Genomic DNA, 57,671 nt, shown 5'->3' with positions numbered 1-57,671 from the left:
TTTTTTTTATATGATTAGTGACAACCATTTCTTATTAAGTATCCCAATGTCTGAATCAGAAGAAACGAGCTCGAACCTTTCGGAAACCTTGTTTGTAAAGCACAAGCAGGCCAAAGAGACCTCAATGTTGACGCAATACATGCCAAGCTCTGAAGCGTTATTGGATGAGAAGCGTGAGCAGCAAAACTTATCTTGGTATCGAAACCTAAGACGTCTTCAGTGGGTATGGCAAGGCGTTAACCCAATTGAGCAAGAGGCGGTATTGTCGCGAATCGCATCGTCAGACAACTCACGCACAACCGATGAGTGGTTGGATACCGTGATGGGCTACCGCAGCGGCAACTGGGCATACGAGTGGACCAAGTTAGGTATGCAACACCAGAACCGTTCTAATGAAAAGAGCGGTGAAGAGATGGCTGAAGAGTTGTTCTCGGCGTCTTTGTGTTTCAGCATTGCGGGCTACCCACATCTTAAGAACGATAACTTGGCGGCTCAGGCTCAGGTATTGGCGAACGCGGCCTATTCGGAGGCGATTAAGCATACCAAGCTGATCGTTAAGCAGATTGAAGTGCCGTATCAAAACAAGAAGATCAAAGCGAATTTGCATCTAGCGAAAACAGATAAGCCTCAACCGGTTGTTATCGTGAGTGCGGGTTTGGATAGCTTACAAACAGACATGTGGCGTTTGTTTAGGGATTACTTAGCACCTAAGAACATCGCGATGCTGACGGTAGACATGCCATCGATTGGTCACAGTTCTCATTGGCCGTTAACGGAAGATTCTTCGTGCTTACACCAAGCGGTATTGAACGAACTGCCAAACATCCCTTGGGTAGATCATCACAAGGTGGGCTTATTTGGCTTCCGCTTTGGTGGTAATGCCATGGTGAGATTGTCGTTCGTTGAACAACAGAAGATCAAAGCGTGTATCTCTCTTGGTGCGCCTATCCACGATATCTTTGTTCATGCCGATAAACTTAAGCAGATGCCGAAGATGCACTTAGACGTGCTAGCTTCTCGCCTGGGTAAAGGTGCGGTGGATATTAATAGCCTTTCTGGGCAGTTGATGGCGTGGTCACTTAAGGTGCAAGGGCTACTGTCGAACAGCAAAACCCGTGTTCCTATCTTGGCACTAGCCTTAGAAGGGGACCCTGTATCACCACCAATGGATAATCAACTGGTTGCTATTTACAGTGATTACGGTAAAGCGAAGAAAATCAAAGCTAAATCAATTACACAAGGTTATGAGCAATCCCTCGAATTGGCGATAAAGTGGCTTGAGGATGAATTATTTAGATGACATTTCTCCTAAATTAGTTAAGCATGAAAAGTGTACAGATTAAGTACCTGATACTCAGAGAAAATTTATAAAATCCAACTGCGTACTTTCTACGTATTGCAGTCTGAGTAACGTCATTCTTAACATTGAAAACGGAGATTCAATATGTCAGAAGTGACACAAGAACCAACGCATTATCGCTTGTTAAACGTTTTAAAGGCCATTGGTCCTTATTTGAGGGAGCCGCAATCAGAAGAAGGCCACTATCTTTTTGATTGCTTGTCTGTGTGTGTGAACGATAAAAAATCACCAGAAGAACGTGAGTTCTGGGGCTGGTGGTTGGAATTGGATAAGTCGGAAGAGGGATATTCGGCGAAGTACAACATAGGTAAATACAACATTGAAGGCAACTGGGATTCTTTACCACTGCCTAAAAAGGCGGTCGCTGAGGTGTCTCGAACTCAAGAAGCCTTCCACCAAAAACTGGTTGATGAACTTCAAAGTAAGTTTGAAATCAGTATCCAATTAGACGAAGAGTCTGTCGAATTCGTCTGATTTTAAAGGTTACTCTTCTCTATAAAGCAAAAAGGTGCGATTTCGCACCTTTTCTACTTGTGAATTCCCCTGTTGATTGCTAAAACATCACCTCTTATTTGTTTTATCCATAAAAGACTTCATGACAACAAATCATCAAAGCGGGACAACAACACAGCGTAAAACTGTCGTTGTTAAACTGGGTACCAGTGTCTTAACTGGTGGAACATTGGCATTAGATCGTGCTCACATGGTTGAGCTGGTTCGTCAGTGTGCTGAATTAAAAAAACAAGGCCACTCTGTGGTTATGGTTTCGTCTGGCGCAATTGCAGCAGGACGTGAGCACCTTGGTTACCCCGCACTTCCCAACTCAATGGCGAGCAAACAGTTGCTTGCGGCAGTTGGGCAAAGCCAGTTGATTCAAGTTTGGGAGTCTTTGTTTGCTATCTATGGCCTTAAGATTGGCCAAATGCTACTGACTCGTGCTGATCTTGATGATCGCGAGCGTTTTCTGAATGCTCGTGACACGATCAACGCACTCGTTGAACACGACATTATTCCTGTCGTAAACGAAAATGACGCAGTAGCGACCAACGAAATTAAAGTGGGCGACAACGATAACTTGTCGGCACTGGTTGGTATTTTATGCGGTGCTGATAAGCTTTTGCTGCTAACTGACCAAAAAGGCTTGTTTACAGCCGACCCTCGTAAAGACCCGAATGCTGAGCTCATCAAAGAAGTGAAAACGATTGATGACACACTGCGCAAGATCGCAGGCGGCAGTGGTACGACGTTGGGCACTGGCGGCATGGCAACAAAACTGCAGGCGGCGGATATTGCTCGTCGCGCAGGTATTGAAGTTATTATTGCAGCAGGCAGTGCTGAAAACGTGGTGTTCGACTCTTTGAGCGACAATCCACAAGGCACACGTTTCCTACCGTTAGCAGAAGCGCTTGAAAACCGTAAGCGTTGGATTTTAGCGGGCCCTGCTTCAGCAGGCGATATTGTGGTCGACGATGGTGCAGTAAACGCCGTTAACACTAAAGGGAGCAGCTTGTTGGCGAAAGGGGTTATTCGAGTTCAAGGCGAGTTTTCTCGTGGTGAAGTCACCCAAGTCACAGACAGCAAAGGCAAGGTAGTGGCGCGTGGTATCGCTAGCTACTCAAGCCAAGACCTAGCAAAAATAGCAGGCAAGCACAGTAAAGATATTGGCGACATCCTTGGTTACGATTACGGGTCAGAAGTCATTCACCGTGACGACCTTGTTGTAATCCAAGAATAGCTCGTGATGATAAGGCGAATCGCCTTTTTGCATCCAAAGACAGACAGAATTTAGGGAGAGTTAAACGTGGATTTAACTAACATGGGTATCGCAGCAAAAGAGGCTGCTTTCCACCTAGCGACCGCATCTACGGCGCAAAAAAATAAAGCATTGGCGATTATCGCTGATGAGCTAGAAGCAAACGCAACAACGATTTTAGAAGCGAACGCGAAAGACATCGAACTAGGTCGCGAAGCGGGTTTAACAGACGCACTGCTTGATCGTCTACTTCTTAACGAAGAGCGCTTAACAGGCATTGCTAATGACGTTCGTAACGTGATTAGCCTGAATGACCCAGTTGGCAGTGAGATTGACAGTAAGGTACTGGAAAACGGTATGTCACTGTCACGCCGCCGCGTACCACTTGGTGTGGTTGGAGTTATCTATGAAGCACGTCCTAACGTAACCATCGATATTGCGGCACTGTGTTTGAAAACAGGTAACGCAAGCATCCTACGTGGTGGTAAAGAGACGTTCTTCTCGAACATGGAGCTAGTTAAAGTAATCCAGTCTGCACTAGAGAAAGCGGAACTTCCTGCGGCTTCTGTTCAGTACATCGAGAAACCGGATCGTGAGTTGGTATCTCAACTGCTTAAACTGGACGACTACGTGGATATGATCATTCCTCGTGGTGGCGCTGGTCTGCACAAGATGTGTAAAGAGAACAGTACTATTCCAGTTATCATCGGTGGTTTCGGTATCAGCCACATCTTTGTTGATGAGAGCGCTGATCTAGAGAAGTCTGTTGATGTGGTTGAAAACTCGAAAGTTCAACGTCCATCTGCATGTAACTCATTGGATACGCTGCTAGTGCATGAAGCCGTTGCTGAAGCTTTCCTTGCTAAGCTAACACAGCGTTTAGCAGGCAAAGTAACCTTGGTTGCTGACGCGAGTGCAAAATCACTGCTTACTGGTTTTGAAGACCAACGCGATGCGGTTGAAGGCGACTTTGACACTGAATGGCTAAGCTACACGTTAGGAGTTAAAGTGGTTGCGGACGTTGCAGAGGCGATTGACCACATGCGCGTACACAACGCGAGTCACTCAGACGCCATCATGACTAACAGTCTAGAAAGCTCCGAGCGCTTTATTAACTCGGTAGGTTCTGCAGCGGTTTACGTGAATGCATCCACTCGTTTTACTGATGGCGCACAGTTTGGTTTAGGTGCAGAAGTGGCGGTATCTACTCAGAAACTGCATGCTCGCGGCCCAATGGGTTTAGAAGAACTGACAAGCTATAAATGGGTGGGCAAAGCGAACTATTTAGTTCGAGGTTAACGTTCTCGTTAATTTTCCTCCTCAGCTCATTTAGAAATTGCTATCGCGTAGCAATAATCAATGAATCACCACACAAAAGGGCCTTAATTGGCCCTTTTTCTTTCCTAACGTTTGGCAATTCCGTTACACTGATATTCAATTATTTGGAGGTGATATGCATTGTCCTTTTTGTTCAGAGAACGACACTAAAGTAATCGATTCAAGACTGGTAGCCGATGGCCATCAGGTTCGTCGTCGCCGTCAATGCCTTGCATGTAGCGAGCGTTTTACTACGTTCGAATCGGCAGAACTTGTGATGCCTAAAGTAATTAAGTCGAATGGAAACCGCGAACCATTTAACGAAGACAAAATGGTCGGTGGTGTTCAGCGCGCCTTAGAAAAACGCCCAGTGAGTGCTGATGCAATTGAACTTGCGATCAGTACGATTAAGTCACAACTCCGTGCAACTGGTGAGCGTGAAGTACCAAGCGAGATGATCGGTAATCTTGTGATGGGCCAATTGAAAGAATTGGATAAAGTGGCGTACATCCGTTTTGCCTCTGTTTACCGCAGCTTTGAAGACATCCGAGAGTTTGGCGAAGAAATCGCTAAATTAGAGGACTAATCCCTCAATCATGTCTAATTTTACTCCCCTAGATTTTCGAATGATGTCGCGTGCTATTCAATTAGCGAAACGCGGCATTTACACCACTTCGCCAAACCCAAATGTCGGCTGTGTCATCGTACAAACCGATGGTCAGATCGTTGGTGAAGGTTTTCATGCCAAAGCGGGCGAACCTCATGCCGAAGTGCATGCCATGCGAATGGCCGGTGATAAGGCAAAAGGCGCGACGGCTTACGTTACGCTAGAACCTTGTTCTCATTACGGTCGAACGCCGCCTTGTGCGGAAGGTTTGATTAAGGCTCAAGTTTCGAAAGTGATTTGCGCCATGCAGGACCCAAACCCTAAAGTCGCAGGGCGTGGTATCAACATGCTACGCGACGCGGGTATTGAGGTTGAAATCGGTTTGCTTGAGCAAGATGCTCTCGATTTGAACCCTGCATTTATCAAGCGCATGCAAACGGGTATGCCTTTTGTTCAGCTTAAGATGGCAGCCAGCCTTGATGGACAAACGGCCTTAGCAAATGGTCAAAGCCAATGGATAACATCGGCAGAAGCACGTCGTGATGTTCAGAATTATCGAGCAAAATCCGGTGCGGTGCTATCAACTAGCCAAACGGTGATTGAAGACAACGCATCGCTGAATGTTCGTTGGGCTGAATTACCAAGCAGCGCTCAAGCTCATTACGCTGAAGAGGAGCTACGTCAGCCGATTCGCGTGATTCTTGACCGCCAAAATCAACTGCGCCCTGAGCTCAAGTTATACCAGACGCCAACATCGGTATTGAGAGTCGCTGAAGCCTCTGCCGATATTACAGTCGGAACAACGGATGCAGGTCAGCTGGACTTACACGATTTGATGCGTCAGTTACCTGCTAATCATATTGACCATATTTGGGTCGAAGCGGGTGCCACGTTGGCAAAAAGCTTGATTGAAGCGCAGCTGGTGGATGAGCTAATCCTCTATTTAGCACCTAAACTTATGGGCAGTGACGGACGAGGTTTGATGGGCGCATTAGGGCTCACCTCAATGTCTGATGTTATTGATCTAGAAATTAAAGATGTTCGACAGGTTGGTGTGGATATTCGCATCGAAGCGAAACCCGTATTTCGAAACCGATAGTAACGAAATTATAGTGGGAATAAATCCGCTCACTACATACATGTCGTTGACAACAAAAAGAGTTTTAAAATGTTTACAGGAATTGTAGAAGCCGTAGGTACATTGAGTGCAATCACTCCCCGCGGAGAAGACATCACCGTAACGGTTAACGTGGGTAAGCTTGATATGGCTGACGTTAAGTTAGGCGATAGTATCGCTACCAATGGTGTTTGTTTGACGGTTGTTGAGTATAACGACCACAGCTACAGTGCAGACCTTTCGCTTGAAACCCTGAAAAAAACGGGTTTTGTCGATTACCAAGCAGGCGACAAGGTCAACCTAGAGAAAGCGATGCTACCGACGACTCGTTTCGGTGGTCACATCGTATCGGGTCACGTGGATGGCGTGGGCGAGATTGTTGAGCGTAACCAAGTTGGCCGTGCGATTGAGTTCTGGGTAGAAATGCCGGCTGAAATCTCAAAGTACGTAGCTCAAAAAGGTTCGGTGACGGTGGATGGTATTAGTCTTACCGTGAACGATTTACGTAAGAATGCATTTAAGCTGACGATCGTTCCTCATACCTCGTCAGAAACTACCATCGATCAATTCAATGTCGGTCGTAAAGTGAATCTAGAAGTCGATGTGTTAGCACGCTACATGGAACGTCTACTTCAAGGCCAACAGCAAGAGTCTGAGCCTGAATCTCGATTGACGATGGAATTCTTACAGCAGAATGGTTTTGCCTAATCGTTGAGACAAAGTGCGTTAAGCATCACTTTGTAAAGCGAAGCAATATCATCAGGTTTAAATAGTGTCGGTTCTAGGAAGCAGAACCATTTCAAAGGATATAGAACAATGCCAATTAGTACTCCTCAAGAAATTATTGAAGACATTCGCCTAGGAAAAATGGTTATCCTGATGGATGATGAAGATCGCGAAAATGAAGGCGATCTGATCATGGCAGCAGAACATGTTACGCCAGAAGCGATTAACTTCATGGCAATGTACGGCCGTGGTTTAATCTGTCTAACGCTGACCAAAGAGCGCTCAAGCCGCATGGGTCTTGCGCCTATGGTTCAAGACAACAACGCTCAGTACACCACGAACTTTACGGTTTCGATTGAAGCGGCAGAGGGTGTAACGACCGGTATTTCAGCATCAGATCGCGCGGTTACAGTTCAAGCTGCAGTGGCGAAAGATGCAAAAGCGGCTGACCTTGTACAACCAGGTCATATCTTCCCGCTAACAGCACAAGACGGTGGTGTTCTAACTCGCGCTGGTCATACAGAAGCAGGTTGTGATTTAGCTCGTCTAGCAGGCTGTGAGCCAGCATCGGTTATCGTTGAGATCCTAAATGACGACGGTACTATGGCGCGTCGCCCTGATCTTGAAGTGTTCGCTGAAAAGCATGATATCAAGCTAGGTACCATCGCTGACTTGATTGAATACCGCAACAACACAGAAACAACGATCGAGCGTGTTGCACAATGTCACCTACCGACTGAATTTGGTGATTTTGAGTTGGTGACTTACCGCGATACGATTGATAACCAGATCCACTACGCAATGCAAAAGGGCGACCTATCTAATGGTGATCCTTTAGTGCGTGTTCACCTGCATGATACGTTTACCGATCTTCTTCATTCTGATCGTGGCACTGAGCGTAGCTGGTCGCTAGATAAAGCGATGAAGCGCATTGGCGACGAAGGCGGCGTGTTGGTAATTCTTGGCAATGAAGAGTCGTCTGACTCTCTGATCCACAAAGTGAAGACGTTCGAAGCTCAAGATAAGAACGAACAACCAACCATGGCTAAGAAGCAGGGCACTTCGCGTCGTGTTGGCGTAGGCTCTCAGATTCTACAAGACCTTGGCGTTCATGATATGCGTCTATTGTCTTCAAGCACGAAGCGTTACCACGCCCTAGGTGGTTTCGGTCTGAACGTGGTTGAATACGTTTGTGAGTAACCACTCACAGATTAATTTGTAGCAACACAATCAATGATGACTCTGATTGCTCTTTTGGTGACGAATTAGACCAAAAGAGCACAGTCGTAAAGCTCAATTTTTCGTGCGTTAAATGCAGATGCTTGGCGACTTGTTGTTCCTATACGGTTGGGAGCAGCGCTGCGTTATCATCTTTACATCTCCGGTGTCTGTTCTGCTAAATTAGCATTAGATATTGCTCACAGTTTTGTGCTAGAATCCGGCGATTCTCACTTGATGAAAATAGTTAAAGGAAGGCTTATGAAAGTGATCGAGGGTGGCTTCCCAGCGCCAAATGCAAAAATTGCTATCGTTATTGCTCGTTTCAACAGTTTTATTAACGAAAGTTTACTTTCTGGTGCAATCGATACTTTAAAGCGTCACGGACAAGTAAGCGAAGACAACATCACTGTTGTTCGTTGCCCTGGTGCAGTTGAACTTCCACTTGTAGCGCAGCGCGTTGCAAAAACGGGTAAGTTCGATGCGATTGTATCTCTTGGTACAGTAATTCGTGGCGGTACGCCTCATTTTGACTATGTTTGTAGTGAATGTAATAAAGGTTTGGCACAAGTTTCTCTGGAATACTCTCTTCCAGTAGCATTCGGTGTGCTAACTGTTGATACGATCGATCAAGCTATTGAACGCGCAGGAACCAAGGCTGGTAATAAGGGTGCAGAAGCTGCACTTAGCGCACTTGAGATGATCAACGTTCTTTCTGAAATCGATTCCTAATGGGGGCCAGTGTGAAACCAGCCGCACGTCGTAACGCACGTCAATTTGCTCTACAAGCAATTTATTCTTGGCAAATTACTAAAGAAAATATTGCTACCGTTGAAGAACAGTTCTTATCTGGTGGTAAGTATGATGAAGAAGAGCATCATGCTGCAGAACCTGCACTTGCTATGCCAGAAACAGACGTTGCATACTTCCGCGACCTGCTAACTGGTGTTGCTCTTAGCCACATGGAACTTGATAGCAAGCTTCGTCCATTCGTATCTCGCCCTATGCAAGATCTGGATCTGATGGAACTAGCGCTTCTACGTTTAGCTATGTACGAGATGACTCGTCGCGAAGATGTACCATACAAAGTGGTTATCAACGAAGCTATCGAGCTTGCGAAAGTATTCGCAGCAGAAGACAGCCATAAGTTTGTTAACGGTGTGCTTGATAAAGCTGCACCGCACGTTCGTAAGAAATAAGACGTTCGTATATTGAATCTAAAGGTCAGCTATCATGCTGGCCTTTTTTGTAACTAAATTTCTGTAATACCAATAATTGCAGTGATCTGTATGAAGACTAAAGATAGGACATGTGATGTCTGGCGAATTTAATCTGATTGAAAAATATTTTGTAAATCGACAACCACAACGTAAAGACGTGCATCTGGCAGCGGGCGATGATTGCGCTTTGGTCAAAGCGCCAAGCAATGTTGAGATAGCGATTAGCACGGACACCTTAGTCGCGGGCACTCATTTTTTAGCAGAAGCAAACCCGGCCTGGGTTGCGCATAAGGCTTTGGCGTCTAACATCAGTGACCTTGCCGCTATGGGCGCGACACCAGCATGGGTTTCATTTGCGTTAACCATGCCGGAAGTTGATGAAGCGTGGCTTGCCCCATTTTGTGATTCATTTTTCAAACTGGCTGACTACTTTGGTATCCAACTGATTGGGGGTGACACAACCAAAGGGCCGCTGAGCTTGACGCTTACTGTGCAAGGTTTTGTTCCAGAGGGCCGAGCGCTACGCAGAGATGGTGCGAAGGTTGGTGATTGGATTTACGTAACCGGTAACCTGGGCGACAGCAAGGCAGGGCTGGAGGTGTTATTGAACCCTGAACAGAACAAAGCGAAGCCTTATGCTCTTGAGCTTGAAGAGAGGCACTACATCAGCTCTCCACGAGTGCTAGCAGGGCAGGCGCTTGTGAACCTTGCTTCGTCTGCGATTGATATCTCTGACGGTGTGATTGCTGATCTAAAGCATATCCTGAAGCGTTCAGAAGTCGGCGCAAGCATTGATGTGAGCACGTTGCCTATCTCTCAAGAGTTATGCCAGTTTGCACCTGATATTACCGCAGCGCAGCAGTACGCACTCACCAGTGGCGAAGAGTACGAGCTTTGCTTTACGGTGCCGGAAGAAAATAAAGGTTCGCTGGAAAGTGCTTTGTCACACACTGGAACAAAAGTCACCTGCATTGGCCAGATAAGACCTGTAGAATATTTTGAATTACACAATAATGGTGAACCATTAAGTTGGAGCTTAACTGGTTACGATCACTTTAAGGTTAATTGATGACAAACCCACTATCTGCAATCTCTCTTAAAAACCCTTGGCACTTATTAGCAACGGGTTTTGGCAGTGGCTTATCGCCTATTATTCCCGGAACCATGGGCACGCTTGCGTCTATCCCATTGTACTTATTGTTGGTTCAATTACCTTTCCCGGCTTATGTTGCTATCGTTGTGGTCAGCTGCATTATTGGTATCAAGATCTGCCAAGTCACATCTGATGACATGGGCGTACACGATCATGGTTCTATCGTATGGGACGAGTTCGCAGGCTTTTGGATCACTATGGCCCTAGTGCCAATGTTGAACATCCCTGCTGATGATTGGAAATGGCTATTAACTGGCTTTGTGTTATTCCGTTTCTTCGACATGGTTAAGCCTTGGCCAATTGGTTGGTTAGACGCTCGAGTTCATGGCGGCTTAGGTATCATGATTGATGATATCGTAGCGGGTATTATGGCGGCGATTTCGCTGTATGCTGTGGCGCATTTTGCAGGCTGGCTAGTTTAAGAGCTGGACTGTATTTGCTATAAAAGATTGAGATATAACGGCTTAAGTCTAAAATAAAAAAAACAAGGAATTACAATGTCTAAGAAGGTTTACTGCATCGCTCAATTTCAGCCAAAAGAAGGCAAACTGAACGAGCTGTTCGAGGTTTTAAAATCACTAGAGCCAAACACTCTGCGTGAAAATGGTTGTATTCAATACACAGTGACTCGTCACATTCAGAGCCCGTTTGCTGAAGGCCAGAGTTTCCCAATTGCTTTCAACGAAATCTGGGCGGATAACGAAGCGTTTGAAGCGCATTGCCAACGTCGTGAGATTCAACAGTTCTTCCAAGAGCAATGTGTTGAAGAGACTGGCTTAGTTGAGAACTTCAATGTAGCTATCTATTCTGATGAACCTGAGAACTATGACGCACCTGTGCTTAAGCCTTGTTGCTAAGTAGGCTTAATAGCTATTAACTACTAAGCTAAACAGCTAAACAGCTAAACAGCTAAACAGCTAAACAACGAATAGTTTATCAGTTAGCAGATACTAAAAAGGTTGACCCTAGGGCCAACCTTTTTTGTTTCGTAGCTTATGCTGTTTGCTTGTGAAAGCTATTTAGCAAGATAGTCTGAGATAGACTTCTCAATACCTTTCGCATCTAAGCCAAGCTCTTCATGCAGTTCGCCTTGAGTACCTTGAGCAATAAACTTGTCTGGAAGGCCAAGGTTCAATACTGGCATTAGCAGCTTCTCTTGCATCAAGAATTCAATTACACCTGCGCCCGCACCACCTGCGATAGCGTTCTCTTCGATAGTCACCAGTACATCGTGGTCAGCAGCAAGTTGTTTGATCAGAGCTTCGTCTAGCGGCTTCACAAAACGCATATCTGCAACCGTCGCATCAATAGCGTCAGCGGTGTGAAGTGCGCTCTCAAGGAAGGTACCAAAGCTTAGGATAGCGACTTTCGAGCCATCTTTTGCTTTCGCACTTTCACGAACGATACGACCTTTACCAATCTCAAGCGCAGTAAACTCACTTTGGATCTCAGTACCCATTCCATTACCACGAGGGTAACGAACTGCACTTGGACCTGTGTGTTGGTGGCCAGTGTAAAGCATCTGGCGACATTCGTTTTCATCACTTGGTGCCATGATCACCATGTTTGGAATACAGCGCATGAAGCTTAGATCGAACGCACCTTGGTGTGTTTGACCATCGGCGCCAACAAGACCTGCACGGTCAATTGCGAACATTACCGGTAGATCCATGATAGCCACATCGTGGATCAGTTGATCGTAGCCACGTTGTAAGAACGTCGAGTAGATAGCCACAATCGGCTTATCACCGGCAATCGCCATACCGGTTGCTAGCGTCACCGCGTGCTGCTCAGCAATCGCAACATCGAAGTATTGCTCTGGGTATTCTTTCGAGAAACGCACCATGCCAGAACCTTCACGCATTGCTGGTGTGATCGCCATTAGCTTAGGATCTTGCGCGGCCATATCACATAGGAAGTCGCCAAAAATCTTAGAGAAAGTTGGTTTAGAGCTGGTGCTCTTAGGCAGACTTGAGTGTGCAGGATCGAATCTAGGCACACCGTGGTAGCCAATTGGATCTTTCTCTGCTGGCTCGTAGCCTTTACCTTTCTTAGTCATGATATGCAGGAACTGAGGGCCTTTAAGGTCTCTCATGTTCTTCAGCGTTTTAATCAGCTCATTCACATCGTGACCGTCCACCGGACCAATGTAGTTAAAGCCTAACTCTTCAAACATGGTGCCAGGGACAACCATGCCTTTTAGGTGTTCTTCTGTACGACGAACCAGCTCTTTAATCGGCGGAACGCCAGATAGCACTTTCTTGCCGCCCTCACGAATAGACGTGTAAAGACTGCCAGAAAGAACTTGAGCTAGGTGGTTGTTCAGAGCACCTACGTTTTCAGAGATCGACATCTCGTTATCGTTAAGGATAACCAGCATGTCATTGTGAATATCGCCCGCGTGGTTCATGGCTTCGAATGCCATACCTGCGGTAATCGCGCCGTCACCAATCACACTCACGACTTTACGATTCTTGCCTTCTTTCTTAGCACTGATTGCCATGCCGAGAGCAGCACTGATCGATGTTGAAGAGTGACCAACAGAAAGAGTGTCATATTCGCTTTCTTCACGCCATGGGAATGGGTGCAGTCCATCTTTCTGACGGATAGTCGACAAGCGGTCGCGACGACCAGTAAGAATCTTGTGCGGGTATGCTTGGTGGCCAACATCCCAAACCAACTGGTCAAAAGGCGTGTTGTACACGTAGTGCAGAGCTACTGTTAGCTCTACCGTACCTAAGCCTGACGCTAAGTGACCACTTGACTGGCTCACTGAGTTAAGAAGATAGGTGCGTAATTCATCACAAAGCTGTGTTAGCGTCTCTTTCGGAAGAAGACGCAAATCCTCTGGCTTATCAGCCAAAGCAAGAGTTGGGTACTTTGATATATCAAGAGTCATAGGTAATGCGCGCTTATTGTCTTAGTTCTTGCGCTCGATGACGTATCGGGCGAACTCTTCGAGTAACTGGGTATTGTATGGGATTGCAGCCAAAGCTTGAAGCGCTTCCTGTAGCAGAGATTGCGCTTTTTCTTGAGCGCCCTCTAAACCTAACAAAGAAGGGTAGGTGCTTTTGTTCAAACCTTGGTCAGAGCCCTGTGGTTTACCCAACGTTTCAGTATCGCTAGTGATATCTAAGATATCGTCTTGAACTTGGAAGGCTAACCCGATGGCATCGGCGTACTTGTCTAATTGAGGCAGCACTTCAAACGCTTTCTCACCAGCAGCCAGTGCACCTAAACGAATCGCACTCTTCATCAGAGCGCCCGTTTTATTTCGGTGAACTTCTTCCAGTTCTTCTAGTGTGACAGCGCGGTTTTCTGCTTCAATATCAAGCGCCTGACCAATACACATACCTTGCGCACCAGAGGCTTCAGCTAGGCGTTGAATCATTCGAACGCGATTGCTTTCCCCGTCAGCACTTAATGTGCCTTCCGCAAGTATAGTAAACGCGAGAGTTTGTAGTGCATCGCCGGTTAAAATCGCTGTCGCTTCATCGTATTTGATGTGACAAGTCTGATGGCCACGACGCAGTTCGTCGTCATCCATTGCTGGAAGGTCGTCGTGAATCAGAGAATAGGCATGAATACACTCGACTGCAGAGGCTGGAGTGTCGAGCTCTTCAGCGGTACAGCCGAGCATGTCCCCTGTAATGTAGACAAGAAATGGACGTGCGCGTTTACCGCCTAAAAGTAATCCATAACGCATCGCGTTGATAAGATTCTGATTTTGGTGTGGTAGGCGATCAAGCCAAAGGTTCAATTGCTCGTTATTACGTGCTTGATAAGACAATAAAGTCTCGATCATAGGGGATCTCATACAATTCGTTATTCAGGTTGTGGGTTAAAGTCACTCAGCTCTGCATTTTCATCATTTTGCAGTAGGATGCTAACACGTTGTTCGGCATCGTTTAGTTTACTTTGACCGGCACGAGCGAGGGAGATGCCTCGTTCGAATTTTTTCAGCGCATCATCTAAAGCTAGATCACCATTTTCTAGTTGATCAACCAAGCCATCAAGCTCTTCGATTGCTGCTTCAAAGCTCATATTTTCAGGTTTCTTAGTAGCCATAATAAATCTGCGTTTGGAAAGATGAACGAACGTTACCCTAGGCCGCTGATATGGTCAAATGTAACCAATAAATTTTGCTAGAAAGTTCGTTTTTAAGAGGCTTCAAGCCACTTTCATCGAATAACCCCACCTTTATCGAGTTTATGACTGGCTGATAAGAGCAAAGCGGGTAATAGTTGTGATTCAAAAACCAAAAGTGTGATACTTAGGCCAAGAATTTACTAAAAGATCTTATAGTCTTGCCGATAAAAAGATTATCGTCGACATAGAGCTACAAAAAAGCATGAGGAGTGCTCAGTGGATTTAGCAACCCTAATAGGTTTGATTGGTGGATTTGCCTTTGTAATCATGGCAATGATCCTAGGTGGAAGCCTCGGGATGTTCTATGACACGACATCCATTTTGATCGTGGTTGGTGGTTCAACATTTGTTGTTCTAATGAAGTTCACCATGGGGCAGTTCTTTGGCGCGACCAAAATTGCCGGCAAAGCATTTATGTTTAAAGCCGATGAGCCTGAAGATTTGATCGCGAAAGTGGTTGAGATGGCAGACGCTGCTCGTAAAGGTGGCTTCCTAGCACTTGAAGAGATGGAAATCAGCAACAGCTTCATGCAAAAGGGCATCGATTTATTGGTGGATGGCCATGATGGTGATGTGGTGCGTGCTGCACTGCAAAAAGACATCGCATTAACGACTGAACGTCACGAGCAGGGCGCGAAAGTGTTCTCTGCATTTGGTGATGTTGCCCCAGCGATGGGTATGATTGGTACCTTGGTTGGTCTGGTAGCCATGCTTTCGAACATGGATGATCCTAAAGCGATCGGTCCTGCGATGGCGGTGGCACTTTTAACCACCCTATATGGTGCGATTCTTTCGAACATGGTGTTCTTCCCAATTGCCGACAAACTTGCGCTACGTCGTGACCAAGAGACACTCAACCGTCGCTTGGTGATGGATGGCGTGTTAGCGATTCAAGATGGTCAGAACCCACGAGTTATTGATGGTTACCTCAAGAGCTACCTGAACGAAGGTAAGCGCACGATTGATGGTGAACCGGCGTAAGAGGAGTTTAAGATGGATGAAGAGAATCCATGTAAATGTCCTCCTCCGGGGTTACCTCAATGGATGGGGACATTTGCTGACTTGATGTCACTGCTGATGTGTTTCTTCGTACTGCTGCTCTCATTCTCTGAGATGGACGTACTGAAGTTTAAACAGATCGCGGGCTCGATGAAGTTTGCGTTTGGTGTACAAAACCGCTTAGAAGTGAAAGACATCCCGAAAGGGACTAGCATCATTGCACAAGAGTTTCGCCCTGGTCGTCCAGAGCCGACACCGATTGATGTGATCATGCAGCAGACCATTGATATTACTCAGCAGACGCTGGAATTTCATGAAGGTGAATCTGAGCGCGCTGGTGGCACTATGCGTGACCAAGGCAAGATGACCGGAGGCAAGTCGCCAGAGGTTTCGACTCACGATAATCAAAACTCTGAGTCAGACCAACAGCAACAACAGGCTGAAGCTCAATCGCAAGAGATGGAAACCTTGATGGAAAGCATCAAGAAGGCGTTGGAAAGAGAAATCGACCAAGGCGCGATTGAGGTGGAAAACCTTGGCCAACAGATTGTGATTCGAATTCGTGAGAAAGGTGCATTTCCATCGGGTTCTGCTTTCTTACAGCCCAAGTTCCGGCCTTTGGTGAGACAGGTGGCTGAACTGGTTAAAGATGTTCCGGGTATTGTTCGAATCTCAGGGCACACCGATAACCAACGTCTTGATTCTGAGCTGTATCGTTCTAATTGGGACTTATCATCACAGCGAGCAGTATCTGTTGCTCAAGAGATGGAGAAGGTTCGTGGATTCTCTCATCAACGCTTGAGAGTACGTGGTATGGCAGACACCGAGCCAGTAGAGCCGAATGATACTGAATGGCAACGCAGCCTAAACCGCCGCGTAGAGATCAGCATCATGCAGGGCGAACCGCTATACAGTGAAGAAGTCCCAGCTATCTCTCAATAGTATCGAGATCTGAGTTATATCGAGTGATTAAATAAACCAGAAAGCCCAACCTTATGATGAGGTTGGGCTTTTTCTTTTGTTCATTAGTTCTTAGCTGATTGTTACTTTGTGCATCCATCAAACTGCCGATAGCGAACAGAGGTGCTATTTTTAATTAGGTGCGTATTTATTAATGGTGCCCAAGCAAGCACTCTTTTCCTTGTTTCACTTTCTCATGTATAATTCGCGCCCTTAGATTTAGATATGATCTACTCTTGCTTCAAGTGCTGTGTAAATTCTCTAATTTACTTGGCGAAGAGCCTTTTAAAAATTTTGAACATTAATGTTGTGAAAGTACTATGAAATTTATTGTTAAGCCCCATCCGGAAATTTTTGTAAAAAGTGAATCGGTGCGTAAGCGCTTCACAAGGATTCTAGAGTGCAACATTCGTAACGTTATTCAGCGTCGCTGTGAAAGTGTTGCGGTATTCAACCGTCGTGACCATATCGAAGTGACATCTGAGAGTGACCAGTACTACACAGAAGTGTTAGAGGCACTGACTCACACTCCGGGTATTCACCACTCTCTTGAAGTTCAACAGTCTGAATTCAAAGACTTGCACGATATTTACGAGCAAGTACTAGAACGCAGCCGTGCTGACATTGAAGGTAAGACTTTCTCTGTTCGTGCTAAGCGTCGTGGTAAGCATGACTTTACGTCTATCGAGCTAGAGCGCTACGTAGGCGGTGGCTTAAACCAAGCCGTTGAGTCAGCGAAAGTTCGACTGAAGAACCCAGACGTAACGGTTAAGGTTGAAGTGGCTAACGACAAACTTAACCAAGTTCTGGCTCGTCACAAAGGTCTTGGTGGCTTCCCTCTTGGTACTCAAGAAGACCTACTAAGCTTGATCTCTGGCGGTTTCGATTCTGGCGTTTCAAGCTACCTGCACATCAAACGCGGTTCTAAGGTTCACTACTGTTTCTTCAATCTTGGTGGCCCTGCGCATGAGATTGGCGTTAAGCAAGTGGCTCACTACCTATGGAACAAATACGGTTCATCTGCAAAAGTGAAGTTCATCTCTGTAGACTTCGAACCGGTTGTTGCTGAAATCCTTGAGAACGTAGAAGACGGCCAAATGGGCGTTGTTCTTAAGCGTATGTTCATGCGTGCTGGTGGTATGGTTGCAGAACGTTTTGGTATTGAAGCGCTAGTAACAGGTGAAGCTCTTGGTCAGGTTTCTAGCCAAACACTAACTAACCTTCGTCATATCGATAACGTGACGGATACGTTGATCCTTCGTCCGCTTATCAACTGGGACAAAGAAGACATCATCGATCTTTCTCGTATCATCGGTACTGAAGACTTCGCGAAAGTAATGCCAGAGTACTGTGGTGTTATCTCTAAGAAGCCAACAGTGAAAGCGAAGAAAGGTAAACTAGAAGCAGAAGAATCTAAGTTTAACTTTGAAGTTCTGGATCAAGTGATCGAGAACGCTCGTGTTATGGATATTCGTGACATTGAGAAAGAGAGCCAAGAGCAAGCACCTGAAGTTGAACAAGTTCAGGCTGTTGCTGACCACGCTATCGTTCTAGATATCCGTAGCCCAGACGAAGAAGACGAAAGCCCACTAGAAATCGACGGTGTTGAAGTGAAGCACCTACCTTTCTACAAGCTAGCGACTCAGTTTGGTGATTTAGACCAAGGTAAAGAGTACCTACTGTACTGTGACCGTGGTGTCATGAGCCGTCTGCAAGCACTTTACTTGCAAGAGCAAGGCTTCAAGAACGTTAAGGTTTACCGTCCATAGTTAACCTTTGATGGTATGACTTCGGTCTGAGAACACATACGAAAAGCCGCCTACTGAAAAGTAAGCGGCTTTTTATTTATCGGTGTACCGTCCTAAATATGGTTGACACATTTCCAACATGAAATTGGAGAGTGTCATGAAAACAACAAGTAGACGTACTCAACGAGATTATTCTCTTGCCTTTAAATTGGCAGTAGTAAGCCAAGTTGAAAAAGGCGAAATGACTTATAAGCAGGCTCAAGAGCGTTATGGGATCCAAGGTCGCTCTACCGTTTTAGTTTGGCTTCGCAAACATGGTCAACTAGATTGGTCTAAAGGAATAGAACAATCGAGAGCGTTAGGAGCGACTATGTCAAACTCTTCCTCAACTCAAACCCCAGAGCAACGAATCAAAGAACTCGAACAGCAATTAGAAGAAACTCAGCTTAAAGCTGAGTTCTTTGAAGCGGTTGTAAAAGTCATGGATCGAGATTTCGGTGTCCGAATCTCAAAGAAGCGCAAGGCCGAGTTATTAAGGAAAAAACGGTCAGAAAGTTGACCGTCACTAAAGCTTGTCACTTCATCGGTATTACACGACAAGCTTTCTACAAGCGCTGTGTTGCGGAAATTCATCAGACAAAGAAAGATGAATCAGTACTCGGTTTTGTGAAGGAGCAAAGGATGATGCACCCTCGTATAGGAACTCGTAAGATCAAGTATTTACTTGCTCAGAACGATATTGAAATCGGGCGAGACCGCTTATTCTCTCTACTGAGAATGAATCGATTATTAGTGCAGAATCGAAGGGCTTATCATCGAACCACAAACAGTAATCATCGCTTTTACTGCCATCCAAATCGAATCAAAGAAGGCTTAATACCGGAAAGACCAGAGCAATTATGGGTTGCCGATATTACTTATCTAGCAACGCGGTGTGGTAGTACTTATCTCAGTTTAGTGACGGACGCTTATTCAAGAAAAATCGTGGGCTATCACATAGGTGATGATATGAAAGCTCGCACGGTCAAGCAGGCCTTTTTAAACGCGTTGAAAGAGCGGAAGAATACAGGTGAGCTTGTTCATCACTCAGATCGAGGTGTTCAGTACTGCTCTGTTGAATACCAAGAGTTGCATCGACAGTATGATGTATCTTGCTCAATGACTGATGGCTATGACTGTTATCAAAATGCGTTAGCAGAGAGGATCAACGGAATATTGAAGATGGAGTATCTGTTGAATAAACCGAATGATTTAGATGAAGCAAAGAAAATGGTCGCCGAATCAGTAAAAATCTATAATGAATATAGGCCTCACACTGCTCTAAAATACAAAACGCCCGATGAAATACATCGAGCGTTTTAGTCAATCAAGTGTCAACCCATATCAGGACGGTACACGGTTGATTGTTATTCTGTCGTCGATAAAGTGGTTTGATAGCCTCACTCGTACGGTCTTTTGTCGTAAAAACATGGCTGCGTGATTAAATAGAGTTTAGGTGAGAGTTGTTACCAAAATGCGCAATGAAGTGCTTATATTTGTATTCGTATGATTGTTTACGTAAGCAGGCGTTAAATTTTGTGATTAGAGTGAGAAAATAGTAAGGATTAATTAGCACAGCTATTGATAAACTTGTTGTTACTTTTCTCTGGGCATAAAAAAACACCGCCGTATAGGCGGTGTAAACAAATTTGACAGACAGGTCAAAATAAATACAGGAAGTATATGCCTCGTTTCAGGGTATAACTGCAACAAAACATTTGGTAGAACTCTACCCAACTCGAAAAGTACGAGTTTGCAAACACAACATCGCAGGAGCTAAGCCAATTGATTCTAGAGAGAATCAAGCCGTTCAGGCTAGCTGCTGCGGAATGAAATATAGAATTTCTCTAGCCGCTAGGCAATGGACAAATTATAATGTTTCAGATAAAAAAAACTAATGCTTATTTAGAGAGTAACTATGTCTCGTCGATTACCCCCATTAAACTCGTTGAGAGTGTTTGAAGCCGCTGCCCGACACTTGAGTTTTACGCGTGCTGCAGAAGAGTTGTTTGTTACTCAAGCTGCGGTTAGCCACCAGATCAAAGCACTTGAAGAATTCTTATCTTTGAAGCTTTTTCGTCGAAGAAACCGTTCTTTGTTGCTAACGGAAGAAGGGCAAAGCTACTTCTTAGATATCAAAGATATTTTCACATCACTCGCAGAAGCCACTGACAAAGTGCTGGAGCGAAGTGAGAAGGGTGCATTGACCATCAGCTTACCGCCAAGTTTTGCCATTCAATGGTTAGTACCAAGGCTTGCCGACTTTAATCAGCAAGAACCTGATATCGATGTGCGAATCAAAGCCGTGGATATGGATGAAGGCTCGCTAACGGATGATGTCGACGTTGCTATCTATTATGGCCGAGGCAATTGGTCGGGTCTGAGAGCCGACAAGCTGTATCAAGAATATCTGATCCCGCTTTGTTCTCCTTCAGTGCTGCTCGGAACAAAACCATTAGAATCTCTAAGTGATTTAGCATGCCATACGCTATTGCACGATACCTCTCGAAAAGATTGGAAACAGTTTGCTAAACAAAATGGTATCGACGGAGTTAACGTAAACCATGGCCCGATCTTCAGTCACTCAACCATGGTGCTTCAAGCGGCAGCTCACGGCCAAGGCATTGCATTAGGTAACAACGTTCTCGCACAACCAGAAATAGAAGCAGGTCGCTTGATAGCACCGTTTGATGAGGTGTTGGTGAGTAAGAATGCCTTTTATGTCGTGTGTCACGAGAAACAAGCCGACATGGGCCGAATCGCGACCTTCCGTGATTGGATGCTAGCGAAAGCGCAAAGTGAACAAGAGGACTTGCTGGATGAATAACATCATTATTGATGGTGAAGACAACCCAATCACCTTTATCTTCGCACACGGCGCGGGTGCTGGTATGGACCACGAGTTCATGCAGTCGGTAGCCAAAGGATTAGCCTTTAAAGGGATACGAGTGATTCGTTTCAATTTCCCTTACATGATCAAGCGTGCTGAAGATGGCAAGCGTCGTCCACCGGACAGAGCCCCTAAGCTACTTGAAGCCTACCAAGAGATCATCGAGCAATGCGATGCCGACAAGCTTGTGATTGGTGGTAAGTCGATGGGAGGACGCATGGCGAGTCATCTGTCCGAACTGGATAAAGTGGCTGCGATGGCGTGTTTGGGTTTTCCTTTCCATCCACCGGGCAAACCAGAGAAATACAAAGGCGAACATCTCGCTGAGTTAACCAAGCCGTGTCTTATTTTACAAGGCGAGCGTGATACCTTTGGTAAGCGTGAAGAGTTTGCTAACTTCAATCTGTCGGATTCAATTCGTGTTGAATTTATTCCCGATGGCGACCACAGCTTCAAGCCGCGCAAGAGCTCTGGCTATACGGAACAGCAGAACATCGCGTTAACCGTTGAAAAGCTATCTGCGTTTATCAAAGAGGTGTTGAATGAAAAGTAAGTATTTACTCACTTTCGCAGGCATTTCTGGTGCGATAGCAGTGATGCTTGGGGCATTTGCTGCACACGGTTTGAAAGCCATCTTGCCTGAGTATCTTTTGGGTGTGTTCGAGACGGGTGTTCAGTACCAATTTATCCATACTCTAGCGATATTGGCGTGTGGCGCTCTGCTACAGATGAAACTTGGCGCTAAATCACAAAAATATTTTTTCATTGCGGCAATTTGCTTTATCATCGGCATCCTTTGTTTTAGTGGCAGCCTTTATGGGCTAGCACTGACAGGAATAAAATGGTTTGGCCCTATAACACCGTTTGGTGGTCTACTATTTATCATTGGTTGGGGAGTCTTCTCCTTCGCTGCTTTGAATATAAAAGAGGTAACTCAGTGAAACACGTACTACTTTATTGTCGCTCTGGTTTTGAAAAAGAATGTGCTGGCGAAATTCAAGACAAGGCAACACAACTGGAAGTGTTTGGTTTTCCTCGCCTAAAGAACAATACAGGCTTTGTATTGTTTGAATGTTACCAAGCAGGTGAAGCAGATAAGTTGATCAAAGAGATCGACTTCCAGTCACTGATCTTTGCTCGTCAAATGCTAGCAGTAGCGGTTGAAATCAAAGACCTGCCAACCGATGACCGTATTTCTCCAATTCTTGAGGCGCTTTCTGAAAAAGAAGGCTTCCCACGTTGTGGCGATATCCGTATCGAAACGCCAGATACAAACGAAGCAAAAGAGCTATTGAAGTTCTGCCGTAAATTTACCGTGCCAATGCGTCAAGCAATGCGTGGCAAAGGCTTGATGACGGCTAAGGACAACGCTAAGAAGCCAGTATTGCACCTGTGCTTCATCGCTCCGGGTCACTGCTTTGTGGGTTACTCTTACCCATCAAACAACTCGCAGTTCTTCATGGGTATTCCTCGTCTGAAATTCCCATCAGACGCGCCTAGCCGTTCTACGTTGAAGCTAGAAGAAGCGTTCCACGTATTCATCCCTCGTGATGAGTGGGATGAGCGTTTGGCTCCGGGTATGTGGGGTGTTGATTTAGGTGCGTGTCCAGGCGGTTGGACTTACCAACTGGTTAAGCGTTCGATGTTTGTTCACTGTGTTGATAACGGCATGATGGCAGAGAGTCTAATGGAAACGGGTCAGATTAAGCACCACATGGTGGATGGCTTTAAGTTCGAACCAGACCGTAAGAACGTAACTTGGATTATCTGTGACATGGTTGAGAAGCCAGCTCGTGTTGCACACCTTATGGGTGAGTGGATCATCAAAGGTTGGGCGCAAGAAGCACTATTCAACCTGAAACTACCGATGAAAGGCCGTTACGATGAAGTACTGCAGGATATCGAGAACCTAAAAGTGTTCCTTATTGAGAATAAAGTGAAGTTCAAGATGCAAGCTAAGCACCTTTACCACGATCGCGAAGAGATCACGGTTCATATCCAGTCGCTTTCAAACATCTCACCGCATTAATATTTGCATTAGTGCCAGTCTCAGTATCGAGATAAAGAAAATGCTCCTTTAAGGGGCATTTTTTGTATCTGCAGTTTGGCAATCGCTCAGTTAGATCCATCGTTACATGTTGTGAGAAGTCGCATTAATGAGCCAAATATTGGTGTTATGGCTTATCAACATAACTGACATGAAAATCGTTAAATATCCTATATCAGCGGTGATTTGATATGAAAAAAGCCGTAAGTGATCGAGACATACGGCTACCTAATTCAGGGGTGATACGAAGAAGGGTTTATTCAAAGATTCAGCAGCAAAACGAAGTAAGTTTTACAGCCAGAACATCCTAATCGAATTCTGTTTTATTAAAAGTAAGGGAACGTAAGTAAAGAATGTAAATGATAAGAATTATCATTCAAACTGTGTAATATTCACGCCTCCTCACTCGAATCTATAAAATATAAAAACAGAATATGAAACTTAAAGCATTATCAGTGGCTGTTACGGTCGCCTTAACTTCATTTACAGCGCTTGCTGCTGACGAACAAGAAACCGTTGTTGTTATCGGTTCTGCCCTTGACCAACTTGTTCAGACTGAAATCAACTCTGACACGCTTGAAAAGAAACAAGCATCGGACATCAAAGATGTCCTGAACACCATGCCAAGTGTGACGGTAGACGGAAACGCGCGTTACTCTCGTAAAGTGTATGTACGTGGTATGGAAGACAAATTTGCCGTAGTGACCATTGATGGTGCTCGTCAAGAAGGTCAGCTGTTCCACCACTCAGGTGATCAGGCGATTGACCCAGCGATGCTTAAGCGTGCTGAAATTGAACTCGGCGGTAACTCTGCGCTATCGGGTTCAGGTGCGATCAATGGCTCGTTTAGCTATGAGACTAAAGATCCAAGCGACCTTCTTAAGCCAGGTGAAAGCATTGGTGCTCGAGTTAAAACTAGCTACCAAACGGCTTACGAGCGTTTCGCAACCAATGTTGCTGTGTACGCAAAAGTGAACGACAAGCTGCAGTTCATGGGTATTGCAAACTACTCAGAAGATGGCGACCTACATATCCCAGATCAGGAAGCGGTAACGTCTAAGCAGGGCGAGCTTAAGTCTGGCTTAGCTAAGGTTGTTTTCATTCCCAATGATGCCAACGAATTCAAGCTGACTTTCAACCGATACAACGATGGCGGTAAGCGCCAGCTGTCTGGTGAGAAGGCTGGTGCGCTGTATGCTGATGATGAACACAACTACCACTCGCTCAACCGCGATACTGTGACTCTACAGCACGAATACGATGCAGGTAGTGACTTGGTACATCTGAAAACCAATATCTACTACAACCGCCAGTACATGGAGCGTGATGCGCTTGTTGATACTGCTTGGGATAAAGACGCGAACGGTAACTGGATTAAAGATGGCACAATTGCTATTCCTGATCGCGAATACAATGTGACGACCATTGGTGGTGACATCCGTAATATCTCTTGGGTTGGCGAGCATGAGCTGACTTACGGTCTTGATGGTTATAAGGCAGAGCAGTGGATTGATGCGGATGACGGTGTTTACCAAAGCGGTTCTAAGCAAGGTGAAACTAAGAAGTACGGCATGGATGGTGGTACGGTGACGGCTTACGGCCTTTACCTACAAGACATGTATGAGTTCAGTGATTTCCGCCTAACTACTGGCTTGCGTTACGACGTTCATAAACTTGGTGGTGTTTACGATGGCGACTTCGACCAGTTGTCTCCTAAATTCAAAGGTGAATACCAAACCACGGATAACCTAAAACTTCGTGTCGGCTATGGTCGTCTGTTTAAAGGTGCATCATTACCAGAAGCATTAACGATGAAAGCTGCACCTGATGTGAACCAGTCTGATACTAAGGCGATGACGGGTAACAACTACGAAGCGGGTTTTGATTACGAGCTGACGCGTCTGCTTGCTGCTGACTACGCAATCCTAGGTTTCACGGCTTACACCTACAACCTTGATAACCAAATGCACCCAACCAAGAACAACTCAACACTGGCAAACCAGTATGATGTTGAAGTGTGGGGTGTGGAAACAGTATTGAGCTATGAGCTAGATTCTCTAAGTGTATACGCGAACCACTCATACTCAGACGGTGACCAGAAAGATCTAGAAAATGGCAAGACCAGCCATATGAGCAAAACAGGCATTCACAACTTCAAAGCGGGCTTCAACTACAGCCTAAACAGCGAGTTTGTGTTTGGTTGGGATTCTCGCTTCGTTCCAGGTAATGACTACATGGACGAAGACGGTGAACAAGTGAAGCGTGCTGGTTTTGCAACACACAACATTTGGGCGGCTTACACGCCTACGTTTGCTAAAGACCTAGAGATGAACATCGGTATCGATAACCTACTTGATAAGAAATACGCAGAGCACACTGGCTTTGGTATCTCTTGGGGCTCAGACAAGTACACCAGCTACGAAGCCGGTCGTAACTTCAAAGCTTCTATCGCTTATAACTTCTAATCATCCGATTGAGTCCGCTTAGGCGGTCGCCGTAAATAACAAAAAGCCTTAGTGTCGACTAAGGCTTTTCTGTATCTGAAGCTCTGTATAACAGACGTTCGTTATAATAGAGGCTTTGTATATGAGATCTAAGCGTTCGCTTCGTAGCGAATATCTTGCAGGTTAAAACCTAAATCGATGTCTGTTTTCAAAGCCGAAACCAGCTTACATAAACGAGCTGATTCGATGTGTTCATCGAATTTCTTGCGATATTTCTTCGGCAGGTCTTCTGCTTGATAGGCGGTTTCAATATCTGGGTAGGTGGTTAATATCTCTTTTGCCGCTTTAGGGCCGACACCTGGGATTCCCGGTACTTGGCTAGAGCTGACACCGGTTAAGCCCCAGTAATCAGCAAGCTGCTCAGGCTTTACCCCAAACTCCGCTTCGATAAAGGGTTTATCCAACCAGCGATGTTGGAAGTAATCACGGATCTGCAGGGTAGGTGATAGCAGTTGGCAGTAGCCCTTATCTGTCGAAATGATGGTGACGGTTTCTCCGTGGTCAGCCACTTTCTTTGCCAATGTTGCCACTAGATCATCCGCTTCATCGCCATCCGACAATAGTGAATCAATACCTAACTCCCACCAAGCTTGTTGGATCGCATCAAGGCCCTTCATCAGTGGTTCTGGCATCGGTTTACGGTTTTGTTTATAAGCAGGCAGTACTTCGGCACGCCAGCCTCGGTCTTGTAAGTGATGATCAAAAACCGCGATGATGTGAGTTGGCTTAGACTCAGAAAGAATTTTATTGAGCGTACGAGTGGTCGTGGTGATGGTTCTTGCTATATCGGTTGGATCTGGCTGAACAGAGTGCACGCGTCGGATGAGGTTTAAGGCATCGATGATAACAAGATGGATAGACATAAGTTTCCACTAAATAGGCAATAAAAAAGGGGCTGCTAGCCCCTTATAGTAACGTATCACTTGGTGAGTTGAAACGTTAGCGACGTAAACGTCATAACCTGATTAACGTTATGCCTGGCAATTGGTTATCTGTTACTTGGTTGCAGTGAATGAGTGTAATTAATCGCTCGGTGCTATTTTATAACAAGGCACGTAGTCCGTACCGCCCGGCAGCTTCATTCGATGTTGTTCAACAAAGTCATTCAGCAGTTGGTCCATTTTGGTCATCAGCTCTTTGTCACCATCAATAATGAATGGGCCATGTTTTTCTATTTCTAGAATACCTTCAGCTTTGACGTTACCTGCCACTATGCCAGAGAACGCTTTACGTAAATTCGCTGCTAGGCTCTCTGTTTTTTGGTCCATATGAAGATCCAGCGCCGCCATTGACTCATGAGTCGGGTCGAACGGCAGTTGGAACTCTGGTTCAATATGCAGTGACCAGTTGTAGCTGTACGCATCACCGGTTTCTTTACGGTGAGAGCGCACATTTGGCATCGCTTGTTTCATAATTTTTGCAGCACGTGCTGGGTCATCAATAACGATCTCATAGTGTTTTTGTGCATCAGGACCTAAGGTCTCACCAATGAACTTATCAATCGAACGGAAGTAAGCTTCGCTCTCTTTTGAGCCCGTTAACACAATCGGCATTGGCTGTTCAGCGTTATTCGGGTGCATCATGATCCCTAATATATACAACAGCTCTTCGGCAGTACCTGGGCCGCCTGGGAAAATGATGATGCCATGCGCCATACGAACGAAGGCTTCGAGACGTTTCTCGATGTCTGGCATGATCACCAGCTCGTTCACTATTGGGTTTGGTGGCTCAGCCGCAATGATCGAAGGCTCAGTAAGCCCTAGATAACGATGATCGGTGTAACGCTGTTTTGCGTGACCAATCGCAGCCCCTTTCATTGGACCCTCCATCGCGCCCGGCCCACAACCAGTACAGATGTTTAGTTCACGCAGGCCAAGTTCATTACCCACTTCGCGCGTGTATTGGTATTCGCTGGCATTAATAGAGTGACCACCCCAACAAACGATGAGGTTTGGCTCGATGCCCGGAGTTAGCGCACCTGCGTTTCTCAAAATACCAAACACAAGATTGGTGATGTGAGTGGCGTTGGTGAGGTTGAGCCTTTGGTTATCGGCTAAGTGCATGTTGACGTAAACAATGTCACGCAGCACTGAAAATAGGTGTTCTTGGATGCCCTTGATGATTTCACCATCAACAAAAGCATGCTCAGGTGGGTTGCTCAGTTCGAGCTTGATACCACGCTCACGGCGAACGACTTCGACATCGAACGACAGATACTTGTCGAGCAACTCTTTAGAGTTGTCGGTGTGGCTACCTGAGTTGAGTACCGCTAACGTACAGTTACGATACAGTTGGTACAGATCACTAGATGCGGTTTTTTTAAGACGCTCAACCTCAAGTTGAGAGAGTAAATCCATGCTACCGGCAGGGCTGATATGAGTGATCATAGTGCCTCCTTGTTGAAAAGAGCAGGGGACGTTGAAGTGACCCTCTGGCTCGAGAGTGAGAAGCAAACGTTGAAAGTGTTTGGTTAAGGGTGAGAGAGTTAACCAGACGAAACGGATACGACAGCGTTGCTTAATGGCTTTTGTAAACTTGCTTAATAGCTCATATGTATCGGCTTAAGAGCGACTATACATAGGTTTAAGAGCGACTTTACAGCATTGCTTGCCAAGAATGCTTGTTAAGCGAATGTTAATCATTAGCTTAGCAAACATTGAAGGAAATGGTATGTGATAAGTATTTGAAAAAATGAAATAAATTAAATCTAGGAAAGGTCTAGTTCCAAACCAGCTGGTTAGTACCGCGCTGTTTTGCTTTATTTAGCGTCTTATTGAGTCGCTCTAGCACTTCTTCAGGTGTATCTGATTCTTTAAATTGAGTACTCGCAGCACATAAGGTAATCGTGATTTGTTGGTCACGGAACTTAAACGGTAAGCGGCTAACTTGAGTCTGGATGTTTTGAATCACCTGATGGCAATATTCATCGGTTTGTTCGGGTAGCAACAAGATAAACTCCTCACCAGAAAAGCGAGCCACAGTATCGGTGGTGCCGGTTTCTTTGGTGATGGTTCTCGCGATGATCTTGAGTGCCTTGTCGCCTGCGGTATAACCAAAGCTATCATTAATGGCTTTGAAGTTATCGATGTCTAGCAGTACCACACGCAGTGAGTGTTGAGCGCGAATCCAGCGGCGGTATTCAAGTTCTAAACGATCGGTAAAAGCAGTGCGGTTGTACACCTTCGTTAGAGGGTCAAGCAGCATACGCTGCGCCTGATCTTCCAAGCGCTTACGGTAATCTTGGGTGACTTCATAGAGCGAGTCTAACTGAGTTTTTCCGTAACTCATTCTCTCTATCAGAGCTTGTTCTTTCTGCTCCGCGTGATTCAGTCTTTCTGAAAGCGAGGCTATTTCACTGAGCAGCGGATTAATCGACATCTTTAAATTATCGATGTCTGTAGCTTTATCCACTGAGCTTTGGCTCTTAGAAACCAATTCATTCAATTCTGAATTCAGACCTTGTCGATGCTCAAAGTAGCTTTGGCTCTGGTCGGCATTTTGGTCTGCGGTTTTGATGCTAGACGCAAGTGAAGAGTTAAGCTGATCAATAAACTGTTCAGACTTTTTGCGCTCTAGATTGGTGCCTTCAATGACCAGCTTGAGAATTTGAAGCGTCAGCTCAAGTAGGTTTTGTGTGGAAACACCAAGTAGTAGCTTTGCTCGAATATCGGTAAGCAGATCACCCGATTCACCCTCGAAGTCGAGTTCAGTGATCAGATGTTGTAATTCGTTTGATAGGTCGGAAAGGAGTTCTTGCTCTGGAGATTGTGCAGCGTCGGCAAAATGGGTGCGTGAGTTGTTCGCCATAATCTTTATGGCACGCTCATAAATACCGAGAAGTTTCATGGCATGGTCGACTTTCTGACTGCCATTGCATTCGGAGAAGCTAAGTAAGTTTCGTAGGTCGCGTTTCAACTGCGCTGGTAAACCAGTGATGCGTTGCAGCGTTTCCCCACTGTGCTTAATGCTATCGTCCAGATATCCGTTCTGTTTATCCATAGCCAACGTTTTCTGCTTAAGCATCCTTTCTAATACTGCCAGCTTTGGGATCATTGAGCTAATGTCTTTTTGCTTTTCTAGCTCTTCCCTAAGGGCAATGAGGTTTTCATCTAAATGGCTGTTACTGCCAACACATGCATCACTTAAAGATGTGACGATACGTTTTAGAACTTTCTGTTCTCGAATAAATTTGAACGAGGTGTCTCTTTGCGTCAAACGGACCTGCTCCAACTGAGATTTCAGCTGGTGGAGTTGCGCCTGAATGTCTTTTTCAAGAATGCCCATAGATGTATTAATTAGCGCCGCGTAGACCGATCTCGATCATTTTGATGAAATTCCGTTACATCGATAATAACAAAACTAAAAATAAGGTCACGACTTGCAAGTCTTAACCGCTCGCAAATCAGTCATCTTTTAGCATTTTTTTGATGTTGTCCTCATTCTGGTACGACGATTGTATTTTTATTAACCCTTGATTAATCGCATGTTTACACGCTTCTCTTATGTTACCGGTTGCAAGGCTTGCCGCTGGTGCATTGTCGATAGCTTTGAGGTATACCCACTGGCTGCTGCGCTCTTTGAGACTTATCTCACGCGCTAGGTTGGTTGACATCAATAACACGTCGAGCAGCTCTTGATCGTTAATCGCGGTGTAAGCGCGTGGCAAGAACGGGTAATCCGCGATGCCCATGCGAACGGTTCGGTTGATGTTGCGTTCGGGTTCGAAGTTATTCACCCAAGATTGAATCTTTTTGAACATCGCCTCAGGTGATAAATCACGGTCTGAGTTAGGTTCGATATAAAGCAGGTTGGCGTCCGAGAAGTGGTAAACACGAGCAGGGCCTTCCAGCTTTGATTTTAAGAACTCGCCGAAAGCGTCTTCGAGCTCGAGACCCGCTTTATAACCATTTTGCGTGTACATGTTGCGAAGGAAGGGCAAATCAATCATCACGAAGCGTAAACGGTCGTTGAGTGGCTCATGAATCAATTCGCCCATCTGCCACTGTTCAAAGGTTTGGCTGGTTTGCTCTAATGAATTTGAAAGCTTCGCATTGAGCATTCTTAGGTTCGGAAGTTTTGAACGTGAGTGCGTAAACAGATCCGTGCGCAATGAGTCCACTTCTTTGGCTAAGGTTTGAATGATGTAGCCGCGACGCAGCACAAAGAAGAACAAGATAATACTGAACAAGAATAGGGCGAACGAGATCTTCTGGAACTTACGATGTTCCAGTTTGTATTTCTCTAGCTCTTGCGCTTGGCCTGCATAGTGCAGAGTTTGTTCGGCAAACTCTTTCTGTTGGCGGAATGCGTCTTCACCAACACGGTTGAGTTTTTGCTGTTCTAAAGAGACAAGACTGTTGTATTGCTTAAGGTTAGCCAACGCCTGTTGTGGACGACCTGCTTGTTCATAACCCAAAGAGAGTAAGTAATATGAACGTTGCGACAAACGTATATTCTCGACCTGGCGCGAGATCTCAAGTGCGCGTGTCGCATGCTTGATCACATCTTCGCTCTCTTGCAGATGGTAAGCCAAACCTGCCGATAGCAGTGCAGCGCGACCTTCCAGTTTCGGAATGTCGGTGTACTCCAGCAGTTCAAGGGCACGGGTTAGGTACTGCTCTGCAAGAGGGTAGTTATAAAGACGTAAGTAGGTTGCCGATAAACTTAGACGAATATCAATGACTTGGTAGATGTCTCGGTCGGTACTCTCGTGATCCAGAACATTGAAAAAGTGTACTAAGGCAAGGTTGTATTTACCTTGGAAGAAGTACACATCACCCATCTTTTTAAGCACTTGTGCTAATACGGGTGAATTTTCAAAGTTGTCATAAAAATCAGCAGCTTGAGATAGGTGTTCTAGTGCTTTATCTAATACTTGTCGCTCAAAGAAAAGCTGTGCCAGTAGGCGGTTTACCTTAGCCAAACGAGAGCTCAAATTGCCTTCTACCGACTTCCAATAGCCATACAACAACTCAGATAGCGCGTGGTTGTACTCTTTGTGGTTCAGGTAAAACTCACCAACTGAGATGTGATAGTCGATGGTTACTTTTTCAGAGTAACGTTGGTCGAGGTAGGTCTTCGCTTCTTGGTAGAACTTTTCCGCTTCATCGATCTTGTTATCGAAGGAGGCGATATCGGCTTTCAACATGATCAAGCGATAGGTGATGCCTTCCGTCAGACGTAAGGTTTTATTCACCGATTCTAGGTTTGTTTCAATATTGGCTAGCTCTGCCTTTGCTTTGGCTGACTTTCGGTCACTTAGCCAAAGTAAGCGTACTTTTAGGATCTCTAGATCCAGTTTTAGGTACTCAAGCTTATAGGTTTTCGCAAGCTCAGAGGCTTTGTCGATGTGCTGAATTGCAATACGAATGTTGCCAAGGTTGTATTCGGCTTTCGCTAAGATCTTGTAGGCATCGATACTGCTGTTTGGTGTTCGAATCGAAGAGTCTGTCTCTTCGCGAGAAATCGCCGAAGGGCTTTTCTCGCGTTGATCAGAAAGGACACGTAGCGTTAGGTAGCTGTTGGCCATTTGTTTTGCTTGGCTCGGCTCGATCTCAACCAAATTATTGGCTTCGTTGAGCAGCGCCGATGAATAGACCGACGCATTAACCGATGTGCTTAAGCTTAAAATAAATAGGCTAACAACGTATAACCAACGCATTTCAATGTCCTTTTAAAGATGAGGTAGGTTCCAATAAGTGTGTGTCCTGTGAGCCTATTATTGGCGAGCCATACGCTTGTTGTGGCTTGGTCTATCTTGCTCTGTTGAACGGTATGGGTTGATATCCAGACCACCACGACGCGTGTAACGTGCGAATACGGTGAGCTTCGATGGGCCACAGTATTTCATGATGTCAGTGAAGATACGTTCAACACATTGTTCGTGGAATTCGTTGTGTTCACGGAAAGAAACTAAATAGCGTAGCAGAGCTTCACGGTCAATTTGCTTACCTGAATATGCGATCTCAACGCTGCCCCAGTCCGGTTGGTTGGTGATCAAACAGTTCGACTTCAATAGGTGGCTGTGCAGTGTTTCTTCCACTTCTTGTTCGCCAGCAGCACCTTCAAGCAGTGATGCTTCAAAGTCGTAGCTAGTGATTTGGATATCTTGGTTGTCGATACATTCGCCTTCCATCGTTACGATAGGTTGGTTGGTGTAGTCGGTTACTGAGTTTACATTCACAATGACGGTTTCGCCTGCACATGCTGACAAATCTTGGGTCAGGCGCTCAGTTACTTGTTCCCAGTTTTCGAATTGAGTCTGGTTGTAGCTGTTTAGGTACAGCTTGAAAGATTTTGATTCAATTAAGTTTGGGCTCGTTGCTGGGATGAAAACTTCACCCACGGCGACTTGTGGTAGGCCATTAGTGTTTAGCCACGAAAGTTCGTACATCGTCCAAATATCATGACCAACAAAAGGCAGTTCACCGTTTAGCGCAAGATCATCACGATTCAGGCTACGAGGTACTGGTTGCAATAAACTTGCATCGTATTGGTTAGAGTACTCAGTTTTTTGGCCTAGGGTTAAACCCGCTAGCTCTTTTGCGTCAGAATATTTGCTCATACTTTCGTTTCAAATTCGATTAGAATGGGGTCGATTTTACTGAATCCCCATTACCCTGTCATTAAGTCATCGCCTAATCGACACGGAAAGGGCTCGGATTCTATTTATTATTTTGTGTTTAGGAGATTTTCATGACTCAACGTGCTCAAGACGCACTACTTTCTTTTAGTCAGCGATACGTTGACGCGTGGCAACAGCAACACCAAAGCTTACCTCGCAATGAGGAGTTGGTGGACGTGGTATCGCCATGTGTAGAAGAAAAGAGCGGCGATGCCGTGTTATGGAAGCACTATCCACGTGAGCAATTTGCGGATTTCACCAACGTAGAAACTGGCATTGAGTTGACGCTGCACGAAGACATCAAAACCTTCTACGGTGCGCAATACAGCGCAGATATGAACGCGACCTTCGACGGCAATGAACTGACTCTATTACAGATTTGGAGTGATGAAGACTTCGAATGCCTACAAGAAAACATCTTAGGTCACCTCGTGACTCAACGTCGCTTAAAACTAAAGCCTACGGTTTTTATCGCAGCGACTGACGCGGAACTGGATGTTATCTCTATCTGTAACTTAACGGGCAACGTGATTTTAGAGCGCTTAGGCACCAAAAATCGAGATGTACTAGCCGAGACTTTGGCAGAATTTTTAGAAAAGCTACAACCAGCGGTATAAATAGATGTACGTACTAGAACTTCAATTTGAGTGTTTTGATAACACAACGGTAAGCGCTGTCGACAAGGCTGTTAATGGCTTAATGGATGCACTTCGTTATAACGGACAGGTGCTGGGTCGTGAATTTCCTATCGTGATGGGAGACGGCGAGTTTTATGTTCGCGTTGTCTGCCCAGAGCAAGACAGCTTACATCCGCGTAACCACTCAGATTTCGTAAAAGTGTGCTTTGATCGCTTGTCTAATGCGAGCCTGCTTGCGCCGAAAATGCGTTTACTTGGCCGAGATCTGAACTCTGAAGAAGTAGCTGAAGACGAAGCGCCTAGCTGGCAGGTGCTTTACACGACGTTCGTTCATACCTGTTCACCGCTACGTAGTGGTGACAGCTTGTTGCCGATCCCTCTGTACCGCAACCCGCCAACCTTCAATGGTGACCATAAAGCCGTGTTGAAATGGCAGACTGAATGGCAAGCCTGTGATGAAGTCCAAATGGGTGGTGGTTGTCGTGCTGAACACGCAACTCTGACTGAGATCAGTGATACCAAAAGCGTGTTGTTCAAACGCGGTTGGGGCTTAAGAGGACGCATAGAATATCTTACGAAGATCCCGACTTATTATTACTTGTATCGCGTGGGTGGCATCAGCTTAAAAGCTGAAAAAGAACGTAAATGTCCGCAATGTGGTGGTGAATGGCTGCTAGATGCGCCGATCCACGACATTTTCTATTTCAAGTGTGATGATTGCCGTCTGGTATCAAACATCTCTTGGGATCATCTTAAGTAACTCTTAATCCCTAACTCCTAAAGCTTAATTTGCGATTCAAGGTATCGAAGTGTTGATCAATACTTCGATACTTATTCCTCTGTTTTCTCCCTGTTAGCTTCTCGTCTGTTTCTCTTTTTTTGACCTCTATATTGAGCATTAATCAGTATTGGGCTTTGCCAATATTGTCGAACCTATTCAGCTCTGAAATGCACATATTCTGTGCTGTATGTCTCTCTCTGTAGTCCTCAAGTATTCACCGAAATAATTCCACACCCATCAACTTTTGATCATTTCAATAGTTAACTGGATCACAGTAATCAATCAGCTCCCTTTCAATTTATATTCCTCTCAATATAAATGGGATCGATCCCATGGGAATGTTCCCATTTATAAAAATAACGTAATTCTAGATCTTAAAGGAATGGACGATGAAACTGTTACCTATTGCTGCTGCACTCTCTACTGCTTTACTTGCACCTAATTTATACGCTGATGAAACCACGCCATTGGAGTTTAATGGCTACATGCGTGGCGGCGTTGGCCTGAGTAATGAAGGCGGTTCAAATAGTAAATGGGAGGTAAGTAAAGTTGGCCGACTCGGCAATGAAAATGACCTGTATGGCGAGTTTGGTTTTAGAAAAGAAGTGTATGCTGAGGACGACGTTTCATTTTTAGTTGATTCCATGTTGTCGTACTGGCAAGGCCAAGATGAGAACGCGGCGGATAAAAGCGTGGATGTCGTTCAACTCAATGTTCAAGCGGTAGGGCTTTTTGAAGACAAGGATATTGGCATTTGGGCGGGCGAGCGCTACTACCAACGCCATGATGTACACATTGTTGATAACTACTACTGGGATGTAAGCGGCATTGGTGCGGGTGTGGAACACATCAATATGGGACCAGGTAAATTATCGGTGGCTTTGATTCAAGACACAGTGACAGGCGATGTGTTTGATGGCAAAGAAACCACAGCCATGATTGCTGATATACGTTATGCGGGTATTCCATTGTGGAACAATGCGGATCTAGAGGTCGGTATTGATATGAACTTCGCCAATGAAAAGCAGGGCCAAACGGTGGACGCGGATGATAGCGTGATGCTGACAGCCAGCCTAAATCAAAACCTAGTGGGTGGTTTCAACAAAACCATTCTCCAAGTGGCGAATTCTGGCTATGCCGAACAGATGACAACCTTTGGTACCGGTAAGGGCATCGTTCGTGATGCAAACAACAACGATGCGGATGGCTTCCGATTGATTAACTGGGGTGTGCTTGCGATTGGTGAGAATATCGAATTTGGTCACACGGTTCGTTATGCTGCGTCATCGGGTGTTGGCGCGAATAACAGTGATGATGAGTCGTTCAGTGCAGTCATCCGTCCGCTTTATAAGTGGGACAAGCGCATGCGTACCATTCTTGAAATTGGTGGCTTTGTGGAAACCATTGATAACCAAGACGGCGCGGGTGGTAAGTTTACCGTTGCTCAGGCTTGGGTTCCGCAAGTGGGTTTCTGGTCTCGTCCTGAGTTCCGTATTTTTGCGACTTACCTAAACGATGCTGAAAATGACAATGCCTTCGGTGAAGGTAAGAACAGTGAAATGAGTGTCGGTATGCAAGTAGAAGCTTGGTGGTAAGCCGAGCCTTTCTAACGAACTGCGGTAACTAAAAAATTGCAGTACATAAAAAAGGGGCTGACGTTATGTCAGCCCCTTCGGGTATCTATACAATGCTGCAGTTTAGGTGATTACCAACCTTTAACTACGCCACCTTGGAAGATATCAGAAGCTGCGTTGTAAACTTCTTCAGTTTGGTAAGCTTTAACGAAGTTCTGAACGTTTTCAGCGTTTAGGTTGTCTTCACGAGAAACGATTAGGTTTACGTAAGGAGAATCTTTGTCTTCAACGAATACGCCATCTTTTTGTGGAGTCAGGTTGATAGAACTTGCGTAAGTTGTGTTGATGATAGAAAGCGCTACATCATCAAGAGAACGTGGCAGTTGTGCTGCGTCTAGTTCAACAATCGTTAGGTTCTTAGGGTTCTTAACGATGTCACGAACGGTTGCTAGAAGACCAGCACCTTCACGAAGCTCAAGAAGACCTTGCTGCTCAAGAAGCAGTAGAGAACGACCTAGGTTTGTTGGATCGTTTGGTACCGCAATACGAGCACCGTCTTGGATTTCGTCTACAGACTTCACTTCTTTAGAGTAACCAGCGATAGGGTAAACAAACGTGTTACCAGCGATAGTCAGTTTGTAACCACGGTCAGCTACTTGCTGATCTAGGTACGGTGCGTGTTGGAATGCGTTGATGTCGATAGAGCCGTCATCCAGTGCCGCGTTTGGTGTTACGTAATCCGTGAAAGTAACCAGTTCAACGTCTAGGCCGTACTGCTCTTTGGCTACTTTAGCTGCAACTTCAGCAACCTGTGCTTCAGCACCTGCCATTACGCCAACTTTTACTTTAGAAGTATCCACTTCTTTATCACCACAACCTGCTAGTACTAGCGCTGATGCCGCTGCTGCGATAGTAAGTAAACCTTTAAGGCTAAATTTCATAATAATCTCCTTTTAATAAATCTATTTAATTTGGTTCAGACGACTCTTGTCTTAGATAGTTTGCGTTTTAACGCTGAGTCTTTATCTGTGGTCAACACGGCGAACTAATGAATCACCGATTGATTGAATAATTTGTACAAGCACAATCAACATCACTACCGTTATAGCCATGATAGTCACATCGTAACGGTGGAATCCGTAACGAATCGCGACATCACCTAGGCCACCACCACCAACCGTACCTGCCATTGCCGAGTAGCTCACCAGCGTCACTAGCGTAATCGTTACTGAGTTGATAATAGTCGGTAGTGCTTCAGGAAGCAGAACCTTATTGATGATTTGTGTTGGTGTTGCGCCCATTGATTGAGCCGCTTCTACTAGACCTGTTGGTACTTCAAGTAGCGCACTCTCGATAAGTCGAGCCACGAATGGAATAGCGCCAATCGTTAGTGGAACAATCGCAGCGGTTGTACCGATGAAGGTACCAATCAGCATCTTAGTCAGTGGGATAATTGCAACCATCAACACTAAGAAAGGTACTGAACGACCCACGTTCACAATCGCACCTAGAATCTTGTTTACTTTGGTGTTCTCTAACAGGCCACCTTTTTTAGTCGTGTGTAGAATCACGCCTAATGGAATACCGACAGCAAAGCCAACAATGCCTGCAACAGCAACCATGTAGAGTGTTTCGCCTGTTGCGCCTAATAGAAGGTTACCGTTAAGGCTGATCCAGTCAGCAATCTCGTTGAAACTAAAGGACATAACCAAGCACCTCTACTTTTACATTGTTGTCGCGTAGGAATTGGATAGCAGCATTATCATCGGCTTCATTACCGAACAGTTCGGCAACCATCATGCCGAACTTCACGCCGCCGGCGTAATCAAGGTCAGAGCTTAGAATGCTGACATCGATATTGAATTTGCGTGCGATCTGAGTCATCAGCGGAGCATCAACCGTTGCGCCCGTAAACTCTAGGCGTACCAGTGGGTAGCTGCTGTTTACGCGAGTCTCTTGCAAGCGTGCTTGGTAATCTTCAGGAATCGTCAGATCCAACGTTGAACGAATGAATTGATGCGCAAGCTCAGTCTTAGGGTGAGCAAAGATGTCACCAACTGTGCCTTTCTCTACCAATTCACCACCGCCAATGATCGCCACCTCGTGACAAATGCTTTTCACTACATCCATCTCGTGCGTAATAAGCAGGATAGTGATGTTCAGCTTACGGTTGATTTCACGGAGTAGCTCAAGAATCGATTGAGTGGTTGCAGGATCCAGTGCGCTAGTCGCTTCATCACACAGCAGTACTTTCGGGTCAGAGGCCAGTGCACGAGCAATCGCAACACGCTGCTTTTGACCGCCACTTAGGTTTGCAGGGTAAGTGTCACGCTTATCCGCCAAGCCAACGAGTTCAAGTAACTCACTCACTTTTGCTTCAATAACCGCTTTATCTTTACCAGCAAGTTCTAAAGGCAGTGCTACATTGTTAAATACAGTACGAGAAGACAGCAGGTTGAAGTGCTGGAAAATCATGCCGATGTTACGGCGCGCTTCGCTAAGTTCAGATTTGCTGAGTTTTGTCAGGTCGATACCGTCAACAATCACTTCACCTGAAGTTGGCGCTTCCAACATATTTACACAGCGGATTAGGGTACTTTTGCCTGCACCTGAAGAGCCGATGACTCCAAAGATTTGACCTTGAGGAATGTGGAGGTTGATATCAATTAAGGCATTGATTTCTTTAGTGCCTTGATAAAAAACCTTGTTGACTTGATTCACTTTAATCATAGAGAAACCCGTGCAGGTAGAACAGAATAATATGTCGATAGCTCGCTCGATTTACAGACGATGCTATGGTGTTCTATGATCTAAGTCAATAGATATTTTTACGTCTAGACGGCTAAACGTCGATTGTATGGCCAAGCTGGAAACAAATCGTTAACGAACGCAAAACTAAATAGATAGTGATGAAGCAAATAAAGCGTGTAATAATTAATGATTAATAGAGAGTTGATAGAGAACAAAATTTTGTCTAAACCTGCTGTTTTTTTAGATCGTGATGGTGTGATTAACGTTGATCACGGCTACGTACATGATGAGCATGACTTTGAATACATTGACGGTGTGTTTGAAGCGGCGAAAGCGTTTAAAGATATGGGCTATTTATTGGTGCTAGTGACTAACCAGTCAGGCATTGCTCGTGGCATGTTTAGCGAAGACCGTTTTCTTTCTTTAACGCAGTGGATGGATTGGAACTTTGTTGATAATGGTGTCGAGCTCGATGGCATTTATTACTGTCCTCACCACGCTGAACACGGCATTGGTGATTACAAGCAAGATTGTGAATGTCGTAAGCCAAAGCCAGGTATGTTCATTTCTGCTCGTGACTTTCTGAAGATTGATATGGCTAACTCTGTGATGATTGGCGATAAGGCTGAAGACATGATGGCTGCAGAAGCCGCAGGTGTTAGCACTAAAGTATTGGTAAGAACCGGTAAGCCAATCACTGAAAAGGGTGAAGCGCTAGCTAGTGTGGTACTTGATAGCATTAAAGATGTACCTGCTTTCTTAAAAGGCTAAGCGTTTATTTGTCACTAAGGTATTTACCTATCACTAGGCACTTACTTATCAATAAGGTTTTCCTAACCTGAGACTAAACTAAGTGTCATTGACTATATAAAGATGAGGAACGAAGTATGAAAGCTATGTTGGTAGCATCTCTATGTACGGTAGCATTGGTCGGGTGCTCTAAATCAGCAACCCCTGATAACGCAGCATCGGATAATCAATTCGTGACTTATCAATGTGAGTCTGACGTGTCGTTTGATGTGGCTTACCTTAGTAATGAAAAAGCAGTATTACGTTTACCTGATAACGAGTACCAATTGACTCAAGTACCGGCAGGCTCAGGCACCAAATACATTCTAGATGATGGCACCTCAGAGATGATTAACAGAATCACTTTGCGTACTAAAGGTGATGACGCACGCCTCGAACTTGGCCGTGTGGTCTATCGTAATTGCCAAAAGTAAGTCATAGTAAGAACTGCTATATTTTACAAACAGTTAAGTGAGGGAACCTACTCTCACTTTTTCTTCTCTTCCCTTTAACGTTAGACTTTTTATGAGCAAAAAACTCACTATTCTCGATATTGCTAAGCTGTCCGGTGTTGGTAAGTCAACCGTATCTCGCGTTCTGACCAATGATCCTAAAGTGAAACCTGAAACCCGTGAAAGGGTGGAAAGAGTAATTCAAGAATCTGGGTACACGCCTTCAAAGTCTGCGCAATCAATGCGCGGTGGCAGTCAAAAAGTCATCGGTGTGATCATCTCTCGTTTAGATTCTCCCTCTGAAAACAAAGCTGTAAGTACCATGTTGGCTGAGTTGTATCAAGCGGATTACGACGTGGTGATCATGGAAAGCCAACTCGACAGAGACAAAGCCAACGAGCATCTTCAGGTTCTTAAGCGTCGCAATGTGGATGGCATCATTGTGTTTGGCTTTACTGACTGCGATATTCCTGCAATCGAAGCGTGGGAACACAAGGCCGTGGTTATTGCTCTGGATACCGAGAACGTAACGTCGATTAATTACGATAACCAACAGGTGATCAATAGTGCGTTAGCGCATCTGTCGGATCAGGGGATCTCAGATGTCGGCTTTATTGGTGTTGATCCTAGTGATAAATCAACCGGTGAGCTGCGTCTTAAGGCTTATCTAGATTGGTGCGAAAGCACTGGACTGATTGCGAACTATCGTACTGGCCAACTTCATCATGAAAGCGCTTATCAGCTGGTGGATGAAGTACTGACTCCTACAACTCAAGCACTTGTTTGTGCCAGTGATACATTGGCTCTTGGTGTGATCAAGCGTCTACAAGAACTACAACGTGAAGATGTGGTTGTGACAGGCGTTGGTGGTAATGATCTTCTCTCTTTCTTGTTCCCTCGTGTATTTAGCATTGATCCTGGCTACCAATCTGCAGGTAAGTTGGCGGCTAATCTATTGATCTCTCAGCTTTTAGGCAATTCAGAGATCTCTCATCACACCCAATCTCCGATTCTATAATCCACTCAATTAAGCGAAATCTAACCGCTTAGATTAAAATTAGAGTGTGATCTCTTTCAATTAATGGGACTGTTCCCATTTTAATTTATCATTCATGCGGGCATTATAATAACCGTAATTGGGAATGTTCCCATAAATCTAAATCTTGAGTGGTTGTTGCTGCATGGTTTAGATGAGTAATTGAATGAAACCAGGGTGGGGTAGTATGAGTAAGATAGCGAAGCAAGACGTTGCGCGTCTTATCGAGTTAGTCGGTGGCAAAGAGAATATTGCGAGTGTCAGCCATTGTCTGACTCGACTGCGTTTTGTATTGAATGATACGGACCAAGCGAACAAAGCAGAACTAGAAAAGCTGAAGTTGGTAAAAGGCTGCTTTACGAACGCAGGTCAATTCCAAGTCGTGATTGGCACAGAGGTTGATGAAGTGTACGCACTTCTGATTGAGCAAACGGGTAAAGAGGCGTCATCAAAAGATGAGTCTAAGCTTGCTGCTCGTCAGAACATGAACTTCCTTGAGCGTGGTATCTCCCATTTAGCCGAAATTTTCGTACCACTGCTGCCTGCCATCATTACTGGTGGTTTGATTCTTGGTTTCCGTAATGTGATTGGCGATATTCGCATGTTCGACGGCAAAACCCTCGTTGAAATCAGCCAATTCTGGGCAACCGTTCACTCTTTCTTGTGGCTGATTGGCGAAGCGATTTTCTTCTTCCTGCCGGTTGGTGTGTGTTGGGCGACGGTTAAGAAACTCGGCGGAACCCCTATTTTGGGTATCACGCTCGGTGTGACCTTGGTTTCCCCGCAATTGATGAACGCTTACATGATAGGTAAATCTGTACCTGAGGTGTGGGACTTTGGCTTGTTCGTGATTGAGAAGGTCGGCTATCAAGCTCAGGTGATACCTGCGATGCTAGCGGGCGTGGCTCTGGCGTTCATTGAGACCAACCTTAAGCGTATTGTACCTTCTTACCTCTACCTTGTTGTCGTGCCGTTCGTGTCGATTATTTTGTCTGTGATTCTAGCGCACGCTTTCATTGGCCCATTTGGCCGTATGTTAGGCGATGGCGTGGCATTCGCGGCTAAAGCGGCAATGACTGGTGATTTTGCGATTCTTGGTTCTGTGGTATTTGGCTTCCTATACGCACCTTTGGTTATTACAGGTATTCACCACACAACCAACGCCGTCGACCTACAACTGATGCAAGACTTAGGCGGCACACCAATCTGGCCTTTGATTGCGCTATCAAATATTGCACAAGCTTCAGCGGTTGTCGGCATCATCATCTTAAGCAAACACGAAGGCGAACGAGACATCTCGGTTCCAGCTGCAATCTCTGCCTACTTAGGTGTAACAGAGCCTGCGATGTACGGCATCAACCTTAAATACAAATTCCCAATGCTGAGCGCAATGATCGGCAGTGCTGCAGCGGCTGCAATCTGTGGTAGTGCAGGAGTGATGGCGAATGGTATCGGTGTTGGTGGCTTGCCGGGCATCTTATCGATTCAACCGCAATATTGGTCTGTTTACTTAATTGCAATGCTGGTGGCGATTGTACTACCCGTCACGTTAACACTGTTCTTCTATAAACGAGCACAGATGAAGGGCGAGCTAGAAACTGCCAACGCGTAATGCATTAAATAAGCGATGACTCCAAAGTGAGCCATCGCTTTTTCTCTTAGTTATAGCTTTTTCTTTTAGTTATAACGGCTATTCGACCATGATTCACATGGTGATTTTTTATTTATATTTTCTGGTAAGTGAGTGTTAGAGATGGCGATGACTGAGCATGATGAAAGTTGGTGGAAAACCGCAACCATCTATCAAATCTACCCAAAGAGCTTTTGTGATAGTGGCAGTAAAGGTACTGGCGATATCAAAGGGATCATTTCAAAACTGGATTATCTTAAACACTTGAGTGTGGATGCAATTTGGTTAACCCCAGTTTACGCATCCCCAATGATCGATAACGGCTACGATATTTCAGATTACTATGCGATTAACCCGCAATTCGGCACCATGGAAGACTTCGACCTATTGCTGGCTGAAGCGCACCAACGTGGTATCCGTATCGTAATGGATATCGTGGTAAACCACACCTCAACCGAGCATGCGTGGTTTCAGTCGGCATTGGGTGACAAAAACAGCCCATACCGCGACTACTACATCTGGAAAGATCCTGTAAACGGTCAAGCTCCCACCAACTGGCAGTCTAAGTTCGGTGGTAATGCATGGGAAATGGATGAAGCGACTGGGCAGTATTTCCTACACCTATTCGCGAAAGAGCAGGCCGACCTCAACTGGGAGAACCCGGTTGTACGCGAAGAAGTGAAAGATGTCATCAGCTTCTGGGCTGAGAAGGGCGTTGATGGCTTCCGCTTGGATGTGATCAACTTGATTTCGAAACAGCAAGATTTCCCTAACGATGATATCGGTGATGGTCGTCGTTTTTATACTGATGGCCCACGAGTGCATGAATATCTGAAAGAGATCAGCGAAGCGGTATTCCAGAAATATGGTAGCGTCACAGTAGGCGAGATGTCTTCAACGACACTCGAGCATTGCCAACAGTACTCAAACATTGATAACAGCGAACTATCGATGGTGTTTAACTTCCACCACCTTAAGGTGGATTACCCCAATGGTGAAAAGTGGACCAATGCGCCGTTTGATTTCTTGCAGCTCAAGTCGATCTTCAATCATTGGCAAACAGGTTTGAACGGCAAAGGGTGGGGCGCATTGTTCTGGTGTAACCACGACCAACCGCGAGTAGTGAGCCGCTTAGGTGATGATCAGCAGTATCGTGTTGAGTCGGCCAAGATGCTGGCTGCGTCTGTACACATGATGCAAGGCACGCCGTATATTTATCAAGGTGAAGAGATTGGTATGACCAACCCAGGTTACACCGAGATCTGCCAATATCGCGATGTCGAGAGCACCAACATGTATGACATCATGGTCAATCGTGATGGTGTGGCGCATCAAGATATGATGGCGATTCTGGCGCAGAAATCTCGTGATAATTCTCGCACGCCGATGCAATGGAACAGTGAAGCCAATGCAGGCTTTTCACAAGCTCAGCCGTGGCTAGATGTTGCAAATAACTACACTGAGATCAACGCTGAGCAAGCGCTAGAAGATAAAGACTCTGTTTTTTACTTCTACAAGAGCTTGATTGAGTTACGTAAAGAAGTGCCAGTGATTACTCATGGTAGCTACAAAGATTTATTGCCTGAGCACCCATCGGTATTTGCGTATTCTCGCGAGACTGATAGTCAGACTTTGTTGTGTATTAATAACTACTACGGTGAAGAGGCGGAGTGCGTTTTACCGGAACGTTTTGATATGAGTAAGGCAAAGAGTTTGTTGTCTAACTATCAAGAAGCGAACACTTCAGTAGCAGTACATCATCAAGTCTTACGTCCTTACGAAACTCGTATTCTCTTGATTGAAGGCTAACCTTGTTTCATTTTAAGAAGCCTGATTCTATTCCCCTTAAAGGATTGGGCTTTTACAAAGGCTTTGGAGAGCTCCCCAAAGCCTTTTTGTTTTAGTTATAGTCTGGATTATCGTACTTTGAGTCTGCAGCTAGAGTGTCGAGTAGCCAGCGACGATAGGCGATAGAGCAGGTGTGAACGCTAAGACGCGTAGTTCACTGAATAACGTGTAGGCTTGTGATTCATCGCTAATACGATGTTCAATACCGCAGTGCCCAATACAGAAACTGCAATCACCCAAGGCGATACGAAGAAGAATGATGCAAACAGAATACACGCATCAATAGCCATTTGGGTTTTGCCCACTGAGATACCGTAGCGATCTTGAATGAACAAACACAAGACGTTGAAGCCACCCAAACTTGAGCGATGACGGAATAAGATCAGCATACCTAAGCCCATCAACAGGCCGCCTGCAACAGCGCAGTAAATCTCATTATGAACTTCTAATGAAATCACCAAGTATAAATGATCGGCAAACACAGACACTAAAGCCCCTGATATGGCACTGCTTATTGCGAAGTGACGGCCAAATCGTTTCCATGCTAATAAGTAGAATGGGCAATTAGCAATAAAGTACAAAATACCAAAGGTTACTGGCATAAATTGACTCAAAAGCAGAGCCAAGCCAGTAGTGCCACCAGTAAGCAGGTTCGCTGACTGTAAAAAGAAGACGCCTAACGCCACTAAAAACGTGCCAGTGAGGATTGCTACCCAATCTTCTTTACGTGAGTGTTTTTCCATCGTTTTTATAATTACCTAACCAATAAAGGCGTGCATAGTAGAGAAAAACCTTAGCTTTCGGTAGCTAGAGGGGCAAAATTAAGGTAAACCTATGTAATCTGCGTTTTACAGGGTGTAAATCGTAAAATTGACAGTAAGCGTCATCTTTGGTTGGATAAGCTTAATAACCATGATGAATCTTATTTGTGATTATGAAAAAACTGCATGATAAAATTGCAATTAGCTCTTTATGACCTAGATCAAATTATGTAGAATGCGTCACATCAAAACGGTGACGGAAACGTTTGCTTTCGGTCGTTGTGTGGTTTTTTTGAAACTTTCAGTACAATCTGAGTCAGGAGATACAGATGCTTAAGCGTGACATGAACATTGCTGATTACGATGCGGATCTATTCGCAGCTATCCAAGAAGAAACTCTTCGTCAGGAAGAGCACATCGAACTTATCGCTTCAGAAAACTACACAAGCCCACGTGTAATGGAAGCTCAAGGTTCTCAGCTAACAAACAAATACGCTGAAGGCTACCCAGGCAAGCGTTACTACGGTGGTTGTGAGTACGTAGACAAAGTTGAAACTCTAGCAATTGAACGTGCATGTGAACTATTTGGTGCAGAGTACGCAAACGTACAGCCTCACTCAGGTTCTCAAGCAAACAACGCTGTATACATGGCACTATTAAATGCAGGCGATACGGTTCTAGGTATGAGCCTAGCGCACGGTGGTCACCTAACTCACGGTTCTCCAGTAAACTTCTCTGGTAAGCTTTACAACATCATCCCTTACGGTATCGATGAAGCGGGTCAAATCGATTACGAAGAGATGGAAAAGCTGGCTATCGAGAACAAGCCTAAGATGATCATCGGTGGTTTCTCTGCTTACTCTCAAATCTGTGATTGGAAGCGCATGCGTGAAATCGCTGATAAAGTAGGTGCTTACCTGTTTGTAGATATGGCTCACGTAGCAGGTCTAATCGCTGCAGGCGTTTACCCGAACCCAGTTCCACACGCTCACGTAGTAACTACAACGACGCACAAAACGCTTGCTGGTCCTCGTGGTGGTCTAATCCTTTCTAACGAAGGCGAAGATCTTTACAAGAAGCTGAACTCAGCAGTATTCCCAGGCGGCCAAGGTGGTCCTCTAATGCACGTTATCGCTGGTAAAGCAGTAGCGTTCAAAGAAGCTCTAGAGCCAGAGTTCAAAGAATACCAAGCACGCGTTGTTGCTAACGCAAAAGCAATGGTTGCTGAATTCCTAGCACGTGGTTACAACATCGTTTCAGGTTCTACAGAGAACCACCTGTTCCTAGTTGACCTAATCAACAAAGACATCACAGGTAAAGAAGCAGATGCAGCACTAGGTGCAGCAAACATCACGGTAAACAAGAACTCAGTACCAAACGACCCACGTAGCCCATTCGTTACTTCAGGTATCCGTATCGGTTCTCCTTCTATCACTCGTCGCGGTTTCTCAGAAGCAGACGCGAAAGAGCTAGCAGGTTGGATCTGTGACATCCTAGATAACATGGGTGATGAGTCTGTTATCGAAGCGACTAAAGCAAAAGTACTAGAGATCTGTAAGCGTCTACCAGTTTACGCTTAATTTTTCTGGCTCAAATAGCTTAATTTCTGTGTCAAAGGTGCTCATTTACATTCGTAAACTCCGCGCCTTTTCCTTGAACTAAAGCTATTTGATTGAAAAATACGATTTGAAAGGCTCCTGTTGGGAGTCTTTTTTGTATCTGGTGATCAGCGAATGAGAGTAAAGAAAGGCGGGTACTAAAAAGGGCTAATGCTTTCACATTAACCCTTTGTATTTGTTTGTGTTGGTTCTACTTTTTGATGCTAAGTAGGGTGCCTGATTTACACTTGAACGAGTAGTAATGACGGCTTTCATTAAACTTACCTAAGCCTTCGCCATCGCAGTAGTCGATGTTGATGTCACGCATTACTTCTAGCGTATCTTCGCTATTTAAAGCGAATTTAGAGCCATCAGAACAGACGATACGTACTCTTTCATCATGGCTTACAGAGTAAATATCGACTTCGGTATTACACAGCTCAAAAGAGGCTTCACGAAAATTGTCTTGCTGAGTATTTGAAGCGCAACCTGCGGTGAATGCGGCAGCGATAACGGCTAAAAGTCCGAGTCTTTTCATTGTTAATCCTTCACTATCATCAAGTTGGGTGATGAGTTTTATATGCTAGTTTGGGTAGCCTATACAACAATACGCTTTGGTTCAAGGCGCGTTCGTTGACTCTAAGATATAAAAGTATAGGTGCAGACAGATAATTTATAACGGGTTTACTGCATGTTTACTTGTTACGTATCACCAACAAAAAAAGACCAACACAGAGGTTGGCCTTTAAATAGGAAGATTTTTAAACGACTATCGAAACTGTTTGGCTTCTGGAAGATACTCAAAACCAGCAGACGCGAGCTTCGCGATCAGTGCTGCTTTGTCGATTTCGTAGAAGTTGACCACTCGATCTAAATCTCCGCCGAAGTCGTCACGAAGCTTCATGTTGACGATGCTCATCAACATTACAGGATCCATTTTTTCAAAGTTAGCGAGGTTCATATTAGTCCTCGAAATCTGAAATTAGTAAGTTAGCAGCGGCAAAGGCTGCACGTTCGCGAGCTTCTTTAGGAAGAGATTCATCGGCAGCAAGGTCATTCAATGTTTTTACTGCGCAGGTGATCGCTTTAGGGATATAGCCTTGGTCGCCACTGCCAATTTGAGAATACAGTTCACGAACCAAATCACAACAATCGTATACTTTCATTTTTATACCTAACCAAATGATAACAGATCTCAATATACACATAGAGATAAGCAAAAACAAAGTGGATCTGATCAAGTTCAGAGTTAGTTTGTTCTTGCTCAATATCTCACTTGGTTAGTTCTCTGCTTAGGCTACTCTTTACCTATTCATTTGGTATTTAACGATTAGCCAGAGACTTGTTGTTCAAGTTGATAGGTGACTTCATCAGCAAGGTTGAGCTGTTTCGCGAGCTCTTTCAGGTACGCCTTTTCCATGAAGTTCTGTTCGTCGGCCACAATCAAAGAGGCTAAGTAGATCTCACTCGCCTGTTGAGGTGACGTGGCTAATTGAGCGATTTCGCTTGGGTCGAGTGGCTTATGCAGTTCTTCAGAGACTAATTTAGTCAGTTGATAATCAGCGCCCATATTCTCGACGGCTTGCTCTATCTTAGCCATCTCTTCTTCATCAACATGGCCATCAGCTTTAGACGCGGCAATCATCGAACGTAGAATCAGAACGCTGTGGTTTGCATCATTTTCATCAAACTGAGCCTGTTCGACATTGGGAGTCTGGCCTTGTTTGGATTGGTAGTCGTTGTAGACTTTATAAGCCAAAGCGCCCAGTGCTGCTGCGCCTCCAATGCCAGCCGCTTTCTTACCCATTTTCTTGGTCTTCTTAGAGCCCATTAACGCCCCTAACAGTCCACCACCAACAGCACCAGCACCGAAAGCGCCCAGTGTGCTCTTGTTGATACCCTTGCCATTGCTGTTACTGCCTTGGGAGAGGCTGCTTAAACTCGAAGATCCTTGGGAAAGCTTCTGAGTACCTTGTTTAACGAGATCTGACTTAAGTGCTTGGTTAAGTAAGCTTTTGATATCCATCGATACCTCCAATGTAAGCGGGTCTAAAAAGTTGATGAACCCAATATACGGATTTAAAGATGAACAGGGGATTAACTTACGTTATTTACTCTAGTGATAAATAGAAGAGAACTTGAAGGGAAACGACAGGTACAAAAAAGGCCACCTAATGGCAGCCTTTCAATGTTTATCTAGTCAGTAATCGGATTACTAAGCTAGTTGAGCTTTAAGGTGCTCGATAACCGTGTCCATTGCGATAGCTTCTTTATCACCAGTACGACGGTTTTTGTATTCGAAGTTACCTTCGTCCATGCTGCGATCACCGATAACGATAGTGTGAGGAATACCCACAAGCTCGATATCTTTAAACATAACACCTGGACGCTCTTTACGGTCATCAAATAGTACTTCGATACCCATAGCTGTTAATTCAGCGTATAGCTTCTCAGCTGCTTCTTTAACGCGCTCAGATTTGTGCATGTTCATTGGTACGATAGCAACTTGGAACGGCGCTAGTGCGTCTGGCCAAGTGATACCGAATTTATCGTGGTTTTGCTCGATAGCAGATGCAACAACACGTGAAACACCGATACCGTAACAACCCATTTCTAGGATTACGCTCTTACCATCAGGACCAAGCACGTTACAGTTCATTGCTTTAGAGTAAGTATTACCCAGTTGGAAGATGTGACCAACTTCGATACCACGCTTAAGCTGGATAGTACCTTTACCACATGGGCTAAGGTCGCCTTCAACAACGTTACGTAAGTCTTCAACTTGAGCAAGTTCAACGTCACGACCCCAGTTAATACCGAAGTAGTGTTTACCGTCTACGTTTGCACCAGCGCCGAAGTCGCTCATTACAGCAACAGAGCGGTCAACGATGAATGGTAGCTCTAGGCCAACAGGGCCAAGTGAACCAGGACCTGCACCAACAAGTGCACGGATTTCTTCTTCAGAAGCCATCTCTAGTGGAGAAGCAACCTGTGGAAGGTTTTCTGCTTTCACTTCGTTAAGCTCGTGGTCACCACGGATGATTAGAGCAATGATATCTGCTTCTACTTCATCAGATGCTTTAACGAATAGAGTCTTAACTGTCTTCTCGATTGCTAGACCGTGTTGTTCTACAAGCTCAGCAATTGTTTTTGCGTTAGGCGTATCAACCAGTTCCATCTCTTGAGTTGGCGCTGCAACTTCTTCAGTAGGAGCTAGTGCTTCTGCTTTCTCGATGTTTGCTGCGTAATCAGATTCAGAAGAGAATGCGATTAGGTCTTCGCCGCTTTCAGCAAGAACGTGGAACTCTTGAGAGCCGCTGCCGCCGATTGCGCCAGAGTCAGCTAATACTGGACGGTATTCAAGGCCCATGCGGTCGAATGCTTTACAGTAAGCATCGTGCATCGCTTGGTAAGATTTTTCTAAGCCTTCTTTGTCGATATCAAAGCTGTACGCATCCATCATAGAGAATTCACGTGCACGCATTACACCAAAACGAGGGCGGCGCTCATCACGGAATTTAGTCTGGATTTGGTACAGGTTTAGAGGTAGCTGTTTGTAAGAGCTGATCTCGTTACGTACTAGGCTCGTCACTACTTCTTCAGCTGTTGGGCTAAGAACGAACGGACGAGAGTGACGGTCTGTGAAACGAAGTAGCTCAGGGCCCATCTTTTCAGAACGGCCTGTCTCTTCCCAAAGCTCAAACGGTTGAACTACGGGCATCAAGATTTCAACGGCACCTGCATTATCGATCTCTTGGCGAACGATATTTTCGACTTTACGCAGTACACGTAGACCAGTAGGTAGCCAAGTATATAAACCTGAAGCTAGCTTACGGATCATACCTGCACGTAGCATCAGCTGGTGGCTGATAACTTCTGCGTCGTTTGGAGTCTCTTTCAGAGTAGAAAGAAGGTAGTTACTGGTACGCATTCTATGGTATCCGTTTCATCATTGATAAAAGAAAATTTGCTGCAGTGAGTGACGACAGCAAATCTGATATAGCCGCATATAATATCAGCCTATTTGGGATCTCAAAAGCGTTCAATGTCAGTTACATTGATGAAAAGCGCCTCAACAACGAATTTCACGTTAAGATCGAACAAATTTACCGCATATTCCTTACTGTCCAGCTTGCCTTTTTTATAGGCAGGACGTGGATCTTGACCAAGCACTTCTTTGATCACCTGAATGATATGGCGCGCCTGCGGGTGCTGTGCCAGTTTCGTTTGGGCTTGCTGTGAAAAGTTCACGTCTAGTACTTCAGGTTCATCAGTAGCAAACCCTCCTAGTGCATCAGGAATCGAATCGGAGTAGGGGATATAAGGTTTGATGTCGATGATCGGCGTGCCGTCGACGAGATCGACACTGCCCAAATCCAACCAAGTCTGCCCCTTTTCTTGAGAGACACCTTTGAGTTCAACTGCAGACATGCCTATTCCATTCGGCCTAAAGGTGGCACGCGATGCGAAGACACCGATACGTTCATTGCCGCCAAGTCGAGGTGGCCTCACGGTTGGTTTCCAGCCCGCTTCAAGGTTCTTATCGAACAAAAACAACAACCACACATGGCTAAATTGCTCAATATCACGAACAGACTCAAGACAGTTTGCCGCGTCAACCAGCCTGACTCTGGAGGTGGATGTCGGCACCAATCTAGGTTGCCTTGGTACCGCGAACTTCTCTTTATAAGGAGACTCTATAAAGCCAATAGGTTCAATGGAGTACATGAGTGGACGTTCTCTAATTACGATCTATGGCGGAAAAATATCATAAAATCGCTTGTTTTTCTTTTGATAATAATTATCATTTGAAATGTTATAACGTATCAATTTAATTATTTAGGGAAATACAATGAAACCGAATATCCACCCGGACTACCGCACAGTGGTGTTCCACGACACCAGTGTTGATGAGTACTTCTTGATTGGCTCAACCTTGAAAACAGAGCGTACTATCGAATGGGAAGATGGTAATACTTACCCTTATTTCACTATTGAAGTGTCGTCAAAGTCGCACCCTTTCTATACCGGTAAACAGAGAGTGCTATATAAAGAGGGACGTGTTGCGAACTTCACTCGTCGTTTTGGTCAATTAGGTAAGGGAGCGAAATAAATGAAAGTCGTGAAATCACTGAAAAGTGCAAAGAGCCGTCACCCGGATTGTCAGATAGTAAAGCGCCGAGGCCGCCACTATGTTATCTGTAAAACCAATCCGAGATTCAAAGCGGTTCAGAAATAAGCCGTCAATTTGATGTGACACGTGTGTAAAAAACGAGGGGAAAGTCAAACTTCATTCATTTGCCTGCTTTTCTTTTCCCTCAAGAGGAACCTGATTAAAGATAGAGTGTTTATTTAGCGTACGATGTGTTTTATTTTCAAGTGAATCAATAGGTTATATCGTTAGTTATATTTGTAGTGAATGCGTAGTTGTGAATTATAAATCTAGATTTTGTATTTAATGTAGATTTATTTGCTAATTAATTGTTCAAATAGAGTTAAAAATCGTCGTTTGTTACACATTTTGTAACATTTTGAATTTCTAATTGATAATTTTGTCGCGTACCCTTCGCTGGCAATTTGAACATTTTTGTCACAATTGCATAGGAATCACTACAAGGAGGGAACTGATGAGTTCATCAGCTTCAATAAAAAACAACTCGCCAAAGAAACCTATTTTTACCCGTTTTCTCGATGGTGTTGAGTATTTGGGGAATCTATTACCCCACCCGATCACTCTTTTCGCAATCTTCTGTGTCGCTATTCTAGTCACTTCAGGTATCGCTGGATATTTTGAAGTATCTGTTATGGACCCTCGTCCAGAAGGTGCTCCAGGTCGTGCTGCTGACGGCATGATCTACGTTGTAAGCTTACTTAATGCTGAAGGCTTACAGCTCATTGTTACTAATCTCGTGACAAACTTTGTTGGCTTTGCGCCATTAGGTACTGTGCTTGTTGCAATGCTAGGTGTAGCGATTGCTGAGCACTCAGGTCTATTATCTGCGGCGATGCGTGGCATGGTAATGGGCGCATCTAAGCGCATGGTTACGGTAACCGTAGTTTTTGCAGGTATTATCTCTAACACGGCTTCAGAGCTTGGTTATGTAGTACTTATCCCGCTTGCAGCAATGCTTTTCCACTCTTTGGGTCGTCACCCATTAGCGGGTCTAGCGGCAGCATTCGCTGGTGTATCTGGTGGTTACTCAGCAAACCTTCTAATCGGTACGGTTGATCCACTGCTTTCTGGTATTACCACAACAGCAGCACAGATGATTGACCCGACTTACAACGTTGGTCCTGAATCAAACTGGTACTTCATGTTTGTTTCTACTTTCTTCATCGCGATTACAGGTGCATTTGTAACTGAGAAGATTGTTGAACCAAAACTGGGTAAATACAACGACGAAGAAGCGTCTGAAGATTTATCAAATGATTCAATGGGCAAGCTAACAGACGTTGAGAAGAAAGGCCTTAAGCTTGCGGGTATCGCAGTATTAGCGGTTTCTGCACTTCTTGCATGGACGATTGTTCCAGCTGATGGTGTTCTACGTTCAGCAGCAGGTACGGTTTCAGGTTCTCCATTCCTGAAAAGTATCGTAGCGTTCATCTTCGTATTCTTCGCAGTTCCTGGTTTTGTTTACGGTAAAGTTACCGGCACAATGAAAACGGACCGTGACGTAATCAATGCAATGTCTAAGTCTATGTCTTCAATGGGCATGTACATCGTACTTGTGTTCTTCGCTGCTCAGTTTGTTGCTTTCTTCAAGTGGACTAACTTCGGTCAAGTATTCGCAGTTGCAGGTGCTACGTTCCTACAGGATATCGGCCTAACGGGTCCAATGTTGTTCTTCGCATTCATCCTAATGTGTGGCTTCATTAACCTAATGATCGGTTCGGCTTCTGCTCAGTGGGCAGTAACAGCACCTATCTTCGTTCCAATGCTAATGCTAGTAGGCTACGCACCAGAAACGATTCAAGCTGCTTACCGTATCGGTGACTCAACAACGAACATCATTACTCCAATGATGAGCTACTTCGGTCTAATCCTTGCTGTAGCAACGCGTTACATGAAGAACCTAGGTATCGGTACTCTGATTGCAACTATGCTTCCATACTCAATCGTATTCTTGGTTGGTTGGAGCTTAATGTTCTACGTTTGGGTATTCGTATTTGGCCTACCAGTAGGTCCGGGCGCTGCAACGTACTACACGCCTTAGTAAGCAGTGATGGGCGAACATTTTGATTCGCTATCAACTGAATACACGATGAGATACCAAAGAGCCTGCATTGATGCAGGCTCTTTTTATTGGAACCTGCAAATTATTGGAGCCTACAAATTATTCGAGTCTACAAGTTTACAACCCCGCAAAACGATAGGTCACCCCTAATTCAAATGACCAGCCTAAATCTCGCTGGATCAAGTCGCTGTTGTTGTCGTGATGTATTAAGTCAGCTCGAGCGATACCAATCCAAGTGGGTGTGAACTCATAAAGTCCGATTAATCCGGCTTGATAGACAAAGGTTGACCCAGAATCAAACTGACTCAAACCTGAGGAAGAAGCTTCAGCGTTAGAAATGCCGTAAAGATGATTTGAGAGCTTCTTGTCTCGATAGTCGACCTCTAGGTAAGGCGTAATAGTGAATGGCTGGGTCCACGTTTCTAACGTTCTGCCTAAGTGAAGTTGAACTTCGTAGCCGTTATGTTCTGAAGTCACGTCGTGTAAATAGGTGAGGCGTGCGCCTACCGTGCCTAAGGTTACCCCTAACTCTCCATTGCTATCTCTGTCTTGAATACCGTTGGGCAGATCTACGAAGGTGTCTGACACTTCAGCAAAGCGCCAGTTTCCTGATAACCCGACATAAGGTAGCAGTTGCCAATTGGCGAGGCTGCCATCAATAAAGCCTTTCTGGCCAGAATAGAAGAGGTTGGGTGTTGCACCGAATTGAGGAGAACTTTTAGTGGAGAAAACACTTTCACCATAGGTGATGCTGCCTCCAATGATTCCGTATTCTTCATCGGCAAAGGAAAGCTGAGTGCTGCAAAAAAGAATGGATAGCGATAGGGCGATTCCACGAACCATAATCAATACTCCGTTATTGTAATTAATATCAAGAACGGAGTATGTCGATTAAAATTTCATCTGAGCTACTGCGACTAAGAGATAGATTTGAGCTCTATCTTAATAAGAAAAGTCGAGTTTAGCGTTTTGCTAGCAGGCGATCGAGATGGTTGGCGAACTCACGACGGTCGGTTTGAGAAAGGGTGCTTGGTCCGCCAGTTTGGATGCCACTTGAACGCATGGTTTCCATAAAATCACGAATGTTGAGACGCGCTTTAATGGTCTCTTTGGTGTAAAGCTCACCGCGCGAGCTTAGTGCCAGTGCGCCTTTGGTGATCACTTCATCTGCCAGAGGGATGTCTGAAGTAATGACAAGGTCGCCTTTCTCTGTGCGTTTTACTATTTCGTTGTCGGCGATATCGAAGCCACTTGGTACTTGAATAGAGTGGATGTTCACTCGTTTTGGTACAGGAACAACGTGGTTTGCGATGAAGGTGCATTCAACACCAGTTCGCTCAGCTGCGCGTACGATGGTTTCTCGGATAACCTTTGGACAAGCGTCCGCATCAACCCATATCTTCATAGTGTTCTATTCTCAGTTAGCCTATTTATGTAATAACTTAGCTTCAAGCGTGGCAACACGAGCGGTAAGTTCTAGGATTTTCTTTTCTAGTTGGCTAACACGGTCTAGTGCTGGCTCTTCTTGTGTCGCGACTTCAACTTTAGGAACGCGATTCGCACTTTTCCAGCTCTTGATGGTTGTGATTAAAGCAGGCATTGGAACCGATGTACTCATGCGAGCTTTTACTAATGCAACGGTCGGCTCTTTGCCTTGTGCTTGCAGTCCTTCAAGCACCGATTTCAACTCTTCAGAAACATCTTTTGTCAGCATGTTGACCTCCATTTTTAGTTTTTGGTCATTTTACTCGCTCCGGTGGATGATAGCGAATCATAAAACATCCCATGGCGTGTGAGAGATCTCTTACAAAGGCTGTGAGATAACACGAATAGTTGTCTAGAGAGATTGATATGCATATGGTTAAGGTATTGAATTTTAATTGTTTTATATAATTAACAACTCGATTGAATTCAAAGTGTGATGCAAATCTATTGTCCGAAATCCTAAATCGCGTAAATTAAACCTTGTCGGAAGGATTCTGACACGGAACAGGAAAGCACCAAGGATTTGGTTATCTTCAGGATGAAGATTTGGTTACTTAGGATTGAGTGATCAAGCATGGAGCGTAAGGACATTGTAGGGATACAGTCAGTTAACAGGAAGTTAGCTGCAACGGAATGACAATGGACACCTTTAGGATTAAAGGGTTGGATTAGCATCAGGACGATGTAAAGGACACCGCTCACGGAACAAGTGATGTGCGCTAACTAGGATTGTTAGCTTTCAGGATGATTGGACACCGCTAGGACGGCGAAGTAAAGGAAAGAGCTGAAGGATTACAGCCACTATTATGGATGATGCATGGAGCATTAATTAGTAGCCGGACTGCTGCGAGTAAGACCCTAGCCCTGACACTTCGGTGTCGGGGCTTTTCTTTTTCTGAAGCTTTCTCTGTCTAGGAGGCTCTGCTTAGTCGAGAACTTTTCATCTAAGAGCGCGACATCTGCTTTTCTGCTAATGGTCAACACAAGGAGTGTTTTATGACGATAGCAACCTCAAGAACGCTGTTGGTACCTTATACTGAACAGCTAGAACTCGACTTTATTAAGTTAAACTGCTGCCCCATTAATCGTGCTGAAATGAACGGGCCGCACTCTATTGCCTCTGCGAAGCACCTTTTTAAAGAAATACTGCAAGACAACGTCGGCTTCTGCCGCGCGATCATCCATAACCAAACTCGTGAATATCTGGGGCATGTCTTTATTTCATCTGAAAAGGGCAGGCATGAACTTGGCTTTATTTTGGATAAAGAACACTGGAATAAAGGTCTTGCGAGTGAAGTGCTAAAGCCTTTCTTTAGCTTGGTGTGTTTTGAAGAGCACCTAACGAATGTCGTCGCAACCGTCAATGTCGGTCATAACCCATCCATTAAGTTGTTAGAAAAACTCGGTTTTGCATTTAAAGGGACCAAACAAGATCAGTTTGGCCCTTATCATGAATATCGCTATACCGCGTATTGTGACGTTACATTCTATGAGGCTGTAGCTCAAACCGCATAGAGCGGAAGCCAACCATGGTCAGCTTGCCTTGGTATAGGTCATCACCTAACGCTGAAAACTCAAATTGGTACACAGTATGCCAGCGCCAAATCGTGGTTAACTCATGGCGCATCTTAAGCTTATGACCACTGAAAGCGACACTCAACA

57 protein-coding genes (1 of these 57 only partly in view) are annotated in these 57,671 nt (G+C 45.0%); 35 read left to right on the top strand and 22 right to left on the bottom strand.

All coding sequences use genetic code 11. From position 1 onward, the window contains the following. Positions 1–46 precede the first annotated feature (46 nt). The 13 genes from frsA to OCV12_RS12545 all read left to right on the top strand — a co-directional run bounded on the left by frsA (position 47) and on the right by OCV12_RS12545 (position 11,328). Positions 47–1,300, top strand: a complete 1,254-nt coding sequence (gene frsA / locus OCV12_RS12605) for an esterase FrsA (protein ID WP_017633421.1) — start codon at positions 47–49, stop codon at positions 1,298–1,300. A 144-nt stretch (positions 1,301–1,444) separates the two neighbouring features. Beyond that, on the top strand, positions 1,445–1,834 hold the full coding sequence (crl, locus tag OCV12_RS12600) for a sigma factor-binding protein Crl (RefSeq protein ID WP_123311983.1): 390 nt from the start codon (positions 1,445–1,447) through the stop codon (positions 1,832–1,834). 76 nt (positions 1,835–1,910) lie between these two features. After that, entirely contained in the window at positions 1,911–3,095 is a 1,185-nt protein-coding gene (gene proB, locus OCV12_RS12595) for a glutamate 5-kinase (protein WP_171349567.1), read from the top strand. A gap of 66 nt (positions 3,096–3,161) precedes the next feature. Continuing rightward, the gene (locus OCV12_RS12590) at positions 3,162–4,412 is read left to right on the top strand and encodes a glutamate-5-semialdehyde dehydrogenase (RefSeq protein WP_261884790.1); all 1,251 of its coding nucleotides are present in this window, start codon (positions 3,162–3,164) and stop codon (positions 4,410–4,412) included. A gap of 154 nt (positions 4,413–4,566) precedes the next feature. Then, a complete protein-coding gene (gene nrdR, locus OCV12_RS12585) occupies positions 4,567–5,016 on the top strand; it encodes a transcriptional regulator NrdR (protein ID WP_004734394.1) in 450 nt (149 codons plus the stop codon). Positions 5,017–5,056: 40 nt separating this feature from the next. After that, positions 5,057–6,136 (top strand): bifunctional diaminohydroxyphosphoribosylaminopyrimidine deaminase/5-amino-6-(5-phosphoribosylamino)uracil reductase RibD, encoded by a 1,080-nt coding sequence (ribD, locus tag OCV12_RS12580; protein WP_261884789.1) that lies wholly within the window; start codon positions 5,057–5,059, stop codon positions 6,134–6,136. 69 nt (positions 6,137–6,205) lie between these two features. Then, positions 6,206–6,862, top strand: coding sequence for a riboflavin synthase (locus OCV12_RS12575; RefSeq protein WP_010436361.1), 657 nt, complete (start codon positions 6,206–6,208; stop codon positions 6,860–6,862). A 108-nt stretch (positions 6,863–6,970) separates the two neighbouring features. Continuing rightward, positions 6,971–8,080, top strand: a complete 1,110-nt coding sequence (gene ribBA / locus OCV12_RS12570; protein WP_261884788.1) for a bifunctional 3,4-dihydroxy-2-butanone-4-phosphate synthase/GTP cyclohydrolase II — start codon at positions 6,971–6,973, stop codon at positions 8,078–8,080. Positions 8,081–8,359: 279 nt separating this feature from the next. Beyond that, positions 8,360–8,830, top strand: coding sequence for a 6,7-dimethyl-8-ribityllumazine synthase (gene ribH, locus OCV12_RS12565; RefSeq protein ID WP_004741508.1), 471 nt, complete (start codon positions 8,360–8,362; stop codon positions 8,828–8,830). Beyond that, positions 8,830–9,297, top strand: coding sequence for a transcription antitermination factor NusB (gene nusB, locus OCV12_RS12560; RefSeq protein ID WP_004734399.1), 468 nt, complete (start codon positions 8,830–8,832; stop codon positions 9,295–9,297). The genes ribH and nusB overlap by 1 nt, the downstream gene beginning before the upstream one ends. A 115-nt stretch (positions 9,298–9,412) precedes the next feature. Further along, positions 9,413–10,387, top strand: coding sequence for a thiamine-phosphate kinase (thiL, locus tag OCV12_RS12555; protein ID WP_261884787.1), 975 nt, complete (start codon positions 9,413–9,415; stop codon positions 10,385–10,387). Further along, positions 10,387–10,893, top strand: coding sequence for a phosphatidylglycerophosphatase A (pgpA, locus tag OCV12_RS12550; protein WP_239828699.1), 507 nt, complete (start codon positions 10,387–10,389; stop codon positions 10,891–10,893). The genes thiL and pgpA overlap by 1 nt, the downstream gene beginning before the upstream one ends. A 75-nt stretch (positions 10,894–10,968) precedes the next feature. Then, positions 10,969–11,328, top strand: coding sequence for a putative quinol monooxygenase (locus OCV12_RS12545; RefSeq protein WP_261884786.1), 360 nt, complete (start codon positions 10,969–10,971; stop codon positions 11,326–11,328). 158 nt (positions 11,329–11,486) lie between these two features. Here the strand turns inward: OCV12_RS12545 and dxs are convergent, their stop codons facing one another. From dxs to xseB, 3 genes are read right to left on the bottom strand one after another with little or no spacing between them, the layout of a single operon-like run. Further along, complete coding sequence (gene dxs, locus OCV12_RS12540) at positions 11,487–13,370, bottom strand: 1-deoxy-D-xylulose-5-phosphate synthase (RefSeq protein ID WP_261884785.1); 1,884 nt, start codon at positions 13,368–13,370, stop codon at positions 11,487–11,489. Between the two features lie 21 nt (positions 13,371–13,391). Continuing rightward, on the bottom strand, positions 13,392–14,276 hold the full coding sequence (gene ispA, locus OCV12_RS12535) for a (2E,6E)-farnesyl diphosphate synthase (protein WP_210441544.1): 885 nt from the start codon (positions 14,274–14,276) through the stop codon (positions 13,392–13,394). A gap of 20 nt (positions 14,277–14,296) precedes the next feature. Then, on the bottom strand, positions 14,297–14,539 hold the full coding sequence (gene xseB / locus OCV12_RS12530; RefSeq protein WP_004734405.1) for an exodeoxyribonuclease VII small subunit: 243 nt from the start codon (positions 14,537–14,539) through the stop codon (positions 14,297–14,299). A 297-nt stretch (positions 14,540–14,836) separates the two neighbouring features. Here xseB and pomA point away from each other — a divergent pair, with 297 nt between their 5' ends. From pomA to OCV12_RS12485, 9 genes are all read left to right on the top strand, one after another. Further along, positions 14,837–15,601: a flagellar motor protein PomA gene (pomA, locus tag OCV12_RS12525; protein WP_004734406.1), complete on the top strand. Its 765-nt coding sequence runs from the start codon at positions 14,837–14,839 to the stop codon at positions 15,599–15,601. Between the two features lie 12 nt (positions 15,602–15,613). Next, positions 15,614–16,561: a flagellar motor protein MotB gene (locus OCV12_RS12520; RefSeq protein ID WP_017633412.1), complete on the top strand. Its 948-nt coding sequence runs from the start codon at positions 15,614–15,616 to the stop codon at positions 16,559–16,561. 338 nt (positions 16,562–16,899) lie between these two features. After that, positions 16,900–18,348, top strand: coding sequence for a tRNA uracil 4-sulfurtransferase ThiI (thiI, locus tag OCV12_RS12515; protein WP_261884784.1), 1,449 nt, complete (start codon positions 16,900–16,902; stop codon positions 18,346–18,348). A 136-nt stretch (positions 18,349–18,484) separates the two neighbouring features. Then, positions 18,485–19,689 (top strand): IS3 family transposase gene (locus tag OCV12_RS12510; protein WP_261884783.1). Its coding sequence is split into 2 segments (ribosomal slippage): positions 18,485–18,872 and positions 18,872–19,689, totalling 1,206 coding nucleotides; the frame shifts between segments, so codons are not numbered across the junction. A gap of 595 nt (positions 19,690–20,284) precedes the next feature. Further along, positions 20,285–21,193 carry a transcriptional regulator GcvA gene (locus OCV12_RS12505; protein ID WP_017080068.1) on the top strand — a complete coding sequence of 303 codons (909 nt, stop codon included), beginning with the start codon at positions 20,285–20,287 and terminating at the stop codon, positions 21,191–21,193. Beyond that, a complete protein-coding gene (locus OCV12_RS12500) occupies positions 21,186–21,809 on the top strand; it encodes an alpha/beta fold hydrolase (protein WP_261884782.1) in 624 nt (207 codons plus the stop codon). The genes OCV12_RS12505 and OCV12_RS12500 overlap by 8 nt, the downstream gene beginning before the upstream one ends. Further along, positions 21,799–22,197, top strand: coding sequence for a DUF423 domain-containing protein (locus OCV12_RS12495; protein WP_017632369.1), 399 nt, complete (start codon positions 21,799–21,801; stop codon positions 22,195–22,197). Before OCV12_RS12500 ends, OCV12_RS12495 begins: the two co-directional genes overlap by 11 nt. Then, positions 22,194–23,285 carry a 23S rRNA (cytidine(2498)-2'-O)-methyltransferase RlmM gene (rlmM, locus tag OCV12_RS12490; protein WP_261884781.1) on the top strand — a complete coding sequence of 364 codons (1,092 nt, stop codon included), beginning with the start codon at positions 22,194–22,196 and terminating at the stop codon, positions 23,283–23,285. Before OCV12_RS12495 ends, rlmM begins: the two co-directional genes overlap by 4 nt. Before the next feature lie 452 nt (positions 23,286–23,737). Next, on the top strand, positions 23,738–25,768 hold the full coding sequence (locus OCV12_RS12485; protein ID WP_261884780.1) for a TonB-dependent receptor plug domain-containing protein: 2,031 nt from the start codon (positions 23,738–23,740) through the stop codon (positions 25,766–25,768). Positions 25,769–25,896: 128 nt separating this feature from the next. On the opposite strand, the gene xni is transcribed toward OCV12_RS12485, so the two are convergent. From xni to queF, 5 genes are all read right to left on the bottom strand, one after another. Continuing rightward, positions 25,897–26,670 (bottom strand): flap endonuclease Xni, encoded by a 774-nt coding sequence (gene xni / locus OCV12_RS12480; RefSeq protein ID WP_213865401.1) that lies wholly within the window; start codon positions 26,668–26,670, stop codon positions 25,897–25,899. A 159-nt stretch (positions 26,671–26,829) separates the two neighbouring features. Further along, positions 26,830–28,194: a nucleotide 5'-monophosphate nucleosidase PpnN gene (ppnN, locus tag OCV12_RS12475; RefSeq protein ID WP_248386714.1), complete on the bottom strand. Its 1,365-nt coding sequence runs from the start codon at positions 28,192–28,194 to the stop codon at positions 26,830–26,832. Positions 28,195–28,525: 331 nt separating this feature from the next. Continuing rightward, positions 28,526–30,091: a sensor domain-containing diguanylate cyclase gene (locus OCV12_RS12470; RefSeq protein WP_017630802.1), complete on the bottom strand. Its 1,566-nt coding sequence runs from the start codon at positions 30,089–30,091 to the stop codon at positions 28,526–28,528. A 118-nt stretch (positions 30,092–30,209) separates the two neighbouring features. After that, positions 30,210–32,468 (bottom strand): tetratricopeptide repeat protein, encoded by a 2,259-nt coding sequence (locus OCV12_RS12465; protein ID WP_261884779.1) that lies wholly within the window; start codon positions 32,466–32,468, stop codon positions 30,210–30,212. Positions 32,469–32,525: 57 nt separating this feature from the next. Next, complete coding sequence (gene queF, locus OCV12_RS12460) at positions 32,526–33,371, bottom strand: NADPH-dependent 7-cyano-7-deazaguanine reductase QueF (RefSeq protein WP_261884778.1); 846 nt, start codon at positions 33,369–33,371, stop codon at positions 32,526–32,528. Positions 33,372–33,502: 131 nt separating this feature from the next. Between queF and syd the strand changes: the two genes are divergently transcribed. From syd to OCV12_RS12445, 3 genes are all read left to right on the top strand, one after another. Next, on the top strand, positions 33,503–34,048 hold the full coding sequence (syd, locus tag OCV12_RS12455) for a SecY-interacting protein (RefSeq protein WP_017630799.1): 546 nt from the start codon (positions 33,503–33,505) through the stop codon (positions 34,046–34,048). A gap of 4 nt (positions 34,049–34,052) precedes the next feature. Further along, entirely contained in the window at positions 34,053–34,829 is a 777-nt protein-coding gene (locus tag OCV12_RS12450; RefSeq protein ID WP_017630798.1) for a Zn-ribbon-containing protein, read from the top strand. A 410-nt stretch (positions 34,830–35,239) separates the two neighbouring features. Beyond that, positions 35,240–36,445: a carbohydrate porin gene (locus OCV12_RS12445; protein WP_261884777.1), complete on the top strand. Its 1,206-nt coding sequence runs from the start codon at positions 35,240–35,242 to the stop codon at positions 36,443–36,445. Between the two features lie 110 nt (positions 36,446–36,555). Here the strand turns inward: OCV12_RS12445 and OCV12_RS12440 are convergent, their stop codons facing one another. The 3 genes from OCV12_RS12440 to metN all read right to left on the bottom strand — a co-directional run bounded on the left by OCV12_RS12440 (position 36,556) and on the right by metN (position 39,154). Beyond that, entirely contained in the window at positions 36,556–37,365 is an 810-nt protein-coding gene (locus OCV12_RS12440; protein ID WP_017630795.1) for a MetQ/NlpA family lipoprotein, read from the bottom strand. An 81-nt stretch (positions 37,366–37,446) separates the two neighbouring features. After that, positions 37,447–38,130, bottom strand: coding sequence for a methionine ABC transporter permease (locus tag OCV12_RS12435; protein ID WP_261884776.1), 684 nt, complete (start codon positions 38,128–38,130; stop codon positions 37,447–37,449). Next, a complete protein-coding gene (gene metN / locus OCV12_RS12430) occupies positions 38,120–39,154 on the bottom strand; it encodes a methionine ABC transporter ATP-binding protein MetN (protein ID WP_261884775.1) in 1,035 nt (344 codons plus the stop codon). The genes OCV12_RS12435 and metN overlap by 11 nt, the downstream gene beginning before the upstream one ends. A 207-nt stretch (positions 39,155–39,361) precedes the next feature. On the opposite strand from metN, the gene gmhB reads away from it, so the two are divergent. The 5 genes from gmhB to treC all read left to right on the top strand — a co-directional run bounded on the left by gmhB (position 39,362) and on the right by treC (position 44,891). Further along, positions 39,362–39,946, top strand: a complete 585-nt coding sequence (gene gmhB, locus OCV12_RS12425) for a D-glycero-beta-D-manno-heptose 1,7-bisphosphate 7-phosphatase (protein ID WP_261884774.1) — start codon at positions 39,362–39,364, stop codon at positions 39,944–39,946. Between the two features lie 116 nt (positions 39,947–40,062). Further along, a complete protein-coding gene (locus OCV12_RS12420; protein WP_261884773.1) occupies positions 40,063–40,398 on the top strand; it encodes an MliC family protein in 336 nt (111 codons plus the stop codon). A 91-nt stretch (positions 40,399–40,489) separates the two neighbouring features. After that, a complete protein-coding gene (gene treR / locus OCV12_RS12415) occupies positions 40,490–41,434 on the top strand; it encodes a trehalose operon repressor TreR (protein ID WP_261884772.1) in 945 nt (314 codons plus the stop codon). A 205-nt stretch (positions 41,435–41,639) separates the two neighbouring features. After that, positions 41,640–43,064, top strand: a complete 1,425-nt coding sequence (treB, locus tag OCV12_RS12410; protein WP_261884771.1) for a PTS trehalose transporter subunit IIBC — start codon at positions 41,640–41,642, stop codon at positions 43,062–43,064. A 141-nt stretch (positions 43,065–43,205) separates the two neighbouring features. Then, a complete protein-coding gene (gene treC / locus OCV12_RS12405; protein ID WP_261884770.1) occupies positions 43,206–44,891 on the top strand; it encodes an alpha,alpha-phosphotrehalase in 1,686 nt (561 codons plus the stop codon). Positions 44,892–45,070: 179 nt separating this feature from the next. Here treC and OCV12_RS12400 read toward each other — a convergent pair whose 3' ends face one another. Beyond that, on the bottom strand, positions 45,071–45,673 hold the full coding sequence (locus OCV12_RS12400; protein WP_017630786.1) for a YitT family protein: 603 nt from the start codon (positions 45,671–45,673) through the stop codon (positions 45,071–45,073). Between the two features lie 347 nt (positions 45,674–46,020). Between OCV12_RS12400 and glyA the strand changes: the two genes are divergently transcribed. Continuing rightward, a complete protein-coding gene (glyA, locus tag OCV12_RS12395) occupies positions 46,021–47,271 on the top strand; it encodes a serine hydroxymethyltransferase (RefSeq protein WP_017066387.1) in 1,251 nt (416 codons plus the stop codon). 229 nt (positions 47,272–47,500) lie between these two features. Here the strand turns inward: glyA and OCV12_RS12390 are convergent, their stop codons facing one another. The 6 genes from OCV12_RS12390 to tsaA all read right to left on the bottom strand — a co-directional run bounded on the left by OCV12_RS12390 (position 47,501) and on the right by tsaA (position 52,017). Then, the gene (locus tag OCV12_RS12390; RefSeq protein ID WP_261884769.1) at positions 47,501–47,827 is read right to left on the bottom strand and encodes a hypothetical protein; all 327 of its coding nucleotides are present in this window, start codon (positions 47,825–47,827) and stop codon (positions 47,501–47,503) included. 231 nt (positions 47,828–48,058) lie between these two features. Beyond that, positions 48,059–48,250: a DUF4250 domain-containing protein gene (locus OCV12_RS12385; RefSeq protein ID WP_004738555.1), complete on the bottom strand. Its 192-nt coding sequence runs from the start codon at positions 48,248–48,250 to the stop codon at positions 48,059–48,061. A gap of 1 nt (position 48,251) precedes the next feature. Continuing rightward, the gene (locus OCV12_RS12380; protein ID WP_008222923.1) at positions 48,252–48,455 is read right to left on the bottom strand and encodes a YaeP family protein; all 204 of its coding nucleotides are present in this window, start codon (positions 48,453–48,455) and stop codon (positions 48,252–48,254) included. Positions 48,456–48,619: 164 nt separating this feature from the next. Beyond that, on the bottom strand, positions 48,620–49,315 hold the full coding sequence (locus OCV12_RS12375) for a tellurite resistance TerB family protein (protein WP_261884768.1): 696 nt from the start codon (positions 49,313–49,315) through the stop codon (positions 48,620–48,622). A 189-nt stretch (positions 49,316–49,504) separates the two neighbouring features. After that, complete coding sequence (locus tag OCV12_RS12370) at positions 49,505–51,220, bottom strand: proline--tRNA ligase (protein WP_132762161.1); 1,716 nt, start codon at positions 51,218–51,220, stop codon at positions 49,505–49,507. 101 nt (positions 51,221–51,321) lie between these two features. Beyond that, positions 51,322–52,017 carry a tRNA (N6-threonylcarbamoyladenosine(37)-N6)-methyltransferase TrmO gene (gene tsaA, locus OCV12_RS12365; protein ID WP_261884767.1) on the bottom strand — a complete coding sequence of 232 codons (696 nt, stop codon included), beginning with the start codon at positions 52,015–52,017 and terminating at the stop codon, positions 51,322–51,324. A gap of 124 nt (positions 52,018–52,141) precedes the next feature. On the opposite strand from tsaA, the gene OCV12_RS12360 reads away from it, so the two are divergent. From OCV12_RS12360 to OCV12_RS12350, 3 genes are all read left to right on the top strand, one after another. Then, the gene (locus OCV12_RS12360; RefSeq protein ID WP_261884766.1) at positions 52,142–52,402 is read left to right on the top strand and encodes a type B 50S ribosomal protein L31; all 261 of its coding nucleotides are present in this window, start codon (positions 52,142–52,144) and stop codon (positions 52,400–52,402) included. Further along, a complete protein-coding gene (ykgO, locus tag OCV12_RS12355) occupies positions 52,403–52,528 on the top strand; it encodes a type B 50S ribosomal protein L36 (RefSeq protein WP_004734365.1) in 126 nt (41 codons plus the stop codon). Positions 52,529–52,916: 388 nt separating this feature from the next. Then, the gene (locus OCV12_RS12350) at positions 52,917–54,503 is read left to right on the top strand and encodes an AbgT family transporter (protein WP_017630782.1); all 1,587 of its coding nucleotides are present in this window, start codon (positions 52,917–52,919) and stop codon (positions 54,501–54,503) included. Between the two features lie 138 nt (positions 54,504–54,641). Here OCV12_RS12350 and OCV12_RS12345 read toward each other — a convergent pair whose 3' ends face one another. The 3 genes from OCV12_RS12345 to OCV12_RS12335 form a co-directional block, all read right to left on the bottom strand. After that, positions 54,642–55,367 (bottom strand): MipA/OmpV family protein, encoded by a 726-nt coding sequence (locus OCV12_RS12345; protein WP_261884765.1) that lies wholly within the window; start codon positions 55,365–55,367, stop codon positions 54,642–54,644. Positions 55,368–55,485: 118 nt separating this feature from the next. Beyond that, a complete protein-coding gene (locus OCV12_RS12340; protein WP_017630780.1) occupies positions 55,486–55,929 on the bottom strand; it encodes a YaiI/YqxD family protein in 444 nt (147 codons plus the stop codon). Positions 55,930–55,950: 21 nt separating this feature from the next. Further along, the gene (locus tag OCV12_RS12335; RefSeq protein WP_261884764.1) at positions 55,951–56,238 is read right to left on the bottom strand and encodes a hypothetical protein; all 288 of its coding nucleotides are present in this window, start codon (positions 56,236–56,238) and stop codon (positions 55,951–55,953) included. Between the two features lie 767 nt (positions 56,239–57,005). Between OCV12_RS12335 and OCV12_RS12330 the strand changes: the two genes are divergently transcribed. Then, entirely contained in the window at positions 57,006–57,524 is a 519-nt protein-coding gene (locus OCV12_RS12330; protein ID WP_261884763.1) for a GNAT family N-acetyltransferase, read from the top strand. On the opposite strand, the gene OCV12_RS12325 is transcribed toward OCV12_RS12330, so the two are convergent. Then, positions 57,490–57,671, bottom strand: partial view of a DUF3301 domain-containing protein gene (locus tag OCV12_RS12325; protein WP_019821602.1) — the 3' portion only. Its footprint extends 127 nt past the window's final position; the window shows 182 of its 309 coding nt (coding positions 128–309); the start codon falls outside the window, past its right edge — the gene reads right to left on this strand; its stop codon occupies positions 57,490–57,492. The genes OCV12_RS12330 and OCV12_RS12325 overlap by 35 nt on opposite strands.

Source organism: Vibrio pomeroyi (assembly GCF_024347595.1).
In the GTDB taxonomy this organism is placed as follows: domain Bacteria; phylum Pseudomonadota; class Gammaproteobacteria; order Enterobacterales; family Vibrionaceae; genus Vibrio; species Vibrio pomeroyi.
This window is presented reverse-complemented; position numbering and strand designations above follow the sequence as displayed.

Coding starts and splice junctions, on each gene's coding strand:
- OCV12_RS12465 (WP_261884779.1), bottom strand. CDS start 32,468: ATGCGTTGGTTATACGTTGTTAGCCTATTTATTTTAAGCTTAAGCACA.
- ykgO (WP_004734365.1), top strand. CDS start 52,403: ATGAAAGTCGTGAAATCACTGAAAAGTGCAAAGAGCCGTCACCCGGAT.
- OCV12_RS12420 (WP_261884773.1), top strand. CDS start 40,063: ATGAAAGCTATGTTGGTAGCATCTCTATGTACGGTAGCATTGGTCGGG.
- xni (WP_213865401.1), bottom strand. CDS start 26,670: ATGTCTATCCATCTTGTTATCATCGATGCCTTAAACCTCATCCGACGC.
- OCV12_RS12500 (WP_261884782.1), top strand. CDS start 21,186: ATGAATAACATCATTATTGATGGTGAAGACAACCCAATCACCTTTATC.
- dxs (WP_261884785.1), bottom strand. CDS start 13,370: ATGACTCTTGATATATCAAAGTACCCAACTCTTGCTTTGGCTGATAAG.
- OCV12_RS12380 (WP_008222923.1), bottom strand. CDS start 48,455: ATGAAAGTATACGATTGTTGTGATTTGGTTCGTGAACTGTATTCTCAA.
- OCV12_RS12400 (WP_017630786.1), bottom strand. CDS start 45,673: ATGGAAAAACACTCACGTAAAGAAGATTGGGTAGCAATCCTCACTGGC.
- OCV12_RS12450 (WP_017630798.1), top strand. CDS start 34,053: ATGTACGTACTAGAACTTCAATTTGAGTGTTTTGATAACACAACGGTA.
- tsaA (WP_261884767.1), bottom strand. CDS start 52,017: ATGTACTCCATTGAACCTATTGGCTTTATAGAGTCTCCTTATAAAGAG.
- metN (WP_261884775.1), bottom strand. CDS start 39,154: ATGATTAAAGTGAATCAAGTCAACAAGGTTTTTTATCAAGGCACTAAA.
- frsA (WP_017633421.1), top strand. CDS start 47: ATGTCTGAATCAGAAGAAACGAGCTCGAACCTTTCGGAAACCTTGTTT.
- OCV12_RS12575 (WP_010436361.1), top strand. CDS start 6,206: ATGTTTACAGGAATTGTAGAAGCCGTAGGTACATTGAGTGCAATCACT.
- OCV12_RS12350 (WP_017630782.1), top strand. CDS start 52,917: ATGAGTTCATCAGCTTCAATAAAAAACAACTCGCCAAAGAAACCTATT.
- OCV12_RS12505 (WP_017080068.1), top strand. CDS start 20,285: ATGTCTCGTCGATTACCCCCATTAAACTCGTTGAGAGTGTTTGAAGCC.
- ribH (WP_004741508.1), top strand. CDS start 8,360: ATGAAAGTGATCGAGGGTGGCTTCCCAGCGCCAAATGCAAAAATTGCT.
- ribBA (WP_261884788.1), top strand. CDS start 6,971: ATGCCAATTAGTACTCCTCAAGAAATTATTGAAGACATTCGCCTAGGA.
- OCV12_RS12485 (WP_261884780.1), top strand. CDS start 23,738: ATGAAACTTAAAGCATTATCAGTGGCTGTTACGGTCGCCTTAACTTCA.
- glyA (WP_017066387.1), top strand. CDS start 46,021: ATGCTTAAGCGTGACATGAACATTGCTGATTACGATGCGGATCTATTC.
- OCV12_RS12545 (WP_261884786.1), top strand. CDS start 10,969: ATGTCTAAGAAGGTTTACTGCATCGCTCAATTTCAGCCAAAAGAAGGC.
- treB (WP_261884771.1), top strand. CDS start 41,640: ATGAGTAAGATAGCGAAGCAAGACGTTGCGCGTCTTATCGAGTTAGTC.
- OCV12_RS12340 (WP_017630780.1), bottom strand. CDS start 55,929: ATGAAGATATGGGTTGATGCGGACGCTTGTCCAAAGGTTATCCGAGAA.
- OCV12_RS12360 (WP_261884766.1), top strand. CDS start 52,142: ATGAAACCGAATATCCACCCGGACTACCGCACAGTGGTGTTCCACGAC.
- xseB (WP_004734405.1), bottom strand. CDS start 14,539: ATGGCTACTAAGAAACCTGAAAATATGAGCTTTGAAGCAGCAATCGAA.
- queF (WP_261884778.1), bottom strand. CDS start 33,371: ATGAGCAAATATTCTGACGCAAAAGAGCTAGCGGGTTTAACCCTAGGC.
- OCV12_RS12520 (WP_017633412.1), top strand. CDS start 15,614: ATGGATGAAGAGAATCCATGTAAATGTCCTCCTCCGGGGTTACCTCAA.
- OCV12_RS12385 (WP_004738555.1), bottom strand. CDS start 48,250: ATGAACCTCGCTAACTTTGAAAAAATGGATCCTGTAATGTTGATGAGC.
- crl (WP_123311983.1), top strand. CDS start 1,445: ATGTCAGAAGTGACACAAGAACCAACGCATTATCGCTTGTTAAACGTT.
- treC (WP_261884770.1), top strand. CDS start 43,206: ATGGCGATGACTGAGCATGATGAAAGTTGGTGGAAAACCGCAACCATC.
- OCV12_RS12345 (WP_261884765.1), bottom strand. CDS start 55,367: ATGGTTCGTGGAATCGCCCTATCGCTATCCATTCTTTTTTGCAGCACT.
- OCV12_RS12335 (WP_261884764.1), bottom strand. CDS start 56,238: ATGCTGACAAAAGATGTTTCTGAAGAGTTGAAATCGGTGCTTGAAGGA.
- gmhB (WP_261884774.1), top strand. CDS start 39,362: ATGATTAATAGAGAGTTGATAGAGAACAAAATTTTGTCTAAACCTGCT.
- nrdR (WP_004734394.1), top strand. CDS start 4,567: ATGCATTGTCCTTTTTGTTCAGAGAACGACACTAAAGTAATCGATTCA.
- ppnN (WP_248386714.1), bottom strand. CDS start 28,194: ATGATCACTCATATCAGCCCTGCCGGTAGCATGGATTTACTCTCTCAA.
- ispA (WP_210441544.1), bottom strand. CDS start 14,276: ATGATCGAGACTTTATTGTCTTATCAAGCACGTAATAACGAGCAATTG.
- treR (WP_261884772.1), top strand. CDS start 40,490: ATGAGCAAAAAACTCACTATTCTCGATATTGCTAAGCTGTCCGGTGTT.
- nusB (WP_004734399.1), top strand. CDS start 8,830: ATGGGGGCCAGTGTGAAACCAGCCGCACGTCGTAACGCACGTCAATTT.
- syd (WP_017630799.1), top strand. CDS start 33,503: ATGACTCAACGTGCTCAAGACGCACTACTTTCTTTTAGTCAGCGATAC.
- OCV12_RS12375 (WP_261884768.1), bottom strand. CDS start 49,315: ATGGATATCAAAAGCTTACTTAACCAAGCACTTAAGTCAGATCTCGTT.
- ribD (WP_261884789.1), top strand. CDS start 5,057: ATGATGTCGCGTGCTATTCAATTAGCGAAACGCGGCATTTACACCACT.
- OCV12_RS12440 (WP_017630795.1), bottom strand. CDS start 37,365: ATGAAATTTAGCCTTAAAGGTTTACTTACTATCGCAGCAGCGGCATCA.
- OCV12_RS12390 (WP_261884769.1), bottom strand. CDS start 47,827: ATGAAAAGACTCGGACTTTTAGCCGTTATCGCTGCCGCATTCACCGCA.
- thiI (WP_261884784.1), top strand. CDS start 16,900: ATGAAATTTATTGTTAAGCCCCATCCGGAAATTTTTGTAAAAAGTGAA.
- thiL (WP_261884787.1), top strand. CDS start 9,413: ATGTCTGGCGAATTTAATCTGATTGAAAAATATTTTGTAAATCGACAA.
- OCV12_RS12330 (WP_261884763.1), top strand. CDS start 57,006: ATGACGATAGCAACCTCAAGAACGCTGTTGGTACCTTATACTGAACAG.
- OCV12_RS12470 (WP_017630802.1), bottom strand. CDS start 30,091: ATGGGCATTCTTGAAAAAGACATTCAGGCGCAACTCCACCAGCTGAAA.
- OCV12_RS12435 (WP_261884776.1), bottom strand. CDS start 38,130: ATGTCCTTTAGTTTCAACGAGATTGCTGACTGGATCAGCCTTAACGGT.
- pgpA (WP_239828699.1), top strand. CDS start 10,387: ATGACAAACCCACTATCTGCAATCTCTCTTAAAAACCCTTGGCACTTA.
- OCV12_RS12370 (WP_132762161.1), bottom strand. CDS start 51,220: ATGCGTACCAGTAACTACCTTCTTTCTACTCTGAAAGAGACTCCAAAC.
- OCV12_RS12445 (WP_261884777.1), top strand. CDS start 35,240: ATGAAACTGTTACCTATTGCTGCTGCACTCTCTACTGCTTTACTTGCA.
- OCV12_RS12495 (WP_017632369.1), top strand. CDS start 21,799: ATGAAAAGTAAGTATTTACTCACTTTCGCAGGCATTTCTGGTGCGATA.